We start from the raw sequence: 57,671 nt of genomic DNA, 5'->3' as shown, positions 1-57,671 counted from the left end.
TGTCGGCCGGTGTGCTGTTCCTGCCGTCGCCGGCCGGCGCAGGAATGCGCGAGGTGGTGCTTGGTTACGTGCTCGGCGCGGTGCTTTCAACTGGGCAGGTCCTCGCCGTGGTCGTCGCCTCGCGAGTCTTGTTGATCTTGGTGGACCTCTTGCTTGCGGGCGCGTTCGCCGCGATACGGCGGCCGGCCGCTGCCCGACGGTGACCTAATTGCCGACAATTAGGTCACGGTATGATTGCAACTTGGCTACGGAGAGTCACGCCTGACCGATTCGCGTCGTATCTATGAGTATGAAGCTCGGCACCATCCCCCGCCTCCGCGGTAACCCTGCCCACAAGATCGGTCGAAGGTCGATTCGCTCGCGCGTTGGGGTATTCATCGTCAGCGTCGTACTGCCGGCGGGTCTACTGGTAACCGCGGGTCCAACCCCGGCCGGAGCGGTGGATGTGTACCCGGTGACGACCAGCGGCAGCTGGACGGTCGTCGGGCATGGCAACGGACACGGTCACGGTCTCAGTCAGTACGGCGCTCGCGGAGCCGCCGCGCGAGGCTTGACTGCTGCGCAGATCATCGCCTTTTACTACCAAGGAACGACGATTGCGGCCGTCGGCCAGACGACAGTCCGGGTGCTGCTCGCCGGTTCGGGGACCGAGGTCACTATCGCAGCCGGGCCCGGCATGTATCTGGGTTATCCGGGTGGTTCATTGGGTCTGCCCACGAACCTCGCGGCAGACAAATGGCGCCTGATCCCGTCCGGAGCAGGGCTTGCCTTGCAGTATCACAAGGCCGCCGGCTGGGTGACCCTGCGCACCGGATTGCCGGCTCAGGCTGACTTTCACGTGCCCTACAGCGCGCAGTATTTCTCGCCTTCGGGAGCGAAGTCGTACCGCGGCACCATCGGCGCCGTCCGGTCGGGCAACTCACTGCTGACCATCAACCGAGTCACGTTGGATGCGTACGCCTACGGCGTGGTGGCGGCCGAAATGCCGGCCTCTTGGGCGCCGGCTGCGGTGCAGGCACAGGCGATCGCCGCGCGTAGCTATGCTCAGTACGCCGTCGAACACAACGGGGCGGCCGCTTACGACATCTGTGACACCACTCAATGTCAGGTGTACGGCGGACTCGCCACCGAACAGGTCGCCGCGACCGTAGCGGTGAATGCGACGGCGACCCAGGTCGTGCGCTACGCGGGACAAACCGCCTTCACGCAATACTCCGCCGACGACGGCGGTTGGACCACCAACGGCGGCAAGCCATATCTCGTTGCGAAAGCAGATCCGTACGAGGCCTACGCCGATTCGCCTTGGTACCAATGGACACGGACGGTGACCAAGACTCAGCTCGCTACCGCCTATGGCCTGCGTTCGGTTACTGCACTACGCGTTCTCAGCCGGGACGGAAACGGTGCCTTGGGCGGGCGAATCCTAACTGCCGCGGTAGACGGCGCGGCGACCTCGGGTGCTGCTACCTCGGTCACGACCACCGGCGACGCGCTCGCCAGTGCTCTCGGCCTGCCGCACGCCTGGTTCGCGTTCGAGGTCGCGCCACCGGGCGCTCCCACCTCGGTGAAGACCGCGGTCGCGGACGGGACGGCCACCGTCACGTGGGCGCCGCCGACAGTGGCCGGTACCTCGGCGATCACCGGGTATTCGGTGACTGCCGGCTCCGTCAGGCACGTGCTCGCGGCCAATGCTCGTAGCGACCGTCTGGTGGGCCTGGCAAATGGCGTGCAGTCCGCCGTGGTCGTGCGGGCCATCAACGCGGCAGGGGAAGGCCCAGGCGTCACGGCCACGGTCCAGCCTGTCGCGGCGCCCGGTGCCTACAACGCGGTTCCTGCTGCCTTTCTGGTGAACACCAGTACCTCGAAGCGTGCGCTCACGCCCACGCAGCCCTTCGACTTCAGCCTCGCCGGTCACGCCAACATCCCGCTTACGGCGCAACGGGTCGTCCTCACCGTCTACGTTCTAGCTCCCCAGGTCGCGGGAACGCTCAAGGTGTTCGCCCTGGGAGCGCCGAATCCGGTCACATCATCGTTCCACTATCGGCCTGGTGGCACGAATGTCTTCACCGCGATGGTCAGTCTGCAACCGTCGAAATCGGTGCGATTCGTGCCGAGCGCAGGTTCGATCTATCTCGCGGTGGGTCAAGCCGGCTACATCGGTGCCTCCGGCCAGCGCCTCTCGGCGGTTCCGCCAACGACGCTTATAGATCTGCCGAGCGTCGGGACGGGTATTGGCACAGCTGTCCTGGTACGGGGGCGCGCCGGTGTTCCGGCCACTGCAACCTCTGCCATCGTCCAGGTCACAGCCAGGTCAAGTGCAACCGCACCTGCTGCGATTCGGGTGTTTTCCGCTGGGGCAGTAGTGCCCGGGGGCAGTCACCTCAGCGTGAATCCCGGTCTGCCCGCCGTCACCACCGTGGTGGTTCCGATCGCCGGTAACGGGACCATCCGGATCGCCAGTTCGCTGAGGCTGGTGGGCGCGACTTTGACTGTCGTCGGCTACGGCGAGACCGCGGCCCGCGGCGACCTCGTCGAGATCCAGCAACCAATCCCGATCATCGACTTCGACGGCGTGGGAGGCGCCAGGCGGGTCGTCACTCCGACCGGCACCTGGTTCCAGGCTGCGGGTGGAGCCAGTCCGGTGCCAGCAGCGGCACCAGCAGCGTTCGTGTACGTCACGCTCTCGCCAACCACCAGCGGCGTCCTGCAACTGACCGGAGCGGACTCGGTTCCGATTTCGATCCCGTTCAAGGCCGGTAATCCTGACTCGGTGATGGTGCTGCTCCGCCCCGGGATCCACGGTGGCGTGGTGGCACGGACAACCGCTGGCACGATCACCATCGGCGTCACCGCGGCTGGGTATCTCGCCGCAGGTTAGCCTTGCGGGCATGCGCGTCGGAGTCGTCCTGGAACAGGCGCTGGCTCCGATACCCGGCGGATCAGGCAGATTTAGCATCGAGCTCGCCGCGGGACTGGCGCGTCGCGCCGGGCCCGGTGACGCGGTCACGAGCTGGGTCGCCAGGCACGCGGACGTCTCGCCGGCCAGGGTCGTGGGTGTCGTCGGTCCACGTCGGCTGGCACTTCCCGCCCCGCTGCTCATTCGCTCTTGGGAACGCGGCGGCCCGCCCCGACTGTCCGGCGTCGACGTCATCCAAGCGCCGACTTTGCTCATCCCGCCGAGTCCCAAGCCAGTCGTGGTGTCGATCCATGACGCGGTTCCGTGGACTCATCCGGAGACGCTCTCGGCCCGAGGCGTGCGCTGGCATCGCAAAATGGCGGAGCGAGCGGTACGCCAGGCAGCCGCAATCACCGTGCTGACCCGGACGGTGGCAGCAGAACTCATTCGCTTCCTCCCCGGCTTGGACAGCGATCGCGTCGTGGTGTTGGGAGCAGGCGTCAGCTCAGCGCTGCTGGCCGAGCCCGATCCCGAAACAACGCGGAAAGTCCTCGAGCGCTTGGCGCTTCCGGAGCGCTATCTGCTATCCCTCGCAACAGTCGAGCCCCGCAAGGGGCTCGACGTGCTCATCGCGGCACTGGGGAGGTTGATACCGAATTGCGCCCTCGGCGACGGGCCCCAACTGGTCATCGTCGGCCAACCGGGTTGGGGCGAGGTCGATCTCGAGAGCTTGATGAGTGCGCAAGGGGTCCCACCCGATCGGGTTCGGGTGCTCGGCAAGCTGACCGACAGCGACCTCGCAGTCGTGTTACGCCGCGCGACAGCGTTGGTGATGCCGAGCCGGGCGGAGGGTTTCGGCCTGCCGGTGGCAGAGGCCTTGGCGGTCGGCACGCCCGTCATCTGCAGCGATGCGCCGGCCTTGGTGGAGGTCGCCGCCGACGCCGCGATCGTTGTCCCGCGAGGGGACGAATCAGCTCTGGCAGAGGCCATCGAGGCGGTGTGGACCGATGATCAGCTTCGGGTGCGATTGCGCACCTTTGGGCTGCAGGTCGGACAGCGCTACACCTGGGATGCCGTAGCCGATCGGGCGTGGCAGCTGTATCGGCGGCTCAGCTGAGCTCAACTGTGTCCACTGGGTAGCCGCCGCAGCTGACCGAGCGATCCAAGCCGGACGGGTTAGACTTCCTGCTCGGTCGGAAGCTGGTTTCGCTCAGAGGTGTGGGGACGGAGTTGACGTGGTGCGCGTTCTTCTAGACGCCACCGCGATCCCGGCCGATCGAGGTGGCGTCGGCCGGTACCTCGATGGGCTGATCCCGGCCCTCGCAGCTAGGGCCAGATCGAATTCCGCGCCTGATCTGCATCTGACGGTCGCCTGTCAGGGCCGTGACGCCGAGCTGTACCGACGGACAGGCGCTGCGGTGCTCGTCGCACCTGGCCGGATTGCCGGTCGGGCCCAACGGCTCGCCTGGGAGCAGACTGGCCTGCCAAGGATGGTGAGGGCGCACTCCATCGACGTTGTGCATTCTCCGCACTACACGATGCCGGTCTTGGCCGGTGTCCCGACTGTCGTCACCCTTCACGACGCGACGTTCTTCTCCGATCCAGTGCTGCACACAGCCGTGAAGCGGCGGTTTTTCACGACAGCGACCCGGGTCGCATTGCGCCGTGCTGCAGAGATCATCGTGCCGTCTCGGGCCACCCGCGACGAACTGGTCCGGTTGGTTTCGAAGTCGGCCTCGCGCGCGAACGTGGCGCATCACGGTGTGGATCGCGACACGTTTCACCCGCCTGCTTTGCCGGAGGTCGCCGAGTTGCGGGCCGCTCTGGGGCTGGGCGAGCAGCCATTCATCGCCTTTCTCGGCACGATAGAACCGCGCAAGAACGTGTCGAACCTCATCCGTGGGTGGGTTCGCGCGGCGAACGCGATCAGTTCAAGGCAAGCCAAGCCCGCCCTGGTGCTTGCCGGCGGACCAGGTTGGGACGACACCGTGGCCGCGGCGATTTCCGAGGTGCCGCCTGAGCTGCAACTGATCCGCCCCGGCTATCTGGAGCTGAACAGGCTGCGGGCCTTGCTCGGCGGCGCGTCGGTCGTGGTGTACCCGGCTCTGGGGGAGGGCTTCGGTTTGCCGGTACTCGAAGCCATGGCCTGTGGGGCGGCCACGCTGACTACCCGCCGCTTGGCGTTGCCCGAAGTTGGTGGTGATGCGGTCGAGTACACCGAGGTTGATGCCGCCTCGATCGCCGCAGCGTTGGGCCAGCTGCTGGCTGAGCCGTCCCGACGTGCCGAACTCGCGGCGCGAGCGCTCGTCCGTTCGGCAGAGTTCACTTGGGAGCACGCCGCGGCGATCCACGCCGATGTGTATCAGCGTGCCGCGGGAGGGCAGGAATGACTGCTGAACTCTCGATCGTGGTCGTGACCTACTCGCCCGGCGAAATGCTGGCCAACTTCATCGCCTCGCTCGCGCGCGCGACGACGAGAGAGGTCCGTGTCGTCCTCGCGGACAACGGCTCGGTAGACGGGGCACCCGAGGCGGCCGCTAGCGCCGCTGATTTCGTCGAGTTGTTGCCCACCGGGGGAAACCTCGGCTACGGCAGGGCCGCGAACGCGGGTGTCGCAGTCACCGACACCGAGTGGGTCCTCATCGCCAATCCGGACATCGTGTTCTCGCCAGGTGCCTTGGACACGATGCTGGCTGCGGCAGCGCGCTGGCCACGAGCAGGCACCCTGGGCCCCCTGATCCGCACCCCGCAGGGCTCGGTCTATCCCTCTGCACGCAGTCTGCCGTCGCTTGGTTCCGGCGCCGGGCACGCATTGTTCGGCTGGTGGTGGCCGTCCAACCCCTGGTCGGCAAAGTACCGGCAGGATCGCGCCGAGCCGGTTGAACGAACCGCGGGCTGGCTGTCCGGATCCTGTTTGCTGATCAGGAGGGAGGCTTTCGACTCGGTCGACGGTTTCGATCCCGCCTACTTCATGTACTTCGAAGACGTCGACCTTGGGGACCGGCTGGGCCAGGCTGGCTGGCTGAACGTCTACGTGCCCGAAGCCGAGGTCGTTCATATCGGTTCCCATTCCACCGTGAACCGAGCGGCCGCGATGAATGCCGAGCACCATCGAAGCGCTTTGCACTATCTCAATGGCAAATACTCCGGGGCTCGCTGGCTTCCGGTCCGACTGACGCTTCGGGCGGGCCTGTCAGCGAGACAATTGCTTGCCTCGACGTTCAGTCGAGTCAGCGGCGGGGCCAGGTATCAAAATGAGCGAGGAGCAACACAATGAGCGGTCAGGTCGAGGCGATCGTGCTGGTCGGTGGCAAGGGCACGCGATTACGACCGCTCACCTTGTCAGCACCGAAGCCGATGTTGCCGACGGCCGGCGTGCCGTTCCTCACCCATCTACTGTCCCGGATCAAGGCCGCCGGAGTGGAGCACGTCATTCTGGGCACGAGCTACCAGGCTGAGGTCTTCTCCGACTACTTCGGAAATGGTTCGGCCCTGGGCATCGAACTCGAGTATGTGATCGAGAGCGAACCGCTCGGTACGGGTGGCGCGATCGGTAACGTCCGGCACCTTCTGCGTGGCGACACTGCCCTGATCTTCAACGGCGACGTACTTTCCGGCTGTGATCTGAAGGCATTACTGCACCGGCACGACAGCTATGGCGCCGATGTGACGCTGCACCTGACGAAAGTTGAGGATCCTCGCGCCTTCGGTTGCGTGCCTACTGACGCGGCAGGCACTGTTACAGCCTTCATGGAGAAGGATCCGGATCCGGTTACCGATCAGATCAACGCCGGTACTTACGTGTTCAGCCGCGCGGTCGTCGAGTCCATTCCGACGGGCCGGCCAGTCTCGGTCGAACGAGAGACCTTCCCTGAGTTACTAGCCGCCGGCGGACGAGTCGCCGGCTTTGTGGAGTCGAGCTACTGGCGTGATCTCGGCAAGCCAGCCGATTTCGTGGCCGGATCCGCTGATCTGGTAAGGGGTATCGCACCAAGCGCCATCATGGCCGGTCGTACCGGCGAGTATTTGGTGCTGCCCGGCGCAGAGGTTGCCGACAGCGCGGTGCTGCTCGGCGGCGCGACCGTCGGAGCGGGTTGCATCGTGGGACCGAACGCGATCGTCGACGGGTCGGTGCTCTTCGACGGCGCAAAGGTCGGGGCAGGGACGATGGTGACCTGCAGTGTGGTCGGGGCGTGGGCTTCAATCGGTGCGCAAACGGTGTTGAGCGACGTCGTCGTGGGCGATCGCGCGGTAATCGGTGACCGTGTGGAGTTGCTGGGCGGCGCCAGGGTGTGGCCGGACACGGTCCTTGCCGACGGTTGTTTGCGGTTCTCGGCGGACGACTGAACAGATGCCGGACCAGCCAGTAACCCGCCGACTACGGCTGAATCGCGCGCTGGATCTTCCTAGAACGCTCGGGTTGCTGCGGCGCGGGAGCGGCGATCCCACCATGCGAATCGGTCCGGACGCCCTCTGGCGGGCGTTCCGGACACCCGCAGGCGTCGCAACGCTGGCACTCTCCGTCGACGCTGACCTGCTCCTGGCGCGTGCCTGGGGTCAAGGTGCGCAGTGGTTACTGGATTCCGTACCGCAACTCATCGGCGACAGCGACGACTGGGCCGACCTCGATGTGTCCAAGTCACCGGCGTTGGCCGCGGTGCGCAAGCAATTGCCCGGCCTGCGGCTGTGCCGCACCGGGCTCGTTCTGGACTCATTGATCCCTGCGATCCTCGAGCAGCGGGTCACCGGCGGCGAGGCATGGCGAGCCTGGCGCATGCTGGTTCGTGCCTACGGCGAGCCGGCTCCCGGGCCGTCGTCGCTCAGGCTCTGGGTCGCTCCCGATCCCGCACAGTTGCTGGCCGTGCCCAGCTGGGACTGGCACCGCTACGGTGTGGACGCTCAGCGCTCGCGAACCATCCGTGCTGCGGCGACGGTGGCCAGCAGGCTCGAGGACTGTGCCGAACTTTCTGCCGCCGGCGACTTCGGCGCCGCTGAACGCAGTTTGCGGGTAGTTCCTGGGGTCGGTGAATGGACTGCCGCCGAGACCACCCTGCGGGCGCTGGGGCATCCGGATGCGGTCAGCGTCGGAGATTTCCATCTGAAGAACCGCGTGGGTTTTGCCCTTACCGGAGCAGCACGAACGGATGACGAGACGATGCTGGCCCTGCTCGAACCGTGGCGTGGTCAGCGTGCGCGTGTCGTGCGGCTGATCGAGCTGAGCGGATTGACGCCGCCGAAATACGGACCCCGCTTCAGTCCGAACGATATCCGCGTCATCTGAATCAGCCGAATGCGTCGAGCACGGTGTCTGAAAGCTCCGGCCAGGCGGCGATCGCCCACTCGTCGAAATCCCGATCAGACAGTGCCACCAACGCCAACTGAGCCACCGGATCAACCCAGAACATCGTGCCACTGCGACCGAAATGACCATATGTTCGCGATGAATTGCGATCGGACGTCCAGTGCGGGCTCTTGGCGTCGCGGATCTCGAAGCCGAGTCCCCAGTCGTTGTGCGATTGGCTGCCATAGCCGGGCAGCACACCAGACAGGCCGGGAAACTGGACGGTTGCCAAGTCCTTCAGGGTGCTGTCGTCGAGCAGCCCGGTCGGTCGGAGGAGTTCTGACAGCACCGCGGTCAGATCACCGACGGTGGATACACCGTCTTTTGCGGGGGACCCGTCCAGCTTCGATGAGCGCATTGCCAGCGGGGCGAAGACTGCTTCGTCGAGATAGCGGCCGAACGGCATCTCGGTAGCGGTGGTGAGGAGTTCGCCGATGACATCGAATCCGGCATTGGAGTAGATCCGTCTGGTGCCCGGCGATGCGGCACGCTGGCGTCGCTCCGGGCCTATTCCGGATGCGTGCGAAAGCAGCTGCCGCAGCGTTATGCCGGGCAGCTCAGCTGCGATGCCGTGGTCGAGAATAGGGGCGTCCAGCTCGACGGCGCCCTCTTCCATTGCGATCAGCGTCGCCAGCGCGGCGAGCGGTTTCGTCACTGAGGCGAGCGGGAACGAGTGATCCAGATCGCCGGTCGCGGCGAGTACGCCGACTGGACCGACCACAGCTGCGGCGCAATTCGGCACCGGCCACGATGTGAGTTGGCTCAACTCATCCTTCATCGGGCGATCCGCCGGGCTGCCCGACGGATCAACTCCGGAAGCTCGGCAGCGATGTTGTCCGGAAGTTGGTCGAGTTCGAACCAGCGCAGATCGTCTGACTCGGCGCTCATCACGGCCTTTGCGCCTGGTGGTGTCACGCCGACGAAACGAACATCGAAGTGCCTGGTCGGAATGCCGAGCGAGCAGGTGATCGCGTGCACGTCGAGGTCGATCGGTTCGGGATCGATCTCGATGCCGGGTATGCCGCTCTCTTCCAGTGCCTCGCGTGCTGCCGCAGCCACGAGCGAGACGTCGCTGTCCTCGCAGTGACCGCCGAGCTGCACCCACGCCCCGACTCTCGGATGCAAGGTGAGCAGGACGCGGCGCCGATCGTGATCAAGCAGCACGGTGCTGGCCGTGATGTGTCCGGGAGCGCAGGCTCGTCTGGTGGCGTCCGGCCGGGCGGCGAGGAGTGCGAAGAAGCCCTCGCGCACGGCGGCCTGACCGGTGCCGTCGCCGGCATCGAGGCGCATCGTGTTCAGCGTCGCACGAACATCCGCGTGTAACCCCACGACGCCGTTTGCATCGATCGAATCAGGCGAAGCGGCTGAGCCGGCCGAATCGGCTGAGCTGGCTGAGCCGGCCTGAGCCTGGCCAAGTGCCAGGGCCTCCGAGGTGCCCATTCTGAACAGGTCATCGCCGGAGCCCCTGAGCAGCGCGGACGAACCCTTACCGTCATCGACATAACTCAACCCGCGGACCACAGCGACCGGGACGTCGGACAGTTTGCCCTTCGCGAGGTCGCCGGCGGCTGCAAGCTCGTCTGCGATGGCAACTTCGGTCACCGAGAGCACGTTGCCGTGCTTGTCGGTCGTTCCGCGCTCGTCGATGACCGCGGCGATGCCAGCAACACCGATCGCGACATCAGAAATGCCGTGTCGCCAAGGCCGTCCCATCGAATCGGAGATAACCACGGCAACGTTGCGCCCGACTCGTTCGGCTACACCGTCGCGCAATTGGCGAGCCGAGCGATCAGGGTCGATGGGCAGCAACGCGATCTCGTCGAGACTGACATTCGAGGCGTCCACGCCGGCCGCAGCCATCACCAGACCGTGCCGAGTCTCGGCGATGACGAGCGGGCCGCGACGTGCAACCACGCGCACCGTCTCGTCCCGAATCGCCTGCTGCCGCAGCGACTCGCGTGCGACGGGGTCATCCGTCGGTGTCGTGATCAACCGGCCCTCGACTTTGGAGACGATCTTGGACGTGACGATCAGGATGTCGCCGTCTTCCAACCAGGGTGCGTTTCGTGTTATTTCGCCGACGAGATCATCTCCTGGGCGGATTTCGCCCATACCACTGATCGGCATGATCTCGACTCGAACGGCAGGTGCTTTCACAGGCCGACCATCGCTACCGCATCAGACACCATGTCTGAAGTCTCTGCATCAGTTGACATCAGCAGCGGTCGAGAAAGCACTGGTATCCCTTCAATTTCAGCCGAATCCGCGACGTCGATGAGCCAGCCGTCGAGGATGCCGTCGGCCGCACGCGATCCATAGAACCGTCCGACCCCTTCTGCTGAGGTCTCCACACCGACGACCGGAAGGCAGGCATCAGCCATCCCACGGACGGGTGCGCCACCGATGATCGGCGACAGCCCGACGACCGGCGCGGGCGCATTTCGAATAGCGTCCCTGATTCCGGCAATGTTGAGGATCGTGCTGATCGAAACCACGGGGTTCGACGGGGCAAGTACCAGCAGATCGGCCTCGGCGATGGCCTCGAGAACCCCGGCGGCCGGCTTGGCGTCAGCGAGGCCGATCTGGACGAAACCGAGGGCCGGGATGCCGGCTCGGTATCTGACCCACCATTCCTGAAAGTGGATGGCGCGCCGCTGGCCGTCGATCTCGACGAGCACGTGCGTCTCGCAACGCTCATCGGTCATCGGTAACAGCCGGACTCCCGGCTGCCACCGTTGGCAGAGCGCTGCCGTCACATCGGACAGCGGATACCCCGCGTTGAGCATCTGGGTCCTGACGAGGTGAGTGGCAATGTCCAGGTCGCCTAGACCGAACCAGGTCGGTTCGACGCCGTACTCGGCGAGGGACTCCTTGATGCGCCAGGTCTCGCCCGCCCGTCCCCAGCCGCGATCGGTGTCGATCACCCCGCCGAGGGTGTACATCACGCTGTCCAGATCCGGGCAGATCTGCAAACCATGCATGATCACGTCGTCGCCGGTGTTGATGACGGCGGTGACATCGTCTGCACGGCCGTCGCTAGACGCGAAATGGCGGACGCCCTGCAGAAACTTTGCTCCGCCGACGCCGCCGGCAAAAACGGTTATGCGCACCCCTAAAACCTATGGCATGCCGTGGCGGCCGCGCACCGTGGCCTTAGGCTGCCCGTCAGGCTGGTGCTGAACGCGACCGCATTCGGGTAATCCGAGTGAAATCACGGCGGGTCCGGCGGCGGCTCAGCCGGAGAAGAAGCGCGAGCCGGCTCGTCCCCGCATCGCGACCAGGGCCGCGGACACGACCGCGCGAATCGCGTCTTGATCGGCCACGCACGGGTACCCGGCCGCGGTCAGCAGTCGCTCGGAGGGCAAGAGCGAATCCAACCTGCTGAGCGCAACTTTTGGCCGTGGTCGCTCGCCTGCGGGCCCGGCGCCAGTCGCCAACAGAGCGACTGCAGCGTTCGCGGTGCCAACCTGGACGGCGAAGGCAGCGGAGTTGGTTGTCTGGGCCGAACTCAGCAACCCGGCAACCCCGCCGGTCTGGGTGGCGGTCAGGGCGGGGTAGGCATCGAGGAATCGCGCCCCATTGCGGGTTCGACCGTCCACGGCGCCGCCTGGTCGCACCCACTGCCCCGATTCGATGAGCCGATGGGTCGCAGCATCGAGATCGGCCTGGACGTGGCCGAACCAACGCTTCCAGGGCAGCGCTCCGCGGGTCGCTACGGCACGGTGAACCGAATCCGCGAGCTTGTTTCCGGTCTCACTCGGACCCACCGCGACGGGACGGGCCGCTCCGGCGAGCCGCTCGTCCATGAGGAGTTCGACGAAGAGGGCAGCCCGAATCGCGACGCCGGCGTGCGTCTGGTGACGGATGCGGCCGCTCTCGGTTTCCAGCGTCAGCCGACATACCGTGAGAGCGAGCGACTCGCTTGCTTCGCCGCCGGCTGCATCGTCGGCTGCACCCTCGGCGGTACTGCCCGGGTCAGCAGTCATTGCTGACCTCGCTGAGAACCACACCCGACTCTGCTCGCCTGGACTTCAACAGCGCTCCTACGAACTGGATCTGAACGGTCACCGCCCCCAACCTGATCGCTTCGGGACGCAGGTGCCCCGGCAGGTCGTAATGCCAGCGCCATGGGTGATCCTGAAAGAAGCGTCGAGGCATGCCGAGAGCTTCAGCCATCGAATGCAGTTCGGCGCGATGATCGGCGAGCAGGTGACAAAACTCCGTGTATCGCAGGCCGGCGTCGGGGTAGCTGCGAACGGTGTCTACGTAGCATGTCATCTTGACCAGTCAGCCTACGGCCGATAGCTGAGCTCGGCGAGTAAACGCCAACAGGCGGTACCAAGCGACCCGATGCACCGACCGCGTTATCTTCTCGAATCGGACGGCGCATAGGCTCGAACCGTGACTGTCGAGCAACCCTCCGAGTCCGCCCTCCGTCGCGCACTGCGCCGAGCCAGAGACGGCGCGGCGCTGGATGTCACCGAGTCGTCGGTGCTGATGGCCGCGCGCGGTGACCAACTCAGCGAATTGATGTCGATAGCGGCCAGCGTCCGTGACGCGGGCCTCAGGGCGGCCGGGCGGCCGGGCGTCATCACCTACTCCCGCAAGGTCTTCATTCCGCTGACCAGGTTGTGTCGCGATCGCTGCCATTACTGCACCTTCGCGACGGTGCCCCACAAACTGCCCGCCGCGTACCTCGAGATCGATGAGGTCGTTGCCATCGCCGAACAGGGCGCAGCGCTCGGTTGCAAGGAGGCGTTGTTCACCCTCGGCGACCGACCCGAAGAACGCTGGCCTGCCGCGAAGGAATGGCTGGACGAACGCGGCTACGACTCCACACTGGACTACGTCCGGGCCGCGGCGATTGCGGTGCTGGAGCGAACAGGGCTGCTCCCGCACCTGAATCCGGGCGTGATGAGCTGGACGGAGCTACAACGCCTGAAGCCGGTGGCGCCGAGCATGGGGATGATGCTCGAGACGACGGCCCGTCGCCTGTTCACCGAGCCTGGTGGTCCGCATTTCGGCAGTCCGGACAAGGATCCTGACGTCCGCCTGCGGGTTCTGACCGATGCAGGGCGGCTCAACATTCCGTTTACGACCGGAATTCTGGTCGGCATCGGTGAGACCAGGACCGAGCGAGCCGAGTCACTCTTTGCGATTCGTGCGAGTGCTCGGGAGTTCGGCGCAATCCAGGAGGTGATCGTCCAGAACTTCCGAGCCAAGGACGACACCGCAATGCGCAATGACCCGGATCTGGATCTGGATGAGTATCTCGCCACGCTGGCGGTGTCCCGGTTGGTGTTCGGTCCGAAGCTGCGATTGCAAGCGCCGCCAAATCTGGTTGATCTCACTGATTGCCTGCTGCTGCTCGATGCCGGCGTCGACGACTTCGGCGGCATCTCGCCGTTGACTCCCGACCACGTCAATCCCGAGCGGCCCTGGCCTGAGCTGGACAAGTTGAGCCAACTGCTGGCCGATCGCGGGTTGTCGTTGTCCGAGCGCCTGACCGCGCACCCGTCCTACGTACTGGACGAGACGCCGTGGTTGGACCCGCGCGTGGTGCCGCACGTCCGCGCACTCATCGACCCGGTCTCCGGACTGGCTGGGATTCGAGCGGACGGTTCAGTGCTCTGCCCGACCGGGCTGCCCTGGCAGGAGCCGGACGCCGAGTGGGGCTCCTCGGGCCGCACCGATCTGCACACGTCGGTGGACACCGAAGGCAGGACCGACGACCGCCGAAGTGACTTCGACGAGGTCTACGGCGACTGGTCTGCCCTGCGCGACAAGGTGTTCTCACCGGGCCAGACAGCGCTCGATTCCGACGTCGCCGCCGCGCTGCGGGCAGCTGAGCGCGATCCCGCAGGCTTGACCGATGACCAGGCGCTCACGTTGATGCAGGCTGACGGCGCCGGGCTCGACGCGGTAGCAGCATTGGCCGATCAGCTGCGCAAGGACGCCGTGGGCGACACAGTCACCTACGTGGTCAACCGGAACATCAACTTCACCAACGTTTGCTACACCGGTTGCCGATTCTGCGCCTTTGCCCAACGTGCCACCGATGCCGATGCTTACACCCTTTCCACCGATGAGATCGAGCAGCGGGTCCGCGAAGCAGCCGCCGACGGAGCGACTGAGATCTGCATGCAGGGCGGGATCGATCCCAAACTGCCCGCCACCGCCTACTTCGACCTTGCCCGCGCCGTGAAACGGGCCGTGCCGGCGATCCACTTGCACGCCTTCTCTCCGATGGAAATCGTCAACGGCGCGTCGCGCGCAAACATGTCGATCGAGGAATTCCTCATCGCCGCGAAAGAAGCGGGCGTCGATTCGCTGCCAGGTACCGCCGCAGAGATTCTCGACGACGAGGTCCGCTGGGTGCTGACCAAGGGCAAGCTCCCAACGTCGGCGTGGATAGACGTCATCACAACGGCACACCGGGTCGGCATCCCGACCACGAGCACCATGATGTTCGGTCATGTCGATCATCCGCGGCACTGGGTTGCCCACCTGCGGCTGTTAGGGCGGCTTCAGGACGAGACCGGGGGCTTCACGGAGTTCGTGCCGCTGCCGTTCATACACAATCAGTCGCCGATCTACCTCGCAGGGTTGGCTCGGGCCGGCGCCGCGCAGCGCGAGATCAAGGCAGTCCACGCCATGGCTCGCATCATGCTGCACGGCAAGATAGCCAACATCCAGACCAGCTGGGTGAAACTCGGCGAGGACGGCGCGATCGACATGTTGCGCAGCGGGGTCAACGATCTCGGCGGCACTTTGATGGAAGAGACGATCTCTCGGATGGCCGGATCGGAATACGGCTCGCGCCGCTCGATCGAAGAGCTTGAAGCTCTGGCTGCCCGAGCTGGCCGCCCAGCTCGCCAGCGGACCACCCTTTACGCACCGATCTCGGGTGTTCTCAAGTCTTAGTAAAGTTCCGTTCCGTGAAACTAGATTCGAGGAATTTAAAATATTCCTCGAATACCAGGCTTCGGCTTGACTAATGGGTAACGACACGGGTGTAATTCAAGGTGTGTTCTTCACTGAACGCCAACCACACGCAAGATGGCTCGCAACTGGGCCCGTAACAGCGCAGTACCGAACACCGAACTACCGAAGCTGATCCACCCGTTATCAACCGCCGTAGGAGATCACCGTGACGGACCTTCCCGTACACCTCGCCGAAGCGGACCTGCCTGACATCTTCGGCTTGCCCGACGAGCAGAGCTGGCAGGAGCGGGCGCTCTGCGCCCAAACCGATCCCGAGGCGTTCTTCCCTGAAAAGGGCGGCTCGACTCGCGAAGCCAAGAAGATCTGTGTCGGCTGCGAGGTCCGAGGCGAGTGCCTCGAGTACGCCTTGCAGCACGATGAGCGATTCGGTATCTGGGGCGGCCTCAGCGAGCGGGAACGCCGACGCGTCAAGCGTCGTGCCGTCTGAACAAAGGCACGCTGAGCCAAGTCAGCCTGGGCCAAGTCACACTGACCCAAGTCGCGCTGACTTAAAGCAGCACAGGCACGGATCGCTATTCGGCGAGTGGGTCGATCTCGTCCGGCGAGGTCCCCAGCAGGCGAGCGACCTGCTCGACCACCACGTCGTGTATCAGGTCTGCGAGATCCTCCGGGCGTAGTGCTCGGCTCTCCAATGGCCGGCGGTAGATCACAATCACCGGTCCGGGAATCGGCGCCAGGCCGTTGCGATAGAGCCGAGACAGCGGCACCGCCTTGTCGTCGAGAACGTCCGAGTCATAGTTGAAGTCCGAAACACCGTGGTGAGTAACCGGGGGAACATCTTCGACGGCGAACTCGATCTGCGAGAGCTTGTCTCCGATGTGCGGCTGCAAGTGGTCAACAGCGCTGAGCACCATCGCATCGAACGTGTCCGACCGGCTCTGGGCGATCGGCAGGCCGCTCGGCGCGAGCATTCCGCGTAGTCCGCGGCCACGTCGGTCACGGCGACCGCGGTCGTGATAGCGGCGGTCGGCGTGCGATTCCGATGGCTGCCCGGTCGATGCGTTGCCCGGGTTGGTGCTCATGATGGGTGAGAGCCTAGTCCTGATCAAGCAGGGAACCCGCGCTACCGAGGTTGCCTGACCAGTCAGCTCAGCCAGCACAGCCAGCTCAGCCAGCTCAGCCACGACACGCTGCGTTGGTCGCGCCACAGCTAGCAGGTAAAACATCGTCGGCAGACTAGTGTCGGACGACGTGAGGCATGTCCGTCGGTGCACCCGGCCAGGTTGCGTACAAGGCGCTGTGGCGACATTGACGTACATCTACGGTGAATCCACTGCGGTTGTCGGCCCGTTGGCGGCGTTCGCTGAGCCGCATTCGTACGACCTCTGTGAAGAGCACGCCGTCAGATTGACCGTTCCACGCGGGTGGGAAGTTGTCAGGCACGCCGGCGAGTTTCCATCACCGCTTCCGCACGGTGATGACCTCGAGGCACTTGCCGACGCCGTCCGTGAAGCCGCTCGAGTCGACGTACGGCCCGCAGAGCCCGATCGGGATGGCACCAGCTCGCTGGGCCGACGCGGCCACCTACGCGTCGTGCCGCCCTCCGTCTAGCACTTGCTGCCGTAGGCATTATTTCGTCCCGGCCCGTCCGGTGCGCGGCGCCTCGGTAGGATCGTCTCACCGATCCGATCCCCACCGCCCGATCCCACCACCCGATCTAACGAGCCCGTTTCCACCAAACCGACAACCGTTGGAGTCGTCAGAGCCATGCCCGACCTGTCCAAGATCGTCAAGGCCTATGACGTGCGGGGGACAGTCCCCGATCAGCTCAACACCGACGTAGCGCGCGCGTTGGGCGCAGCCGTCATCACCGTCACCGGCGCGACGAAACTCGCGGCCGGCCATGACATGCGCGAATCGGGGCCCGAACTGCTGGCGGCTTTCGCAGCGGGTGCGACCAGCCAGGGCGCCGACGTGGTCAACATCGGACTCGCCTCGACGGACCTGCTCTACTTCGCGTCCGGGCAGCTCGACCTGCCGGGCGCAATGTTCACGGCCAGCCACAACCCGGCCCGGTACAACGGCATCAAGCTATGTCGTGCCGGAGCCCAGCCGATCGGTCAGGATTCCGGCTTGGTCGATATCCGCAAGATCGCCCAGGGCTATCTCGACGACGGCCTGCCCGCCGACGCCCAGCAGATCGGCGTTGTCAGCGAGACCAACCTGCTCGGCGAGTACGCCGGCTATCTGCGTGGTCTCGTGGACCTATCGGCGTCCAGACCGTTGAAGGTCGTCGTCGACGCGGGCAACGGGATGGGTGGGTACACCGTGCCCGCCGTGCTCGGTGACCAGCTCCTGCCTGGCCTGCCGCTGGAGATCGTCCCGCTCTACTTCGAACTCGACGGCAACTTTCCGAATCACGAGGCGAATCCGCTGGAACCGGCAAACCTCGTCGATCTTCAGAAGGCCGTCATAGCGGAACAGGCCGATATCGGCCTCGCCTTCGACGGTGACGCCGACCGGTGTTTCTTCATCGACGCAAACGGCGATGCTGTCTCGCCGAGCGCGGTGACCGCATTGGTTGCCGTTCGCGAGTTGGCCAAAGCCCCGGGTTCGGCCGTGATCTACAACTTGATCACGTCCAGCGCCGTGCCTGAGGTGATCCGTGAGCATGGTGGCCGTCCGATTCGGACCAGGGTCGGCCACTCGTTCATCAAAGCCGAAATGGCGGCCACGGATGCTGTCTTTGGCGGTGAGCACTCCGCGCATTATTACTTCCGCAATTTCTGGCGCGCCGACACCGGCATGCTTGCGGCGATGCACGTCCTCGCGGCGCTCGGCGAGCAGCCCGGTTCGTTGGCAGAGCTTACGGCCGGTTACTCCCGGTACAGCGATTCAGGCGAGATCAACTCCGAAGTAGTCGATCAGGCGGGGCGCATCGAGGCCATCTCGCAGTACTACCGGGCCAAGGGGGCATCCTTCGATCACCTCGACGGCCTGACCATCACGTTGCCCGATGGCAATTGGCTCAACGTGCGGGCCTCGAACACGGAGCCGTTACTGCGACTCAACGTCGAGGCTGGTAGTACCGCAGAAATGCAGTCCATCAGAGACGAGGCGCTATCCGTTATCCGCGCTTGAGATGCCCGCTCGGCATGCCCGCGTGACATGCCGCCAAGCGACCCGCAACCCCGTGCACTATGAACGAGACCACGATAGGGAGCGACGATGAGGCCATGCGCGAGTAGCCCCCAGACACACCTGCCGCCACTCGGGCCGCCTGAGTACTGGGCGCCTGATCAGAATGGGAATGGCGCGTCATGACGATCTCAACTGCGCTGCTGGCAATCCTTGCCTGCCCCAGCGCCGACCACGCGCCGCTGCGACTGGAGACGCACGGGACCGCCGACGAGGAGCTGGTGTGCACCGTGTGTCAGACGCGCTATCCGGTCCGAGACGGTATCCCAGTGCTGCTCGCCGACGATGCCACCCCCGGGCCGAATGGAATCGGCGTACCTGCCGTACCGGTTGCGCCCGAGGCGGGCTGATCCGCCATGACGGCGTTCTCGCCTGAGGTTTTGGACGATCCGGAAGCGCTTATCAACGCAGACCGATCCGGTCTGCTCCGAGCGCTGGCCACCTCCGGTGCCCAAGTGCGACGGGCGACTGCCACGGTGCAGGACTTCGGCGTCGCGGTGCTGGCAAATGGGAGTACCCCTCGCGCGGTCCTCGTAGCTCCGGATGCCAACGCGCCATATCTGTCCAACCTGCTGACGGCACTCGGGGCGCAACAGGCCCCGGTCATCGACTGGCGAGAGCCGGTTTTGCCACGCTGGGCCGGGCCCGCAGACGCCTTGCTCGTGGTGTCCGCAGACGGCCGCCATCCTCGGTTGGCCGAACTGGTCGAACAGGCCGATCGTCGGGGCCTCGTGCTAGCTGTTGCGGCGCCTGCGGCGTCGCCGGTAGCAGCGGCCGCCCATCGGCACCCCATCGCCGACGTCGGTTACCTCAGCGGAGTGCCCTCTCGGGCGGTGTGGTGGGCTCTGGCTACTCCGGCGCTTCAAGCCATCAGCGCACTCGGTCTCGCCGACCTCACGGCAGCGTTCGAGCCCCTCGCCGACGCGTTGGACGAGGTCGCGGAGGCCAACCGGCCGGACTCTCCGTCGTTCACCGGGCCGTCCAAGGCATTGGCCATCGATCTGGCCGAAGCCGTACCGGTGATCGCTGGTGCCGGAGTCGGCGCCACAGTAGCGGCCAGAAGGGTCGCTGCCGCCATCCAACTGATCGGTGGTTCCACCGCCATGGCAGCCTCGCTGCCCGACGATGTGGCGCGAGTCGGCTCACTTCTCGAATTCGCCGCTGCTGGAACGGACTTCTTCGCTGACCGGGTGACGGAGTCCACTGTGCTGCCGCGCCTGGTTCTGATCGGTGACGAGGAACCTTTCTGGCCTGGTGCATCCGATGATCAGGCCTCGCGAGACGCCCTGGGCGACGAGGCGGGCCGGCGGGCCGGGTCGGCGTTGGCAGAACTCGCCTCCAGTCGAGGGATCGGCTGTTCCCGAATCGAGGTCCCGCAAGGGTCACCTCTGATGCGATTTGCGGTCGCCGCTGCCGTCGGCGATTTCGCCGCAAGTTATTTGGCGTTGGGCCGCGGCATAGATCCGTCCGCTCCGAGACTTGGGGAGTTACCGCATTGAGCTGGCAGCCTGAGATGATCCGTCTGCAGCGCGGGGGGCGAGGGTGAGCGCCTCCGGCGGCAACCGGGCAGTAATCGCTGCACTCGGGGCGAATCTCGGCATCGCCCTCATCAAGTTCATCGCCTTCTTGTTGACCAGTTCGTCGTCGATGCTCGCCGAAGGGGTTCACTCGCTGGTGGATTCGGGTAACCAGGGGTTGCTCTTGGTGGGTGCACAGCGTTCCAAGCAAACCGCGACACCAGAACACCCTTTTGGCTACGGGCGCAATCGCTATGTCTATGGATTCCTCGTCGCGCTCTGTCTGTTCTCCGTTGGTGGGCTCTTCGCGCTGTACGAGGGCATCGAGAAGATCACGCATCCGCATCACATCGACAGCCCGGGTATCGCGATCGGCGTGCTTGTCATCGCAGTCGGGCTCGAAAGCTTCTCGTTTCGGACCGCGATTCACGAATCACGTGAATTCAAGGGCACATCATCATGGTTCCAGTTCATTCGGCACGCGAAGATGCCAGAGCTCCCAGTCGTATTGCTGGAGGATTTCGCCGCCTTGATCGGCCTTGCGCTTGCTCTCTTCGGCGTCGGCATGAGCGCAATAACCGGCAACGGCATCTGGGACGGCATCGGCACCACCGGCATCGGCGTCCTGCTGATCGCGGTTGCGGTGATTCTGGTGATCGAGACGAAGAGCCTGCTGCTGGGTGAGGCCGCGAGCCCGCAGGTCAACGAGCGAATCGCAGAATCCCTTGTCGGCGGGGGAATCCTACGGGTGATCCACCTCCGTACGATGCATCTAGGTCCGGATGAACTGCTGGTCGGTGCCAAGGTGTCGATCGACGCCCAAGCAACCCTGACCGAGGTCGCGGGCATGATCGATGCAGCTGAGGCGAGGGTGCGAACAGCCGAACCCGCGGCTCGGGTCATTTATATCGAGCCAGACCTCGATCGCGGTGAATCCGAGCCTGCGGCCCTCGGCGATGTTGCCCATCATGGGGTCGTGTCCGTTGATCCGAGCGAGCGAACGTGAACGCTCAAGCGACCGACACGCGACCGCGGATCCTTCGACTCATCAACGAGGTTCGCGATTACGCGTGGGGTTCTCCGACCGCGATCCCGGAGCTACTGGGCGTACCGCCTACCGGGGAGCCCGTCGCGGAGCTGTGGATGGGCGCTCATCCGGACGAGCCGTCGCGTTGGGCGGATGACCCCGCTCACCCGGGCCTCGACGAGCTCATTGCCTCAGATCCTCAGCGCTTCCTGGGATCCGCCGTGTTGTCCCGGTTCGGTCCCCAGTTGCCTTTCCTTCTGAAAGTTCTCGCGCCGGACAAATGCCTTTCGCTGCAGGTTCATCCGAACGCAGAGCAGGCCCAGGCCGGATACGCAGATGAGGAGCGGCGTGGAGTTCCGCGATCGGCGCCCGAGAGAAACTATGCCGATCCAAATCACAAGCCCGAACTGCTCTGTGCCCTGACTGCAGTCGACGCTTTGTGCGGCTTCCGTCCCATCTCCGAGACCGTCCGACTCTTCGACGCCTTGATCGCGGTCGGCGTGATCGAACTTGCGGCCTACCGAGATCTGCTGGCGGCCGAGGACGGTCTCCGGGCGACGTTCACCACCATGTTGACGCTCCCACCGGAGCCTCGGCGCGCCTTGCTCAATTGCGTTGTCGCCGGTTGCAAGAAGCTCGACGCCGATGGTGGTGAATGGGCCTCGGCGGCACACGCGTCTTTACTCGCCGCGCATGACTTTCCGGGGGATATCGGCGCGGTGCTCGCGTTGCTGCTGAACCATGTCTCTCTCGCGCCTGGGCAGGCCATCTATCTCGGCGCCGGCAACGTGCACGCCTACCTGCGGGGGGTAGGGGTAGAGATTCTCGCCAACAGCGACAACGTCTTGCGATGCGGCTTGACGCCCAAACACATTGATGTCCCTGAATTGCTCAGGATCGCCGATTTCACGCCGCTCAGCGAACCGTATTGGCAGCCTCGCGAGGTCGATCGGCACACTCGCCTGTTCGAGGTACCGGTTCCTGACTTCCGCCTGCGGCTACTCACACTTGACGGCGGCGCAGACAGCGTCGAGGTCGAGCTCGACGGCCCCGCCATCCTCCTCAACACGAGCGGCGCAATGACGGCCGCAGTTGGCGATGAGGTCGTCGACCTTCGCCGTGGCGCATCGATCTTCGTGACCGCGGGCGACGACACCGTCGTTCGGGTGAGCGGTGCGGGCACCGCATTCATGGCAACCGCCGGATTGTGAACCCGAGCGCGTGGCGGACTAGAAATCTGACACACTTCTGGTAGGGTTTGCTTCGATGAAGCCACTGACGATGCAGCAGGCGTCCGAAGCGACCGGGTGGTCGCAGCGGATGCTTCGTTACATCGAGCAGGTCGGTTTGGTCGCAACACAGCGAACGGCGGGCGGCCACCGGCTTTACGGTCCCCGTCAAATCGACCGGCTCCGCAGCCTGCGAACGTTGATCGACGAGCACGACATCGGCCTCACCGATGTGGCCTTCGAGCTTCGCATGCGGACCGAAATAGGACTCTCACAAGCCATCGACACCTGGTTCGGGGCCGTGCACCGAGCGCAGCCGTCGCCGGTTTCAGATCGCTACCGCCGGCTCGCGCTCGACGAGCAGGACTTTCCAACGTTCGCCGCCTACGAGAAGCCCGGCACCGCAGGACAAATCAGCGCCGGCACACCTACCCGCACCACAACCAGAGGAGAAAAAGTGAGCATCACTCTCACGCCCGATAGCGCGGGCTCGGTCAGCGACTTCAAGGTTGCCGACCTGACCCTGGCCGCATACGGCCGCAAAGAGATCGAGCTTGCCGAGGTCGAGATGCCGGGTCTGATGGCCCTGCGCAAGGAGTTTGGCGACAGCAAACCCCTGGCCGGCAAGAAGGTCGCCGGTTCGCTGCACATGACGACCCAGACCGCGGTACTGATCGAGACGCTCGCGGCCCTTGGTGCCGACGTCCGCTGGGTCAGCTGCAACATTTTCTCGACCCAGGATCACGCGGCCGCGGCAATCGTCGTGGGCCGGGACGGAACGCCGGAGAATCCACAGGGCATTCCGGTCTTCGCCTGGAAGGGCGAGACGCTGGAGGAGTACTGGTGGTGCACCGAGCAGATGCTCACCTGGCCGGACGGTACCGGCCCGGACTCGATCGTCGATGACGGCGGCGACGCGACCCTGCTGATCCACATGGGCGTCGAGTACGAAGCTGCTGGCGTCGTTCCGTCTGCTGACGTCAACGATTCCGATGAATACAAGATCATCCTGGAGACCCTGCGTCGCAGCGTTGCCGCAACTCCGAGCAAGTACACCAAGATGTCGCAGTCGATCATCGGCGTCACCGAAGAGACCACGACGGGTGTCCATCGGTTGTACGAGTTCGCCAAGGCGGGCACGTTGCTGTTCCCGGCCATCAACGTCAACGACTCGGTTACCAAGAGCAAGTTCGACAACAAGTACGGCTGCCGGCACTCCCTCATCGACGGCATCAACCGCGCCACCGACGTGATGATCGCGGGCAAGCTTGCGGTGATCTGTGGCTACGGCGACGTCGGCAAGGGCTCAGTAGAGTCGTTACGCGGCCAGGGTGCACGGGTAGTCGTCACCGAAGTCGACCCGATCTGCGCACTGCAGGCAGCGATGGAGGGCTTGGACGTCGTCCGACTCGAGGATGTGGTCGAGCGCGCCGACATCTTCGTCACCACGACCGGCAACAAAGACATCATCATGGCCGAGCACATGTCGAAGATGAAGCACAACGCGATCGTCGGCAACATCGGCCACTTCGACAACGAGATCGACATGGCCGGCCTGGCACGGATCCCCGGTATCGAAAAGGTCGAGGTCAAGCCGCAGGTCCACGAGTGGAAGTTCCCCGCCCGCGGCACCCAAGCTGCGCACTCCATCATCGTGCTGAGCGAGGGACGGCTGCTGAACCTCGGCAACGCGACCGGCCACCCCAGCTTCGTGATGAGCGCGTCGTTCTCCAACCAGACGATTGCCCAGATCGAGCTGCACACCAACAAGGACGCCTACAGCGCCAGCGAGAGCGACGGCAGTTCGACCGGCAACAACGTGTTTGTGCTGCCGAAGCACCTCGACGAGAAGGTCGCACGGCTGCACCTTGCTGCGGTCGGCGCCACGCTCACCGAGCTCACCAAGGAGCAAGCCGAGTACATCGGCGTCGACGTGACCGGACCGTACAAGCCGGAGCACTACCGCTACTAGGCACTCACTCCTTACTAGGCAGTCACTCAGAATCGTGTAACGCTCGGCAGCCAGGTGCTGCCGAGCGTTACGCTATTCAGATGACGTCGGGGGACTTGTTAGCGGTCGAGACGAGCCACGACGATCCTGATCGCTCACCCTGCAGCCCTTCGCTGCGCAAAGATGCCACGATGGAGTCATGAAGCCCCGCGTTCTGGTAGTCGATGATGACTCCTCACTCGCCGAGATGCTCGGCATCGTGCTTCGGTCCGATGGATTCGAGCCGGCATTCGTTCCGGACGGTTCGCGGGCACTGGCCGCCTTTCGGGAGGTCAAACCCGATATCGTGCTGCTCGATCTGATGCTTCCCGGCGTCAGCGGGATCGACGTGTGCCGTGCAATTCGTGCCGAGTCGGGCACTCCGATCATCATGCTTACTGCCAAGAGCGACACGGTCGACATCGTGCTCGGTCTCGAATCCGGGGCCGACGACTATGTCGTGAAGCCGTTCAAGCCGAAGGAACTCATCGCTCGGATGCGCGCTCGGCTGCGCCGGCACGAAGACACTGGCGGCGAGACGCTCATGATCGGCCCACCAGACTCGCCGGTCAGCATTGACGTCCCGGCGCACCAGGTCGTCCGCGACGGCGCCCAGATCTCGCTGACCCCCCTGGAATTCGACCTACTGGTAGCGCTGGCCCGTAAGCCTCGCCAGGTGTTCACCCGCGAGGTCCTGCTCGAGCAGGTCTGGGGCTATCGTCACGCTGCTGACACCAGGCTCGTCAACGTCCATGTCCAGCGTTTGCGGTCGAAGGTCGAACGCGATCCGGAGCGTCCGGAGGTAGTGCTGACCGTTCGCGGCGTCGGTTACAAAGCCGGACCACCATGACCGGGCGGCGCGCGCTGGAGACTGCCCGCGCCGCGCTTGCTGTTGTCGGACGCTGGATCGCTTTGCAGGCCAGGCGGTTGGGCAGAACCTGGCGTAGGTCGCTGCAGTTTCGCGTTGCCGCGACGACGATGGCCGTTACCGGTCTCATCGTCTTGTTGATCGGTCTCTTCTTGATCGATCAGATCAGTGCCGGCATCCTCAAGGCGAAGCGCGATGCGGCGGTCGCACAAGCCAGTGCGGGACTTGACCCAGCCCGTACTGCCTTCAAAGACATCACTCCTGGCGACGTGACCGGTGTTCGTGGAGCGGTTGATCTGCTGACCACGGAGCTGACCTCGATCGGCACCAACACCGTTGGCAACACCGGCAACAGCGCCGGCCTGTTCACAATCGCTGTCCGCTCACCTGACGCGACCGTCGACCAGGAGCTCGCCAGCGGACCTGCCATTCCGGCCGACCTGCGGGCAGTGGTCAAGACCAACGTGATTGCGGTGCAATACGCGCCCGTGAGTGAGGGCACCAACCGCACGGTCGCAGGGCTCATCGTGGGACTGCCGGTTACCACGAAGGCTGGTCGCTTCGAGCTCTATTACCGATTTCCGTTGACCGCTGAACAGGACACCATCGATCTCGTCCAGCGCACCGCTCTGGTTGCCGGCATCTTGCTCGTCCTCCTAGTCGCGATCATCGCGGTCATCGTGACCAGGCAGGTGGTTCGACCCGTTCGAGTCGCGGCGCAAACCGCGGAGCGACTTGCCGCCGGTGACCTCTCGCAGCGACTGAAGGTGTCCGGCGAGGACGATATCGCCTTGTTGGCCATGTCTTTCAACGACATGGCCACCAGCCTGCAACATCAGATCCAGCGGCTGGAGCAACTTTCGCGCCTCCAGCAACGGTTCACCTCTGATGTTTCCCATGAACTACGAACTCCGTTGACCACCGTCCGAATGGCCGCCGAACTGCTGCACGGCAGCCGGGGCACGTTCTCTCCCGAGCTTGCGAGGTCTGCCGAGTTGCTGACCGGCGAGCTCGACCGGTTCGAGAATCTGTTGGGTGACCTGCTGGAAATCTCTCGTTACGACGCAGGTGCTGCCCACTTGGAGGCCGAGCGGATCGACTTCGGAGGGATCGTCGAGCGCGCGGTTGCGGCCAGCGAATCTCTGGCCCAGCGTCACGCGACCGAGTTGCGGCTCGACCTTGGTTCGGGTGTTGCGATGATGGTGCAGGTCGATGCTCGCCGGGTCGAGCGCATCCTGCGCAATCTCATCGCCAATGCCCTCGATCACGCCGAGGGAAAGCCCGTCGAGATCAGGGTCGCCGCAGACGAGCACTCGGTGGCCGCGACCGTGCGCGATCACGGGATCGGCCTTCGCCCGGGCGAAGCTGGTCTGGTTTTCAACCGATTCTGGCGCGGCGATCCGTCCCGTAGCCGCCTCACCGGAGGCACCGGCCTCGGATTGGCTATCAGTCTTGAAGATGCGCGCTTGCACGGCGGCTGGTTGCAGGCATGGGGGGAGCGCGGCCACGGCGCGAACTTCCGGCTGACCCTGCCCCGCGAGATCGGGGGAGCGTTCGACAGCTCGCCTTTGCCTCTCGTCCCATCGGAGGTGGACGCCTGATGGCACATGACGGACTCAGCCAACTTCGCAGCCGGAAGGTCGGTCGACCCGCCGGTGCGGGGCAACCTCGCCGGAATCTGGTTGCCCTTGTGGTGCTGGCCGTTTTCCTGCTGGTGGGCTGCTCCGGCGTTCCGCAGTCGTCCCGACCGGAGGTCGTGCGAACACTTGGTGGCAACGCCACCCCGACTGCGCCCGAAGTGGCGCCGACTCCTGGCGCCGGTCCACGCGATATCGTGCTCGGCTTTCTCAACGCGACTGCTAATTCCTCCGACGCCAATCACTCAGGCGCACGGCAGTTCTTGACCACTCAGGCGGGCAGCAAGTGGCAAGACACGTCCGTGACCATCGTCGCGGACTTTCAGGCGCAGGCTCAGAACGTGAACGCACCCGACTCCTCGAGCGTCGTTGTGAACTATCAACAGGTCGGCTCGCTTGACGCTGCCGGGGTATACGCGCCGACCTTGACCGGCAGCGGCACCGCGTTGAACAGCACCGAGACCTTCACTCTTGCCAAGGTCAACGGACAGTGGCGGATCAGTGAACCGCCGAATGGCGTGATCATCACGAGGACGACGTTTGACGCCAAGTACAACGCTCAAAAGATCTATTTCTTCAATGCTGCGCAGACGAAGTTGGTTCCTGATGTCCGGTATTCGGCCCTGACCGACCAGAGCGCGCTGGCCAAGTGGGTCTTGATTCAGCTGGTCGCTGGTCCGCAACCGCAACTGAGCCAGGCAGTTAAGAGCGCGATGCCTGATCAGGTCGATGGCCGCCCACCATCAATCTCCTTGAAGGACACGGTCGACATCGAATTGCCCGGCTCAGCACAATTGAACGACAAAAGCCAGACGTTGTTGGCCACGCAGCTTGCGAACACCTTCAGTGAGTTCAACTTCAGCTCCACCTTCAGACTGTTGGATTCGGGCAATCCCGTGGATGTGCCGTTCGTTGGAACTGTGTTCTCGCCCTCGAACTTCTCCATCGGGGTCGCTTCGCCCACGCATAGCGCGCAGAGTTTCTACCTTTTCGACGGTGGCTTGATTGACGGTACGACGAACAAGCCGTTGCCAGGGCCAGTTGGGAACGGGGCCTACGATCTGACCTCAGTGGCAGTGCGCCGCGCCGAGAACGGCTCGCTGCAGATCGCCGGACGCGGGTCGGCGGGCTTGCTCATCGGAACTTCCGCCGCGCTTGCGCCTGTACGCCTGCCGCCTGGCGCAATCGGTAGGCCCGAGTGGCAGCCGGGCACCACCAACGTCTGGGTCGGTGTTGGTGACTCGATCTATCGAGTCGGGGCGAATCAAAAGTTCACTGAGTTCCCGCTGCCGGCGCCCTTGAGCGGCGTACCGGGCGGCAAGATAGACGTCATCCGTTTCAGCCCGGACGGGGTCCGAGTCGCGGTGATCGCCCGGGGCGGGGGTGGCCACCAGTCGCTGTGGATCGGATCGTTGAGCCAGACTACGACTACGTCGGGACTCGATAACTTTCAGCAGATCACGCCGAACGATATGAGTGTCGATGACGTGGCTTGGACGACTGCGACCAGCCTTGCAATGATCGCGTCTACCCCCGGGGATGCGGCTCAGGCATGGGAAATCCAGTCCGACGGCTACGCACGCGAGACGATGTCGACCGGCGGTGACCTCCCACGTGGTCTGCTGGCTGTGGCTGCGGCGCCCGACGCGCCTGGTCAACCGGTCGCTGTCTCCTCCGATGACCCCGCAGCGGTGTGGATTCAGGCTGGTCAGCAATGGACACCGCTGGCGAGCAGGGGGAGCCAGCCGACATTCGCCCAGTAGGGCGTTCGCCCAGTAGGGCGTTCGGCAAGTCGCCCCCTCCACCACCGCCGGCGTTGTCCACAAGCTGTCTCGATCGCCGCCGGACCGGCTCGCTGACGATCACGCTTGCTCTATGCGGACAGTGATGAACGCCGCCGGACGACTCCTGGCTGATGTGCTGGACTTGGCACTGCCGCTCACCTGTGTCGGCTGTGCTCAGCCCGGCGAGGCTTGGTGTCGACGTTGCCTGCCAGTCGCGCAATGCTCGATCACCGAACATGGTGAGTTGACTGTCTCCGCTGCGCAGGAGTACCAGGGCATCACCCGGACGGCGCTGTTGGCCTACAAGGAGCGCGGTCATCGCCAGCTCGCCCCCGCGCTTGCCGACCTGCTCGCGGCGGCGGTCGCGGCGAGCCTGAAGCGCCAGTTTGGACGGGCTGCGGCCGACATCCGGCCCTTACTTGTGCCAGTTCCTTCGACCCGGGCCGCTGCTCGGGTCCGGGGCGGTGACCATCTGCTGCGCCTGACGATTCGAGCCGCGCGACAAACTGCAGCTGAGGTCGCTCGGCCGCTCTGTGTCGGTGCAGCGGTCGCAGATTCCGCTGGGCTGTCGGAGAAGCAGCGGGTAGCCAACCTGACCGGGCAGCTGACCGCCCGACCACCGGCAGATCCTCGATGGGCGGGACGGCCAGCCCTGCTCGTCGATGACATAGTCACGACCGGCGCGACGCTGAACGAGGCCAGCAGGGCGCTGGGTGATGCGGGCTGGCAGGTGATCGGCGCGGCCGTCATCGCGGCTACGCGGCGACGATTCCCGGCTACGCGCCGAACATGAGCGAACACGAGCAGTGAAAGGGGCGCACCGGCTGGGCTGGTCCGATTCTTTCCGGAATCGCTGTGCAGATCCGGCTTCGACGGACTACCGTTGCGATGACCAAGCAGAGATAGGAGCCAGCGCGAGACAACCGCGGCTGGCGGACCGCTCGACTGTGGTCCGCGTTTCGACGTTATCTCCAGCGCGCGGTTTGCCCGGATTCGTCCGGCCAAACGGCAGGCTTCTAACGAGCACCTGGAGGTTGCGTGGACATTGTCGTGAGGGGCCGAAACGTCGAGGTTCCCGATCACTACCGTCAGCACGTCGCTGAGAAATTATCGCGCATCGAGCGGTACGACAACCGGATAATCCGCGTTGACGTCGAGTTGCTACACGAAAAAAATCCCCGACAATCCGAGATCTGCCAGCGGGTCGAGATAACCTGCCGCGTGCGTGGCCCGGTGGTTCGCGCGGAGGCATGTGCCTCCGATTTCTACAAGGCGCTGGACATTGCGGGCGAGCGGCTGGAACGCAAATTCAGACAGGCTGCCGACCGGCGGCGCGTCCATTACGGCCGGCACTCGCCGACCTCAGTGGCAGCAGCAACCGGTGCACTGCTTGGCTCGGCGACCACCTCAATCGCGGTTGCTGAGGACGAGGACGAGGACGGTGGCCAATTCGACGGCCCCGGCCAGGTCGTCCGCGAGAAGGAGCATCCGGCCAAACCGATGACGATCGACCAGGCCCTCTTCGAGATGGAGTTGGTCGGCCACGATTTCTATCTCTTCGCAGATGCCGATAGCGGCCGGGCGAGTGTCGTCTACCGCCGTAAAGGCTATGACTACGGCGTGATCCGACTGGTCGAGTAGTGCCGCCACGTCCGCGCGGGGGCCGGTCTCGCACGACCGGCCGCCCGCCAAAGCGGGTGAACGCGGCTACGGCAGGTAGCCTGAGCGATCGTGACCGCAACTGACACCGCAGCCGAGCTTGCCCGGATCGCCGGGCATGCCGCCTCGGACAAACTCGCGACTGACATCGTGCTCATCGACGTCAGTGACAAGCTGGCGATCACTGATGTCTTTGTCATCGCGACCGGCAGCAACGAGCGCCAGGTTGAGGCCATTGTCGATGAGGTCGAAGAGCAGCTCAGGCGTGCGGGTGCGAAGCCACTTCGCCGCGAAGGCAAGCGAGATGGGCGCTGGGTTCTGCTGGACTACGCCGAGATAGTCGTGCACGTTCAGCACGCTGAGGAACGCGTGTTCTACTCGCTCGAGCGGCTCTGGAAGGACTGCCCGTTGCTCGATTTCGACGCCGATGCGCCCGTGCGGCCGGCCACGGCGATCACGTCGACAACGCCCCTGGGGTCAGATGCTGACGCTCAGGATCCAGGGACGAACTGAGTGCGGCGCCGCATCGTCCTCCTGCGTCATGGGCGGACAGCCTGGAATGCCCAACGCCGCTACCAGGGTCAGGCCGATCCGCCCCTGGACGAGGTAGGCCAGGCGCAGGCCATTCACGTGGCGGGGCTGATCGCCGCGATGCAACCAGACATCTTGGTGTCCTCGGATTTGCAGCGCGCCCGGCACACCGCTGCCAAGGTGGCGTCTCTGGCTGGACTCGACTTCAAGGTTGACGAGCGCCTTCGTGAGCGCAATCTTGGCCACTGGGAGGGCCTCACGCGGGACGAGGTCGAGGCGCGCTACCCGGAAGAATTCGCCGATTGGCTCGCCGGCCGGGATGTGACGCGGCGCGGCGGGGAGAGCAGGCAGCAGGTCGCCGAGCGTGCGATGTCCTTGGTGGAGGAGCTTCCGGATGTCGAACTGGCGGTTCTCGTCAGCCACGGCGCGACGGCGATGTGCCTGTCCGCGGCCTTGCTCGGGCTGCCGCAGACGCCCTCGATTCTCGGCCCGTTGGCGAACTGCCACTGGACCGAACTGCGTGACGAGGGCTCTGGATGGATCCTACGAGCGCACAATGCCGGCCCGCCCGGCCCGGTCATCCCCATGCTGTTGCCCGAGAGCGAAGCACCCGATGCCGATGCCTGATCGTTGCCTCGGCAGGTAGTATCGAGGCGTGAACACCGCATCTGACTCGGGCTCATCCGGGCCATCGAGCCGTTCGAGCTTGCTCCTTATCGAGCCGCGCTAGTCCGATTCCGGACGGGCGCGGCTGAGCCTCTGCGATCACGCAGGGGCTCTTCGCATGTCAGATGCACGTTTACGCATTCGGTGGCCTACTAGGCCGAGGAACCGATTTGCGCGAGACCGACCGAAGGGAATCGCTCCGAGATGAGTGCCAACACCGATCACAGCGCCTCCACCGTGACTGATTCGGTGCCCGAAACGGGCTCGGTCGCCCAGCCGAGCGACACCCCGCCGTTCCGGTACACCGCCACGATGGCGACGGAACTGGAAGGTCGGTGGCAGGAGTTGTGGGCCACTCAGGGAACGTTCAACACTCCGAACCCAACCGGCGAGCTCAGTGAGGGTTTCGATGCCGTTGCCGACAAGCCGCACACCTACGTCCTCGACATGTTTCCGTACCCGTCCGGCGCGGGACTGCACGTCGGGCATCCGCTGGGGTACATCGGCACCGACGTTTACGCCCGCTATTTGCGGATGCGAGGTGAGAACGTGCTGCACACGATGGGTTTTGATGCCTTCGGCCTACCCGCGGAGCAGTACGCGATTCAGACCGGGCAACATCCGGCAACGACGACCAACAACAACATCGAGATCTTCAAACAGCAGTTGCGCGCACTCGGCCTCGGTCACGATCAACGTCGCGTCGTCTCGACGAGCGATCCCGACTTCTATCGTTGGACACAGTGGATTTTCCTGCAACTGTTCAATTCCTTCTACGACCAGTCGGTCGATAACGGCGTGGGTAGGGCCAGGCCGATCGAGGACCTGATCGTCGAGCTCGACGCCGGCGATCGATCACCTGATCCCGGCACCAACGACTTCGGCGTCGGATGGTCGGAATTGGACGCAGCCCAGCGCCGGACGGTTATCGATCGGCATCGACTGGCCTACGTCTCGGAGCTGCCGGTCAACTGGTGCCCCGGCCTTGGCACGGTGTTGGCGAACGAAGAGGTCACCGCCGATGGTCGTTCCGAACGGGGTAACTTCCCGGTCTTCCGGCGACCGCTGGCGCAGTGGATGCTGCGGATCACGTCTTACGCGGACAGACTGCTCGACGATCTCGAGTACATCGACTGGCCCGAAAAAGTCCGCACCATGCAGAAGAACTGGATCGGTCGATCGACGGGGGCGCACGTCGATTTCGCTTCATCAGCAGGGGCTATCCAGGTCTTCACGACCCGTCCTGACACCTTGTTCGGCGCGACCTACGTAGTGCTTTCGCCGGAGCACCCGCTGGTTGACGCACTCACAACGTCGCAGTGGCCGGCCGCAACCAAGCCGGTGTGGACGGGCGGTTTCGCCACGCCCGTCGAAGCCGTGTCTGCATACAAGGCGCAAGCCGCGAGCAAGACCGAATTGGATCGTCAGGGAGATCGGGAGAAGACCGGCGTCTTCACCGGCTCCTTTGCCATCAACCCTGTCAACGGTACCGAGCTGCCGGTCTTCATTGCCGACTATGTGCTGACCGGGTACGGCACCGGCGCGATTATGGCGGTTCCGGCACAGGACGAGCGGGATTACGAGTTTGCGGAGGCCTTCGACCTTCCGATCGTGCGAACGGTCCAGCCGCCCGAGGGTTTCGAAGGCGCCGGCGGAAAGGCCTTTACCGGAGATGGCTCAGCTATCAATTCGGCCAACGACGAGGTCAATCTGAACGGCCTCGACGTGAGCGAAGCGAAGGCTGCCATCATCGAGTACCTGCAAGCGCAGGGCACCGGGGTCGGCGCGACGACGTACCGCCTCCGGGACTGGCTGTTCAGCCGGCAGCGCTATTGGGGCGAGCCTTTCCCGATCGTCTGGGATGAGAACGAGCAGCCGGTTGCCTTGCCAGACGACATGTTGCCGCTGTTGTTGCCCGAAACACACGACTTCTCACCCAAGTCCTTTCCGCCGGATGACGCGGACTCGATCCCGGAGCCGCCGCTCGGGCGACTGACCGACTGGGTGAACGTGGAACTCGATCTGGGTGACGGACTCAAGACCTATCGCCGCGAAACCAACACGATGCCCAACTGGGCCGGTTCTTGTTGGTATGAGCTGCGATATCTCGATCCGCACAACACCGACGCGATGGTTGCGCCGGAGGTCGAGCGGTACTGGATGGGCCCGGACGCAAATCGCCCACTAGGCGGCGTCGATCTCTACGTCGGCGGGGTCGAGCACGCGGTACTGCACCTGCTTTATGCGCGGTTCTGGCACAAGGTTCTTTTCGACCTCGGCCACGTGACCAGCTCAGAACCCTTTCACCGCTTGGTGAATCAGGGCATGTTGCAGCTGCCGGCCTACGCCAACGCCGACGGATTCTGGGTCGACGCCGAGTCGGTGACCGAGGTGATCGAGGACGGCACAGCGCGTTTCTACTTCGAGGGTGAACCGGTTACCCAAGAATTCGGCAAGATCGGCAAGAGTCGCAAGAACGTTGTCACGCCTGATCAATTCGTCGCAGATTTCGGTACCGACACCTTCAGGCTGTTCGAGATGTTCTCGGGCCCGTTGGAACAGTCGCGTCCGTGGGACAGCAAAGCGATCGTCGGCCCGTACCGGCTCTTGCAACGGATTTGGCGGATCGTTCTGGACGAAAGCACCGGCATAGTGCACGTCGCCGATGTTGACGTACCCGCGGACTTGAATCGTCTGCTGCACAAGGCAATCCACGCGGTACGAGACGGCTACGAAACCTTGCGGTTCAACACCTCGATCGCCCGCATAACGGAACTCAACAACGCCGTTACGCAGGCCTACCCGAACGGTGGCACGCCGCGAGTGGTGGCCGAGGCACTGGTGCTGATGCTCGCACCGCTGGCCCCGCATGTCGCCGAAGAGCTGTGGTCGAAGCTGGGTCACCCTGAGTCTCTGGCCTGGAATGATTTCCCCGTCGCTGACCCGGCGTTACTGATTGACGACACGATCGAGGTGCCGGTGCAGGTCAATGGCAAGGTCCGCGCGGTGGTTCAGTTGCCGGCTGATGCCGACGTTTCGGTGATGGAAGCGGCCGCGCGGGCAGACGAAAAGGTCCTTGCCGCGCTGGACGGCCGTCCGACCAAGCGGGTCGTTGCCGTTCCAGGCCGGCTGATCAACTTCGTCGTCTAGCGTTCAAGCCATGCCGAGCACGCAGCGCGTTGTAGTAGTGACTGACTCGACGTCGTACCTGCCTGACGGAATTGCCGAGGCTCTGGACGTGCGCGTCGTCGGGTTGCAGATCGACCTTGGCACCCGTTCAGGGCGTGAAGGCGTGGATGTATCACCCGCCGACGTCACAGAAGCGCTTCGCGCACACAAATCGGTCATGACGTCCAGGCCGGCGCCTGCGGAATTCGTGAAGGTCTTCGCGGCGGCATTCGAGGCGGGCGCGACTGCGGTGGTTGCGGTCCACCTGTCGGCGCAATTGTCAGGCACCTGCGATTCCGCTCGGCTGGCGGCCGCCGAGTTCGACAAGGGCCTGGTCACCGTCGTCGATTCGCGAGCCACCGCGATGGCGCTCGGCTTTGCCGTTATCGCAGCGGCGGAAAAGGCTGCGGCCGGCGGGTCAGCGGCCGAGGTTGCCCAGGCCGCTACGAGCTGCATCGACGATAGTTCGGCGCTGTTCTATGTGGATTCTCTCGAGTGGTTGCATCGCGGTGGCCGGATCGGCACCGCGGCGGCGATGCTGGGTACGGCGCTCGCGATGAAGCCACTGTTGCATTTGGTCGACGGCCGAATCCTGCCGATGGAGAAGGTCCGAACCTCGTCGAAGGCCATCGCGAGGCTGGTGGCGATCGCTGTGAATGCAGCGGGTAGCCGCGAGGTCGACCTTGCCGTTCAGCACCTTGCAGCGCCGGATCGCGCCTCAGAGGTCGCTGGCCAGCTCAAGGAACAGGTGCCGCACATTCGACACTTTCACGAGTCCGAGGTCGGTGCCGTGGTGGGCGCACATGTAGGCCCCGGTCTCCTAGGGGTAGTAGTCCGGCGGCTTTAGCTCCGTCGGCAGTGTGATAGTCCGGCGGCTTTAGCTCCGTCGGCAGTGTGATAGTCCTGCGGCTTTAGCTCCGTCGGCAGTGTGATAGTCCTGCGGCTTTAAAGTTCGATTTCAACCAGTACCGGACGATGGTCGCTGGCGATTTGCACGTCGGCGGTGTTGATGACAGAAGTTTGAAGCACCTTGAGCCGCGGATCGACGAAGACTGCATCGATGCGCCGTCGAGGCAAGATGACGCTGGACGTGATGCCATCGCCGGTTCCTGCTGTGGCCCAGGCGTCGGCCCCTCGTTCGCCGAGTGCCTGCCACACCCGAGACCCCGGATCGTCGTTCATGTCGCCGGCGACGATCAGCGGGTAGTCGGCCACTTCGAAGCGGTCTGCGGCTCGATGTAGTTCCGCGACGTGTCGAACGCGTGGCTCCTCCGCAAGATCCAAATGTGTGCCGGCGACGGCGAAACGCCGGCCGCCGAGAGTCAACGCGGCCAACGCAGTTCCCCGTTGATGCAACTTTGGATCCCGGGTGAACAGGACATCGGTCGCACGATCGACGGTTACTTCCAGCCCGCTGAGCAACAGATTGCCGGCCGCGGTCCGGCCGCCCGTCACTACCACCAGCCCGCTGCGCCGTGCGATCTTCGCCGCCGTCGAGCGCCAGCGGAAAAACCGCGGTGCCTCCTGGATGGCGACGACGTGCGGTGAGGCGTCCTTGATGACGCGGTACACCGCCTCGGCGTCATCTCGTAGCGACCTGATGTTGTAGGACAGCAGCCGAAGGATGGTCACAGCGACATTCTGCCCATAGTTGCCTCGCTCAGCACATCCCGGTCCGCACCTCGTTGTCAGGTCAGAGCGGAGTTGGCTGGTCCAACGGGTGGATCAGCATCCGGTCTTGCTGATGGTGCTGGTCACCGACCAGCTCGAGGTGAGGACGTATCGACCTGATTGGACGAAAGTGGCTTGCAGCTCGTCGGACGTGGGCGCAGTGAGGCAGACCGGCGCAGCGAGGCCGTCCTGGCTTGTGATTCGAATGCCCTTTGCAGGCCGGAAGCGCAGCGTCAAAGTGGCGGGCCCGTCGATGTCGAAGACAACCTGCGTCTCGGTTGCTTGCACGACCTTGGCAGGAGCCGGAACCATCTGCTCAGGATTCTGCACCGAATAGAGCGTCCATTGCGGGTCCTGCCAGATCTGGGTCAGGTACGGAAGCCCGGTCTTGATCAGGGCCGCTTCGGCCTGATAGCCGGCACCCGGCGCAGTGGGCACGGCAACCCAAGCCACCGCGTTGAGGTCGAGCCATTCTCTATAGGTGATCACGTTGAGATGCGCCGGATCGTAGAAAATCGCGTTGTTGCTGGAATCGCTCTGTGTTTCCCATCCCCGGGCGAGGTAAACCGTCGGAATGAGCTCGGCCGCGGCTCGGTGGGTCGCGGTGTCCAAGACTTCGGCGCGGTGATTGTTCAAGTCGGGCAGCGTGCTTAGCTCAGCTTGCAAGCCCGTGTAATAAGTCTGCTGGGCCGCTGGCTGCGAGGCCGCATTGATGTCCCTCGCGACGAGGTAGCCGCTGTATACGAACGCTGGCAGCAACATGAGTGCAATCAACCGACGCGGGTTGCGTGCCACCGCCCAGATTATCGGTGGCAGCAGCAAGAAGCAGAATCGACTGATGTTGGAACCGACACCTGACGGTATGACGAATGAACCGACGCAGGCTGCCGCGGCTGCCCACAAACCCACCTTTACGTAGCTAGGTAGGTCAAGCAGTAAGGCGGCGGCAATGATCCCGATGGACCAGGCCAGCGTGGTCCAGGCGAACGGCATCGGCGCGGGCGCCCCGAACAGCACTGTGGGAAGGATCAGGCCGACGACACTGGGAATTCCAAAGCGGATCGCGCTCGGTCGCCAACCCGGGCGGGTGATCGCGGGGCCGAGCAGCGCTAGCAGGATGAACGCTGGAGCCAGCGGTGAAAATAGCGTCGCGAGGCCGTTGACGATGCCGCCCAGTAACGGTTGACCCCGCAGCAAAAGGAGTAGACCGAGTAGCGACACGGCTATGCCGACCGAGAACGGAACACGGCCTGACCACAGATTGCAGAGCGCCGAGGCAACGACGAGGTACGCCGCGGACCGAGGTCGACGCGTGCCTTCGAGCAGCGGGCGCGCCATCAGGGCGATTGCCAGCACTGACAGGCCGGCGAGCGCTGCCGCTCCGAGGACTGATGCGAGCGCTGGTGTCAGGATCGAGTACTGGCCAGGAGTCGAGCCGCCGAACCAGGAAAGCCAATAGCCGAGGCCGACGTGCCGCGCAGCTGCTGCGGCACGCGCATCAGCGGCCTGTAGATCGGCGACCGGCGGCTTGATCAGAACGAAGCCGACCGAGCCGATGAGAGCCAGAAGCAGGTGACCGTAATCAGCAAACCATGCCGCCCACGGACGGGAGCTTGATATCGGGGGAGGAGGGTCGAATCGCGGGCTGACCCGCTCAGCGACCTGCGTCATCCTCAACCTCGTTCGCTCTGCACCGATGAACGTGCCGGCCCGGCACGCGGGTACCTCCGCTATCGCTGAAGACAGCCGGTGAACAGCCTCGACAACAGCCACGAGCGAAGCTGGCACGGCTCAACGGTGCGCACCCGCATTACTTGGATGCGCGGAGGGCTCGTCAAAACAGATCCTACCGTGGGCGTGCGACGCAATATGGCTCCCGACCGCGGTAGTGGCGTTTGACTCGGCATATCCACAGGCGCCGGTGATGTCCACAATCGGGTTGTAGTCGGCTGCTGTGGGGGCGCCGAACCTAACGTAATTCGGGTGCAACGGGGAGCAGAAGGTAGCGGCGGTGCCACCGTGTTGCTTGCCGAAGCGCTTACCCGATTCCGGCAACGCAGCGGCCAGCACCACAGTCGGCGAACGGTGCTGGCGATGCTCGTCGTGGCGCTTGCGTCCATGTTGGGGGCTGGCGTCTGGGTCGCCTCCTCGCAACCCCGCAGAATCGCGGTTGGCACTCCGCTGGCGAACGCGAGTGAGATTTCACCGAATCCCTCACGAGGTACGTCGAAGTCGGCGGCCCAGGTTGTGCCTGGCGGTTCGCTGATGTCGCCGCTGCCGCTGCCTTCGTCCGGCTCGGCCGCCGCAGGCGCTGCTGTGGCCGTGGTCGTCGATGTCGTCGGCAGGGTGCGGCGACCGGGCGTCTACCGGCTCGCTGTCGGCGCGCGGGTTGTCGACGCCCTTGCCGCCGCGGGCGGCGCTGTCGCCGGCGTCGATCTGACGGGAGTCAACCTGGCGCGAAAATTGCTCGACGGGGAGCAGATCGCGATCGGAGTACCAGCGATTCCGGTCGCGCCCGAAACCGCTGGACAAGCCGTCGCAGGCGATGGCTCGCCGCGTTCCTCGACGCCAGGCACCAGCCCAAGCGGCGTGGCCGCCGCTGGACCGATCGACCTGAATTCGGCCAGCGTCTCCGAGCTCGACAGCCTGCCAGGCGTCGGCCCAGTTCTCGCGCAGCGAATTGTCGACTGGCGGACTCAACATGGTCGGTTCGACAGCGTCGACCAACTGCGGTCGGTTACCGGTATCGGTGACTCGAAATATGCCGACCTGAAGCCATTGGTGACGGTTTGATAATGGCTACCGCAATCGAGCGATTTCCCCAGCGCCCCTGCTCAGGCCCACCCGGTGAGACTCGAAGTGGTGACGCAGAATTCGTTGCCTTCGGGATCAGCCAAAACCGTCCACGAGTCGGGATTTTCCAAGGTGTCCGGGTCCTGGCGGACCTCAATGAGGCTCGCGCCGATGCGATCAGGCGCTCCACTTCGGCATCCACCGAGCCATCAGTACTGATGTCGAGATGAAGCCGGTTCTTGGTGACCTTCGCTTCGGGCACTTTCATGAAATAGAGCGACGTCGTGCCGCCCTTCGGATCGTTGACCTGGAATTCATCTGTGTTGCGCTCGGAAATCTCACGCGACAATGCCGCAGCCCAGAAATGTGCGAGCTGACGCGGGTCGTGGCAATCCACGACGACCGCCAACAACGACGCCGACATGGCCGCAAGACTAACAAGGTTCGCCGGCGATCGCCTAGACCATGTTCATCTTGAGAGGCCAGCCCTTCGACGGCGTCGAGCGCGTGCGTGCAGATCATTCGCCATCGGTTGATCCGCCGTCGTCTGTTTCGCCGCCGTCTCATCCGCCGTCGTCTGAGCTGCTGTCGTCTCAGCTGCCGTCGTCGAATGCAGGGCGCCCCGATCTTCGGTTGGCAGGCGGGGCGCTCGCCGGTTGGGTCGCTGTCTTATGGGGTCTATCGCGGAGCAGCCAGGCCGTCGCCATCGGCGCCGCGGTCGCATGCGCAGCGGGTTTGGTCTTCATGCGGCTCGGGCGGGGCCGTGGCAGCTTCTACACGCTTGCGTTCATCGCTTGCGCTGTGGCGACAGTCCTCGCGCCGCTCTCGGTGCGCCTGCATGACGCCCGGGATAGCCAGCTAGCCCACCTGGCCGCCAGCCGGGTGGAGGCGACAGCCGAGGTGATCGTGACCTCGGACCCACGTTCGCTAGCCGTACACGGTCCGGACGGCACGTCGCGGGTCGCAGTCGAGGCGAAGTTGACAGCGGTCGAGATCGCGGGCCATCGGACGCTGATCAGCGGAGCGGTGCTCCTGCTCGGACCGTCGGACGCTTGGCGCCAGATCGCGCCGGGCCAGCGTCTGAGGCTTGATGCCGGCTTGTCGCCTCCGCTGCCCGGGAATCTGCTCGTCGCCACACTGTCAGCACGTAGTGATCTGGAGCTTCTGGGGGCACCGCCGTGGTGGCAACGCGGCGCGTCCTCGATTCGCGCGGGTCTGCAGCGCGCGGCCCGCCCGTTGCCGGAATTGCCCCGCGGCCTGCTGCCAGGCTTGATCGACGGCGACACGAGTCAGTTGGACCCGGTCCTGGCTGCGCGATTCAAGGTGGCAGGGCTCACCCATCTCACGGCGGTCAGTGGGACGAACTGCTCGATCCTGGTGGGCGCCGTCGCCTACGTCCTGCGGCGATTTCGGGCATCTCCCAGAGCCATTGCGACGATCGGCGGTGTCGTGCTGGTTGGTTTCGTGATCGTCGCACGGCCATCGCCGAGCGTGCTCCGGGCGGCGGTGATGGCAGGCATCGCCTTGGCCGGCCTCGCAGCCGGACGCCAACGATCGGCGATGCCCATTCTCGCGGCTTCGGTGCTTCTCTTGCTTCTGTGGCAGCCGAGCCTGGCAGCCGACATCGGGTTCTCGCTATCTGTCGCCGCGACGGCGGCGCTGTTGTTGGTCGCGCCGGGCTGGGTGTCATGGCTTCAAGAACATCGGGTTCCCGCGGGATTTGCCGAACCGTTGGCGGTAGCAGCCGCAGCTCATCTGGTGACAGCGCCAATCGTGGTAGCTCTCAGCGGGACGTTCAGCCTCGTCGCGATACCGGCAAACATGCTCGCTGAACCGGTCGTGGCTGTGACCACGGTGATCGGCGTCCTCGCGGCCCTGGCAGCACCGGTCTGCCTGCCGGTAGCAATGGTGCTGGCTGAAATTGCCGGCTGGCCGTGCCGTTGGCTGGTATGGGTCGCCGAGACCTTCGGATCGATGTCGGGTGCCTCCGTGCCGTGGCCGTCCGGAGTCACTGGCGCGGCCCTTCTCATCGCCGTGAGCACCATCGTGGCAATACTTGCTCGCCGGCCGAATCTCCGGGACCTCATTGCCATCGCTGTCGTCGTCGCTTTGCTGGTGCAGTTACCGGTGCGATCACTGGTCATCACGTGGCCGCCGACCGGTTGGCTGATCGTCGCCTGTGATGTCGGGCAGGGCGATGCGCTAGTGATTTCGGCGGGACACCAAGCGGCAGTTGTCATCGACGCCGGCCCGGACCCGGTCGCGGTTGATCGATGCTTACGCGAACTGGGGGTGCATTCCGTCCCCCTATTGATACTGAGCCATTCACATCTCGATCACGTCGGAGGAATCGCCGGAGTGCTGCACGATCGCGAGGTGGGTCGTGCTGTGACCTCACCGCTCGCCGAGCCCGCCAACGGGCATCGACTCGCCAGTGACGTCCTGCGCCGTCATGGCGTCGCGCTGAGCAGTGTCAGCGACGGCGCCGAACTCGACGTTGGATCGGGAAAAGATCTGGTCCGTATGGAGGTTCTCGGGCCATCCCACATTTTCAGCGGCTCGCGTTCGGACCCGAACAATACCTCGCTGGTGATCCGGGCGGTGACCCATGGCAAAACGATCCTGCTTCCAGGTGATGCCGAGCTCGACGCCCAGGACGACCTGTTGGCCCGAGGGGTCGACGTGCGTGCAGACATTCTCAAAGTTCCCCACCACGGCAGTACCTGATCATGTCAACTACTAGTATTTCTGGGATGCCCGCCGATCGAGCCCGTGCCGCGCTGTATGCCCGCCTGTCGAAGGACGCAAACAACGACCGGGCAGGAGTGGATCGACAGCTTGACGACGCTCGCCAGTTAGCGAAGCTACGCGACCTCCGGGTCGTCGCCGAACACGTCGATAACGACCTATCGGCTGCCGGGACGAAGTCGCGACCGGGGTTCGAAGCGATGCTCAAACAAGTGATCGACGGAGAGGTCGACGTCATCGTCGCATGGGCATGGGACCGGCTCTCCAGAAATCGTAGAGATACGCTGCGACTGATCGAGGCGGGGCAGGAGGCGCGGACCACTGTCGCGCTCGTTCGAGGTTCAGATATCGACATGTCGACGGCGTCCGGTCGGCTCGTCGCTGACCTTCTGGCAGGCGTGAGCCGCGCGGAGATTGACGCGAAGTCCGAACGGCAACGCCGGGCCGGATTGCAGCGCGCTGAGGCTGGTAAGCCGCCTGCCCGACGGGCGTTCGGCTACCTGCAGAACGGCGACCCTCATCCGTCCGAGGCGGCCGTCGTCCGCGCTATCTATGCCGGTTTCCTTGCCGGGGCGACGATCATCGGAACGGCGAAACAACTTAATGCCGACGGGCACCGAACTGCGCGCGGGAACCTGTGGGACGACGGAGCCGTACGCGTTGTACTCACAAACCCTCGGTATATCTCCGAACGGTACTACCGGGGCGAGCGCGTCGGCGTCGGCGAATGGGAACCACTCGTGTCCGTCGAAACCTTCGCCGCTGTGCATTCGAAGCTGAATGACCCGGGCCGCAAGGTGCGCAGGGAGGCGCGCAAGTACCTCGGGAGCGGCTTGTTTGAATGCTGGTGCGGCTCGAAGGCGAAAACGAGCTACACCGGGACGGGTATGCGTGTCTACGTTTGCCGGGCACGAGCGCATATGCAGCGCAACGCCGAGCCGACCGAGGAAGTGGTCTATCGAGTAGTAGCCGAGCGTTTGCGCCGAGCCGACGTTCGCGACCTATTACAGGCATCTAAAGCGGTCGCGGACGTCGGCGCGTTACGTCAAGAACAGGTCGGCCTGCTGGCACGGCTTGACGGATTAGCCGATGACTATGCGACGGGGTTGCTCAATGGGCGGCAGGTGCAGGTCGCAACGCAACGAATCGAGGCTGACCTCGCTGCTGTTGAGTCGAAACTTGCGGCTGCGGGCAAAGGCTCGGCCCTCGCGGCCGTAGTCACAGCGACCGACCCGGGGGCGGCATGGCTGGCCCTGGCCCTCGACCGCCAGCGCGCCGTGCTGGCTGACCTTGTAAAGGTCGTGATTGACAAGGGTCGCGTCGGTCGGGGCGCATTCGATCCCGAAACGATCAGATTCGACTGGACCTGAAGTTTCTTCGTCGGAAGCGCGCGCCCCTTGCTTATAAGCAAGGGGCGCGAAATTCGTCGAGGGCTATATAGGCCCGCTGAATGCTTGCATCTTGCAGCGACAATGGACTTTGCCCTTGCTTATAGGCAAGGCGCCATGGTCTCAGTTGGGAATTCGTAGTAAAACCTCGTACGGACGCTCCGAACGAGCGTCTGGCGGTCAGGCCACTAAGCTACCGTCCAACGCGCGCCTGTCACGTATGCCAAGTGAGGTGTCATGTCTGAAGGTGTTTAAACGTCACGCGTTTGGCGCCTCTTGCGTTTAAACGTAAGGGGTTTCTGAGCCTTGAGGTTTAAACGCGAGGCGTTACACGTATGCAAGATCATCCAACATCATCAACGCGATATGACCCCGGAATATATTGGGTTCTCGGAATTTGTCCCTTACAGAAGCGTAAGATTTCCGACGTTTTGTTTGCTACTGTCGCCTTTCTCTAGTAAACATATGCCGGGACGTCGAATGGCGCGAGCTGTCGTCTCAACGAATTCGTCACTAAACCGAACTAGTCTAAGAAATGAGGGCGGGCGGCTGGACATACGAGTACCGATCTAAGCGGCAACCCGAAGTCTCGGCCGCGTCATTGAGCGCAACGCTAGCGACCGCTGAGACGACAGGACCCACAACTCCGTGCAGAGCCACGCCATGCGCATAGAGCATGCCGCAGTGCGCTCAAACCGGCTGTTGCGAGGAAGTCACAGGAACTTGAACGTGCACGAAATGTAAGTCCTGCGCGACTGTAGGCGGCGAACAAACCCGTATCAGATACCCCGCCCGGAGGGCGAGGCACACGACAAAGAGTCTCCAATGAGGCCTGCGGTCGTGCCCGTTAGAGGGAAACCACATGTCCAACGACAACCTAATGTTCGGCTGTGCCGACCATGCCGAACGTCGACGGCCGGTGCAGAGCATCACGCCCGGCCCACGAAGGCGTTTAAACGCGGTGCATTCTCGGGAAGCGGAATTGACGGCGTATATCGAAAGAGCGGTCGCAGAGGCTCCCGAACTGTCAGACGCACAACGCGCCCGACTCACGGTCCTACTAGCACCTCGCGTCGCCGCGTGATGGCCCATGTTTCCGCCCGGCCGCTACGAGGCAAGCCTCCGGCGCGCAAACTGTGGCGGCATCGGATCAAAACCGACCCGGAAATAACTGAAGTTGAAAGGGCAATCGCACTTGAAGCCGACAGTGAAGGCGTCAACGGCTTCATCGACTTCGCGGACGCGACCCACCGTCTCGGCTACACCGAGGACGAACTGTTCTCAGCCCTCGACCGCCTGACCACGCGCGAACTCGTCGACGTCCGCCCGGACGGATTCGTGAAGCGCCGATACCCGCGACACGGCTACGGGTACTACGACGTCAACCGGCTTAACCTCCTATGGAGCGTCAGCGCCGACGTTCGCGTAGGCCGAACCCTCAACATCCAATACTTTCCGAAGGATTCACGAATGACCGGCACCACATGACAAGCGCCGCTATGACTCTGTACCTCGCCGCAAGGGCGCGTCCGGAGCTCGACGGGACGACGTGCAGACTCGCCGCCGAGATTGGCAGGCGCGGCTACGTTCCCCGTCGGCTGGAGAGCATCGCAGCAAGCCTGCAAATCAGCCCGACACGCGCCGCGTTCTCGATCGCCGCATTAAGGCGCCTCGGCCTCCTGCCGACCACGAATGAAGCCAACGAAAAGGACTCAATCAGTGACAAGCAAGCCGCCTAGCCCGCTACTGCTAGACGGAGCCGCAAGGACTCGCGACGAGGACGCCGAACCATCGTCAGCGAAAGCTCAGCACCAACCGCTAACGGGCGGCGATATCTGGCAGTGGCGCAATGCGATATGTGCCAGCCCCGACCTTTTGAGTGGGGCGAAGGTCGTCGGCCTGCGGCTGTCGTTTCACATGAGAGCGAACTCGGGCGTCGCCTGGCCCTCACAGGCAACACTCGCTGCCGAAACGGCAATGTCGCAGCCGTCAGTTCATCGACACCTCGCCTCCCTCATCGAGTCGGGCTGGTTGGCGTTGGCGCAGATTCGGCGGCGAGGTCAGGCATCGAAGTACATGCTCACCGCACCAGAAGCGATTCATCTAGGTGAATCACTTCCAACTCAGAGCCCGCCGCAAAGCGATTCACCCGAACGGATCAAGGCAATCCATACAGGTGAATCAAAGCAATCCATCCAGGTGAATCCAAATAGTCAAGAACGGTTTAAGAACCGTTCGACTATTAAGGACACGTCCGCCGTCGCGGCCGCCTCCGCTAGGGCTCCGGCGACCACGCCCGCGTGGCTGGTTGAGCCAAAGCGCGGCGGCCTCGTCCTCGGATACACCGTCAACGACCTGAACGGCGTGAAGAACAAGCACGCGCTACGCGAGTTCGAGTTTTCGATCGGGCCGTGGTGGGCGAGGCATAGTCTCGTCGCTGTCGGCGCCTTCGATCACTTGCTTCCCGAACTTGCGGAGAGCTACGAGTCCCTAGGACAGTGGCTGGAGGGGCTGAACGAATACGGCTCCGTCATCGGAGGGGTACACCTGCATCCGTCTCGACCCGACTGGGACGACGTCGATAACCCCGCCGATCATGACGAGCACTGCTTCGAGTGGTTCAAGGCCAGCCCCTTCGAATTCATTGACGACAAGGGCTACCTCCCGACCATCAACCTGCGCGTTGACGAACGTGGCCGGGGGGATTTCGAGCAGCATCTGAACGGCCACCTGGAGTACAAGCGACACGTCGACCTCGGCGCGATCGCGTGGAGGAAACGGCCAGACAAACACATCGTCTATGTCGAGCGAGACGGCGTCCTGACGCCGCGCGTTCAAGCCCCGCCTGTCCTGGCCGGGGCCAGTCAACAACCCAATCCCCTACGAGCAAAGGACACACCCGCATGAGCATCCCTGAATCCCAGAACCGTACCTACGCCCCGACCCGTGCCATCGCCGATCGTGTTGACGAGCTGTTCGCAAACCTCGGCCTGGCTGATGACGTGCTCGCCGAACCCCGTCGCGCCATAGCGAACGCCGCCGATCTTGCCAACAAGATCGCCGAGCACCGAGTAAGTAAGCCTCGCGATGAAATCGGCGGACTCGCCTCGCGGATCGCCGACGGAACACTCGACATCTCAGCGGCAGCGAGCCTAGCCGGCAAGGCGGCCACAAAGGCCGCCGCTGCAGCCGAGGTTGAAGCCATGCTGAGCCAAGCGCAAGCCGTCGCCGAGCAGACGATCCTGCCGACCTATCTAGCGGCCGGAGCGGACCTGCTAACCGCGCTGGACGTCGATTCACGAGCAATCGCTGACGAGGGCCGCGCCCTAGCCGACGAGCCCACCGGCCACCGGGGGCGTCTGATCGAGCTAGCGGCGAGACTCAATGACGTCCAGAACCTCGCAACATTGCTACGGCAGTATCGGTTCGTTCCGATCCAGCGCGACGCCGACCCGGCCGAACTGCATTTCGCCGCGCCGCACCGGCTCATCCTCGGCAGGGAACGATCAAGCGACACCGTTGAGGCCTTCATCGCCGACCTCGACGCACGACCGGTTCAGCTGTCGCTTGATGAATGGCAGGCGGCACGGCCGGGCATCGTCGCCGAAGTCAAAGCGGCCGCAGCCGAGGCGGCCGAGGTCGCGCGGAAGGAGGAAACGGCCGAACGTCGCAACATCCTCGAATACGAGAGACGAAGTGATGCGGCGGCACTGGCACGCTACAACGAGCGTTACTCGGTCGTACGCCGCTAGCTTCGCGGTGGCATGATCCGAACGTGGTCACCGTCGTCAGGTTCGTGCTTGACGAAGGCGGCGCGCTCGGTGAACTGCGAGACGTCACAGTGCCTTACGTCGGCGCTGAGGTCGAATACGATGGCACGCTCTACCGCGCGGTGCATCTGAGGTTCAGCTACTGGACCTCAGATGCGCCCGTCGTCGTCACCGTCACGCTTATACATTGCAGCTCGGCCAGCGCATCAAATAGCCACCCGAGGACGTGGGGCGATCCGTCACCGTCGTCGTCATAGCCAATCGCCGCGAGGGTGAGACGGGGCCGCTATTTGAGTGCGTCACTGATGTGGGGTGGTGCGCACACCAGTGCGGCTTCGCGAACGGACATGACGTACTGTGGCGTGGCGCGGCAGAACCTGAGGACGTGCCGGGGCCCGGGAGGAGGTGGAAGGTGTCGGCTATTCGTGAACTCTGGCTCGCACCCACGTTCAAGCGATCAGCCATCCGATTGCTAAAGTTGCCGACCGCCATGCTCGATGAGTTGGTGCTGAGCCGGGATCTCACCGTTGAAGGCGTCGAGCCCGGGACCGATGACTGGCTCGCCCTCCAAGCGCTTCGGACCATGTACGACGCGGCTCGCGATTCGAGCGTAAGTGAAGTCGTAGAGGACGTCACGTCGCTAGCTCGGGACGAGAGCGAAGATCTCGGCGTTGCGCCGGGGCTCGCCGCGTTGTCCGCGCTGCTTGAAACCCGACCGATGTTTGAGCGGCGTCGACAAATATCTCGGCTTCGCGCGTTCGCTCATCCGCAGGTTGAGGTTCTGAACTTGGATCTTGATTTCCGCGCGGTAGATTTTGAGACTAATGACAAGACAGAGCTTGTACCGATGATCACAATGCAGTTGGCGTTCGACGAGCCTGTCGCGGGCGTTAATTCGATCACCGTCGGGATTAGCGAGGCCACTCTAGATGGGCTGAGCGAGGCAGTGGACCGCGTACGCAGGCAGTACACCACTGTAAGTGGAACGCTCCAGGCCGAGCTCCTCGCGGAAGATAGCCAGCTCAATCTAGAACCGGTCGCGGCTTCGAAACACTCGGGAGACGATCAAGCGCCCGCGTCTGCCGAGGAAGCGTTGTGATCTGATGGCGCTTAACGGCGAAGAGATCGTTACGATCGTCAGCATCGCCGCGACTGTTGGTATCGCGTTCCTTACATACCTCGACAGCAAAGAGCGAGGCAGTAACATACGGACCACTATCGAAGTTGCCCAGCAGCCAGTCAATCAAATGTTAGAGAATGCTCGAGGTGAGTCGAAGGTCATCACGACTCTCCTGCGCACGTTCATCGAAACGCAGGCCGAACACTCTCAGGCGATGACCCAAGAGCTCGCATCCCTCGGGCGAACCATGGAGGTAGTGCGTGACCGACTGGGTACCTAGCACAGGAGACTCAAAATTTGTGCCGACGCTGTAGGCTAACGCCATGCTAACAGCGATAGTTGCCGCAGTCGGCGCGATCGGTGCGGCTGTGCTATGCGCCTTGACCATGCGGGAACGCAAGCAAGTGGACGCGTCAGTTGCCGCGGCGTACCGGGAGACAGCGTTGGGTGCCGAAAGCCTGCTGGCATCGCTTGGCGAGCTAGAGCAACTCTTGACCCGCGACGGAACGGGTGGCCCTGCATCCAGTGATCCGCCCGCAGGTCGTAGGGCGACCTTAGCGCGCAGGTCCCAGCAGTCGGCTGAACTTCTGCCTTATCATCACCTCACGTCGTACACGGGTTCCTACCTTCATGGTGAGCCCGGAGTCGAATCGATACGGTGGGTTGCGAATCTTTCGCATTGGGGACCTTATCAGGCCGAGTTCCGTGTCGCCGCCGCCCGCTTCCAAGTGGGGCAGACGTATGTACGGCACATTGCAGCTATGAGTCGCGATGTAACTACGCCAATCGGCGGATCCCCGGATGCATGGGATCACATAGAATTTCTGGCTTTGTTGGATCCCTCCGAGAAGTCGTACCTAGCCGAGACCCTTTGGATTCGCGGGCTGATGGAATTCGACGACCAAGAAATAATGCGATCGTCGGCCAAGGCAATTAGCGAACTCCGGCTCGTTATTGCGACGATAAAATGGCATGACGCGAATTGGGTAGCTGACGCCAGGAGGTATCGCTCCGTTCCTGCGGAGGTGCAAATTGAGAAGGCAAGGGCCGTATCGCCTCGTACCCCGAAGGGCCGTTCCCCCGCTATAGGGGAGAAGTGGTGGTCTCAAGGCGACGCTGCTTTCGCCTAGCGATCGCCTTTGCCGAGCGATAGCTTGAGATCTGATCGAAGCTTGCGAACACTCCGCAAGCCTCTGCTCATGCCACTGTCATGCTTCGTGAGCGTTTCTATGCGCCACGCAATTGTGCACCGAACCGGGTATCTCCGAGAACTCAGACCTGCGAGGCGCTCGGGAAGTCGGCTAGTTGGCCGTCTGGCGACGGGGTGGGGGCAGGCCCCTTCGCCTCGCCACGAAACCTACTAGCGGCATAGCGTTCGCCTACATGTACGGGTTCCCAGATTCGGCCCGCAAATTGCTCCTAGGTGCTGATCTGCCCCTGTTTTAAGAACCTAGGAGCCTTGGCGCGCAACGGGCGGCTGGTGCCAGGCCGCCCGTGTGTCCTGCATCCACGGGGGTGGGCCGAGCGAATCGGTGAAGCCGGGAACATCGTGCAGATCAAGGCGAATTGACTCACCATTCAACGACAGCCCGGTCAGGAACTCGGGCAGGTTGACGGACAGAATCATCACCGGATGCCAGCCACGTGCGAGCACATCCGGCGTGATTCGCTGAAACGGCTTTCGCATCTTTGAGAGCGCGGCGAACGGTTTCACGCTGGCGGTGACGAGGCGATGCCACTCGTACTCGTGAACAAGCCGCAGTCGGTGGTTTTGTGGCCAGCGTTCCATCGTCAGCTCGGGGTTGGGCCGGGCGTCCGGATAGAAGGATGCCGCACGTCGGAGTTCGCGTGAGCTCGACCCGAACATGAACTCGGTCGTGACAATTGCCAGTGCCTGATTATGGCTACCGACCTCGACTCTCGGCAGATCACGGTGGTCAATTTCGGCGGTCCAACCCATCGCGCCCCAGCGTGCGATGGTTCGTTGACGCCGGGGGAATATGCCGAGCGCATCGTTAGGCCCGAGGGGGACCGCCCAACCCTGCGCGCCGGTGCTCGGATCAGATGTCGCTGAAAGGCCGAGGTCATTGCAGAGAAAAGGCGCGCCTCCGGTCTTGTGGATGACAACCCAGCGTGCCGCCATGACCGGCGCTAGCAGTCGCTGTAGTTCCATCATTCGCGCGCGGTTGAAGTCCTGCTCCACGACCGACGTGCCTTGGAGCGTTTGGATGACGGGGCGCCTCCGGAATCGCTCGTCGAAGTCCTTTCCGCGCACAAATTTGCTGGTTATAAAGGGGACGAGCACTCGTAGCCAAACATTGAGACTAATGCCCTTCCCATTGCAAAGGTCATCGAGCGCCGGGCCGATCTTGGACTCATATGCCTGCCAAATCTCGTCGACCGAGTCTGGCGGACCGTCGTCCTTCGACATTGTGTAGAGGTCGTGAACGCGGGCGATTTTTGACGGCGTCGTGCTGAACACTTCGGTCTGGTCGCGACGGCGCACGAAGATTTGCCTGTCGCGCCTTGCGCCAGCTGTGTCGTCGGAGAATCTCCCGATGAATGCGGCAGGTAAATAGTGATCACGCGCCATGAGGCGAGCGTATCGGGGCGTCGCGCCGGGGCCGTGCGCCTCGCCGTGGCACTATTTACCGGTGGATAGTAGCCCGCCTCCGGCCTACATGACGATGACCGACGCCGCGGGCAACGCCTCGCGTTATGACATCTCAGGGCCTGGCGGAATATGTCGTGTCGGCATTGGCGGCCCGGGCCATCGCGGCGCTGTATGGCGCAAATGGGCGAACCGTTCGACGCCCGACGTCTACCTCGCGAACCGGCAAGTACGCGGTCACCATTACAGCTTTCATGCGTCCGGGCAATGGCACCATGCGCTGACGACGAACGAGGTCGCCAAGGCGGTCTTTGGCGCAGATAGCCGGTTCCTTGACACATGGAATCGACCTGAGCCAAACGCGATCGGTTGGACTACTGCGTTCTCGATCTGGACACCGTCCGAGGACGTGATCGACGTGCCAGGCGATCCGCAGACGTCGCCGAAGATCGCATGGATACGGCCCGCGCCCGCAGGTTGGATAACCGGAATCCATGTAATCATCGCGCACCCCGACCTAGGCACGGCCGGGTTAGAGGACTCGACGCCAGTAGATGCATTCACTCTCTGCACGGGCGAGATCGTGCTCGTGCTCGCATCCCAAAGCGAAATGTCGCCGAGCCGACTCGATGAACTGCAACGGCATCGGCAGCAAGCCGCCGAGATTGCCGTTCGGAATGACGCGGGCACCCTCGTAGCCAGTCGAACGACACTGTTCGCCGCCGAGGTCGCAGGCAACGGCAGAGTGCTCTACGACCTCGCTACACACCCTGATACAGAACCGCCCGCCGCCTTAACATGAGGTGGTGGGCGGTTCTTGCGTTTCGCCTGGGACTGGCTAGCGGTCGCTACTCGGTCTAATAAATCAAAATTTGTCGGGTTAGTTCCCTAGCTCGCGAAGTGCGCAATCATGAGGGCTATCAGTGCCCCGGCGCAGGAGGCCGAGAGGTGCGCCGCGACTGTACGGATTCGGCAATTGAGTCGTCGGCGGCGGTAGGCCTCGTCGGTCTCGACGGTGAATGAAACGCGAGGCGGACGGTTCCCTGTTGTGGCAGCCATAGCATGCTCCTTATTTACGGGTAGTTGGACTAAGCAGTAGAGCGCGTATTCCGATCCCGCCTTTCTGCGCGCAGTGCACCCGTCCGTGGCCTTGATCTCCGTGGGCCTGAACAACGACTACGGCCATCCGTCGCCGTTGCTGATTGCCGAGTTGAACAAAGAGGGTGTGCCCGTCCACCGAACAGACACCGAGGGTGACCTGGCGATTGTGGATGAGCACGGCGCTCTGGTCACCGAGGTCCGCGCGCCCAGCCTGTAGTCGCAGGGTTGTGCGTCTCCTAACTGGTACCGTTTGCGAAGACGTAAGCATTCGCGTCTGTCACGGTTCGCGGCGCTCCGAAGGCCACCACCATCAACCAGTCATCTGATGTCATGCCCCCGTCAGGCACGAATGACAACGGCACACTTTCTTTTCGTCAAGGTGGGATAAAGCGAAAGCTCAACGTAGCCGCTGCCTCGGCTGCTGCGTTGCCTGTATCGGCGGGGTTGTTAATCCCCTGTCCTCTATTACGCAGTTAAGCAGTAAGTTGGACTCCATTTCATGGACCAAACAGTCGATTCTGTCTCTGACCGATTAGCTCGTGATTCCGCCGAGCTGAACGTGATGCCGCCCTCGCGGGGGACCTACTTACCGATATCCGGGTGAGCGAGGTGTTCGCTCAAGCTGCCGATCGGCGCTCGACTATGCGCTAGGCCACCACATCTCACTCATGCCGAGTTCCGGGCGGGTCCGCGCGTGGTCGAAGATTGTCTTATGTCAGGTAGCGGACGTTGACGTTCTTGATCGTTCCGGTGAACGGGAACGGTGCGCGGTCGTAATAGTCCGGGGATACCGGGCCGCCGAGGCAGGTGCCGATGTCGAGACAGTCGTTGGCGCTGAACAGCAGTGGCGCACTTACGGGGACCGATCCGCTGCCATAATCCTGTCCGTTTGCTGTCAGAGTGATAGTGAGCGGGCCGCCGGGCTTGGCCTCGGCATACACGGTTTCGATTTGAATGTTTGCTGCACCGAGAGGGATTCGCCTAGGGGAGCGGATCTTTGTTCGCATCAAGAGGAACAGGTTGTACTCATAGCAGAGATAGCCGTCCTCGACGTAGCAGGTCAAGCCGCCACCTGCGCCGCCGAGGGCGTACAGCACGCCGCTGGCGTCGTCCGGGATTTCAGCGTCGATGCTAACCACGTTGGCCCGGTTGCCCAGGGCCGGGGCGCAGAATTCCGGCATGCGGACGATGTCGCCGGTGAAGTTCCACTCGCGGTAAGGGGTCGAGATCCGGAGTTCGGGATGCAGCGTGATGATCCATAGGCCGCCGCCGACTGGGTAAACGCTGTTCTTCGCTGCTTCAATCGCAAAGGTTTCTTTCATTTGCGCGAGCTTGTCCGGCAGGTCTGCGGCGAGGTCGTGGGCTTGGGACCAGTCTTCATCGAGGTTGTAGAGCTCCCACTGGTCCTGATCGGGTGTCCAGTCCTTGATACCGGGTGGCGATCCTGGCACCCAGGGGATTCGGGGTCCGAACGCGGACGCCATCCAGCCATCGTGGTAGATCGCGCGGCTGCCCATGATCTCGAAGTATTGGGTCTTCTTCCGTCCTGGCGCGTCGGGCTGGTCGAAGGTGTAGGCGAAGCTGATGCCGTCGATCGGGTCTTGCGGGATGCCGTTGACCACTCTCGGCGGAGTGATGCCGAGCAGTTCGTAGATCGTCGGCACGATGTCATTGCAGTGAGTGAATTGAGGTCGCGGAGTCGCATCGGGGGTGATCTTGCCGGGCCAGCGGATGGCCATCGGGTTGCGGGTTCCGCCCAGATGCGAGGCGAGCAACTTCAACCCCTTGTACGGAGTACTCCCAGCCCACGCCCAGGCGGCGTGGTACTGGTTGTCGACCCTTGGCGAGCCCAGCACATCGAGGCCGCCCATTTCGTCCAACGCCCTAATGTGCATGTCTACGGTGGTCGGGATTCCGTTCTGGGCGACCAGTTCGCTGATGGTGCCGTTCTGCCCCTCACCGGAGGACCCATTGTCGCCCCAGATGTAGAAAACGAGAGTGTTATCGCGGTAGCCAAGGTTCTCTAGTTCATCGAGTAACCTGCCCGCCTGAACGTCGGCGTGTTCTGCGAACCCGGCGGCGACTTCCATGAGCCGTCGTTGGAACGGCCGTTCTGCTTCGGGGATGTCGTCCCACGCCGTCATGTTCGGGTCGCGCGCAGTCAGTTGCGTTTCCGGCGGGATCCAGCCAGCTTCCTTCGCTCGGTGGAAGACCCTTTCACGGTAGGCATCCCACCCGTCGTCGAATTTGCCCACGTACTTGTCTGCCCATTCCTTCATCACGTGATGAGGGCCATGCAAACAACCCGTGGCCCAGTACATGAAAAAGGGCTTGTCTGGTTCGAAGGCTTTGTGCCGGTGAAGCCAGCCGATCGCGTCGTCGGCAAGGTCTTCGCTGAGGTGATACCCCTCCTCAGGCGACTTAGGCGGCAACACCACCGTTGTGTTACGGACCAGGTTCGGCTCGTACTGCGAAGCCTCACCGGCCAGGAAACCGTAGAAGTATTCGAAGCCGTTTCCGGTGGGCCAGTTGTGAAAAGGACCAGCGGCGCTCGTCTCCAACGCTGGAGTGTTGTGCCACTTCCCGAACGCCGCCGTCGCATACCCATAATTCTTTAAGACCTCAGCGCCCAGCGCGCTGCTCTTCGGGATCTCACCGGCATAGCCGTCCCAATCATTTGCCAGTTCCGCGATCTGACCGTTGCCGATCCGGTGATGATTACGGCCGCTCAGCAATGACGCCCGGGTCGGTGAACACATCGCTGTCGTGTGAAACCGGTTGTAACCGATCCCCTCGTTATGGATCCTGCTTAGCGTATCCGTCGTAACCTCGCCGCCGTATGTACTCGGTAGCCCCGGGCCCGCGTCGTCGATCAGAACAATCAAAATATTCGGCGCATCCTCCGGAAGCCTGCGCGGCTGGACCCGCTGCTCATAGGTCGATTCCTGCATCGTCCGCCCAGCCACACTCGCAGACGGGGTCGGCGGAAACGGCAAGACCTCTTGAGCACACACGGCAACTCCCAGGATCGACTCAAACAGCGCGCTACGACGTTCCTGCCACGGTCGCCGACCTACCCAGCCTCACCGAAGATCACGCAACTTCCCTCATCCCTCGCGGATGACCGATGTCCAGGCGAGCAGAGATACGCAAACATCCGTTTCGTGCCCTGATGATCGTTGAGCGCGATCAATGCAGATCCGCAGGGGTTGCCTGGCGGCCGGCTGTGATTCCACCTGTGGGTCTAGCGCATCAGCACTATCGTGAGGCCCGAGCCGAGTGTTATCGCCGCCCTGAGAATCCGACTACGCAGGATTCCGATCCGCCAGCGCAGCGCCGTCTGGATGACAACCGTTGTCTGCCCTTTGTCGTCACGGCTCGGGTCGCACAGTGGCCGTAAAAGCCGGTCGAGACTCGTCGAGTCCAAGGTATCGGGTTTGTAAGCCCCAGGCGGTCATTGATCACTTCCAAGCTAATGCTATTTGCTGGTAGTCCCGACAACCAGTAGAGCGCGTATTCCGATCCCGCCTTTCTGCGCGCAGTGCACCCGTCCGTGGCCTTGATCTCCGTGGGCCTGAACAACGACTACGGCCATCCGTCGCCGTTGCTAATTGCCGAGTTGAACAAAGAGGGTGTGCCCGTCCACCGAACAGACACCGAGGGTGACCTGGCGATTGTGGATGAGCACGGCGCTCTGGTCACCGAGGTCCGCGCGCCCAGCCTGTAGTCGCAGGGTTGTGCGACGATAAGCGCGTGCCACCCGCCGCCGAGATTGCGACCCTGACACTCGTCGTCGGAGACGAAGAGTTTCTGGTCAGCCGCGCCCTGGACGATCTGCGCCGAGATCTGCTGAATGCACATCCGGACGCCGAAGTGCACGACCTCGAGGCCTCCCAGGTCGACCCGGTGGAGATGATCCAGGTTCTCAGTCCATCGCTGTTCGGCGGCCCGAGGCTGATACTCCTCCGGTCCGCACAGGACCTGCCGGTAGCGGTCGGCGCGAGCGTCCTTCCGATGCTGCTCGACACCGACTCGGAGACGAAGATCGTCGTACAACATCTCGGCGGCGCCAAGGGCAAAGCCGTGCTCGATCAGCTACGTAAGGCCAAGCCGGAGGAGATCAGCTGCGCCAAGCTGACCAGGCCGGATGATCGCCAGAATTTTCTGCGCAACGAGGTGCGCCGGTTCCAGGGCCGGATCACCGCGGACGGTGCGGCAGCCCTGCTGGACGCGGTGGGCAGCGATCTGCGCGAGATCTCAGCGGTGATTGCCCAGCTGGTGGGCGACACCGGTGGCTCCATCGACGCAACCGCGGTCGCGGCCTATCACCGTGGTCGGGCGGAGGTCACCGGATTCGCAGTGGCAGACGAGGTCGTCGTCGGGAATGTCGCAGGTGCGCTGACAAGTCTGCGGTGGGCACTGAATATCGGCGTGCCACCCGTCCTTATCGCCGATGCCATCGCCGAGGGCGTCCGTTCAGTGGCCCGAGTGACCGGAGCTGGCCCGGGTGATCCGTTCAAGCTGGCGCCTGCCCTGGGCATGCCCCCGTGGAAGGTCAAGCGAGCTCGATCTCAAGCGCGCGGGTGGACAGAGAACGGATTTCGCCAAGCCCTTGGGATTGCTGCAGCCTTGAACGCTGACGTCAAGGGGGCGGCCGCCGACCCTGACTACGCGCTTGAATCTGCCGTTCGTCGCATCGTGGCGATCCGCGGTGCGGTCGGCTGAGGCCACCGATACAACGCAGCACGCAGCCCGCAAACCGGCCACTCAGGCCAGCATGCGGGCTGGAAAGTTCGTGCTGTTGCTGCTGCGAAAACTAGAGCGCGTTGGAGCGCTGGGCCATCGCCGACTTCTTGTTCGCTGCCTGGTTCGCGTGGATGACGCCCTTGCTTACGGCCTTGTCCAGCTGGCGTGAGGCGTGCAGGAACGCGGTGGACGCCTTGTCCTTGTCGCCTGCCTCTGCCGCCTCACGGAAGGAACGGATTGCCGTCTTCAGCGAGCTCTTGACGCTCTTGTTGCGCAGCCGAGCGGCCTCGTTGGTCTTGATCCGCTTGATCTGGGACTTGATGTTCGCCACGAAGTTGCCTCTGTGCCTTAATCCGAAGGGGTGGATCTCTGATTTGGGGTCTGATTCGCCAGCATCAGCCGGCGCCAGACAACCACGCCAGACTACCAGCGCAGCGAGCTGCCACCCAAATCTCGGCCGACATGATCTCGCCAGGTCGGCCGAGGTGATCCGCTAGGCCCGGACGGTAACGAGTTCGTACCGGGTGTAAAGAAAGGTGCGCACGGCATCTGCATCGGAGACAACCTCGGTAACCGGGTTGTCATCGGTGTCCTCGGCGCCATACGCCAACGCTGTGCCATCGGAGAAGTACACGGGGCTGTCCACGGGTGCGACGTCGGTCAACCGTACGACCACGTAACGATCACCGATATCGCCGATCAGCCCGGCGGCTTCGGGTTCGGTGCCAGGGCTTTCGGCCGTGTGAACGGAGAGCACTTGTTGCCAGTCGTCGTCCCCGCCGGGCGAGGTGTTGACAAGGTCGCCGGCGCGAAGCGCTGTTGCCGGTATCCGGTACTCAGTGACCGCGCGGGGGTCTGCATTGGGTGTACTCATGTGACCATCATGACCGACGATCATGATCGAGGCGCCCCCGCGTGGGTGTAGGCGATGCGCCTATGACGGCCAACGACGCACCGAGTGGTGTACCGAAGCAATCCGCTGATGAGCGGCGGACTACGTGGCAGAGCGAGATGACGTGCCCCGCCGTCGTGGGAGAATGAAGCGAGTCACATCCATTCAGCAGAGAGCAGCCCGTGCCCGCTATACCGAGCCCTCCCGGTAACACGCCGCCGGAAAGTATCCGCAACTTCTCGATCATCGCCCACATCGACCATGGCAAGTCGACTCTGGCTGATCAAATGTTGCGACTCACCGGAGTGGTCGATCCACGGCAGGCGCGTGCCCAGTATCTCGACCGGATGGATATCGAGCGCGAACGCGGCATCA

51 protein-coding genes and 2 pseudogenes (2 of these 53 only partly in view) are annotated in these 57,671 nt (G+C 63.7%); 40 read left to right on the top strand and 13 right to left on the bottom strand.

Translation table 11 applies throughout. The features are described from left to right. The 7 genes from ACSMXN_RS17645 to ACSMXN_RS17615 all read left to right on the top strand — a co-directional run. Positions 1-203: the 3' end of a lysylphosphatidylglycerol synthase domain-containing protein gene (locus ACSMXN_RS17645; protein ID WP_022913124.1), read on the top strand. 766 nt of this gene lie to the left of the window's left edge; 203 of the gene's 969 nt are visible here — the last part of the coding sequence; the start codon falls outside the window, past its left edge; it ends in the stop codon at positions 201-203. Between the two features lie 80 nt (positions 204-283). Beyond that, on the top strand, positions 284-2,878 hold the full coding sequence (locus tag ACSMXN_RS17640) for a SpoIID/LytB domain-containing protein (protein ID WP_081649074.1): 2,595 nt from the start codon (positions 284-286) through the stop codon (positions 2,876-2,878). 10 nt (positions 2,879-2,888) lie between these two features. After that, on the top strand, positions 2,889-4,013 hold the full coding sequence (locus tag ACSMXN_RS17635; RefSeq protein WP_022913122.1) for a glycosyltransferase family 4 protein: 1,125 nt from the start codon (positions 2,889-2,891) through the stop codon (positions 4,011-4,013). A gap of 121 nt (positions 4,014-4,134) precedes the next feature. Continuing rightward, positions 4,135-5,286, top strand: a complete 1,152-nt coding sequence (locus ACSMXN_RS17630; protein WP_027139393.1) for a glycosyltransferase family 4 protein — start codon at positions 4,135-4,137, stop codon at positions 5,284-5,286. Further along, complete coding sequence (locus ACSMXN_RS17625; RefSeq protein ID WP_022913120.1) at positions 5,283-6,173, top strand: glycosyltransferase family 2 protein; 891 nt, start codon at positions 5,283-5,285, stop codon at positions 6,171-6,173. The genes ACSMXN_RS17630 and ACSMXN_RS17625 overlap by 4 nt, the downstream gene beginning before the upstream one ends. Next, positions 6,170-7,243, top strand: a complete 1,074-nt coding sequence (manB, locus tag ACSMXN_RS17620) for a mannose-1-phosphate guanylyltransferase (RefSeq protein ID WP_022913119.1) — start codon at positions 6,170-6,172, stop codon at positions 7,241-7,243. Before ACSMXN_RS17625 ends, manB begins: the two co-directional genes overlap by 4 nt. A 4-nt stretch (positions 7,244-7,247) precedes the next feature. Next, positions 7,248-8,177 carry a DNA-3-methyladenine glycosylase gene (locus ACSMXN_RS17615; RefSeq protein ID WP_022913118.1) on the top strand — a complete coding sequence of 310 codons (930 nt, stop codon included), beginning with the start codon at positions 7,248-7,250 and terminating at the stop codon, positions 8,175-8,177. A 1-nt stretch (position 8,178) separates the two neighbouring features. Here ACSMXN_RS17615 and ACSMXN_RS17610 read toward each other — a convergent pair whose 3' ends face one another. The 5 genes from ACSMXN_RS17610 to ACSMXN_RS17590 all read right to left on the bottom strand — a co-directional run bounded on the left by ACSMXN_RS17610 (position 8,179) and on the right by ACSMXN_RS17590 (position 12,515). Then, positions 8,179-9,015 carry a serine hydrolase domain-containing protein gene (locus ACSMXN_RS17610; RefSeq protein ID WP_022913117.1) on the bottom strand — a complete coding sequence of 279 codons (837 nt, stop codon included), beginning with the start codon at positions 9,013-9,015 and terminating at the stop codon, positions 8,179-8,181. Beyond that, on the bottom strand, positions 9,012-10,394 hold the full coding sequence (locus ACSMXN_RS17605; RefSeq protein ID WP_022913116.1) for a coenzyme F420-0:L-glutamate ligase: 1,383 nt from the start codon (positions 10,392-10,394) through the stop codon (positions 9,012-9,014). Before ACSMXN_RS17605 ends, ACSMXN_RS17610 begins: the two co-directional genes overlap by 4 nt. Beyond that, on the bottom strand, positions 10,391-11,347 hold the full coding sequence (gene cofD, locus ACSMXN_RS17600) for a 2-phospho-L-lactate transferase (protein WP_022913115.1): 957 nt from the start codon (positions 11,345-11,347) through the stop codon (positions 10,391-10,393). Before cofD ends, ACSMXN_RS17605 begins: the two co-directional genes overlap by 4 nt. A 123-nt stretch (positions 11,348-11,470) precedes the next feature. Further along, positions 11,471-12,223: a GPP34 family phosphoprotein gene (locus ACSMXN_RS17595; protein WP_022913114.1), complete on the bottom strand. Its 753-nt coding sequence runs from the start codon at positions 12,221-12,223 to the stop codon at positions 11,471-11,473. Then, complete coding sequence (locus ACSMXN_RS17590; protein WP_022913113.1) at positions 12,213-12,515, bottom strand: DUF4031 domain-containing protein; 303 nt, start codon at positions 12,513-12,515, stop codon at positions 12,213-12,215. The genes ACSMXN_RS17595 and ACSMXN_RS17590 overlap by 11 nt, the downstream gene beginning before the upstream one ends. Positions 12,516-12,638: 123 nt before the next feature. Here ACSMXN_RS17590 and ACSMXN_RS17585 point away from each other — a divergent pair, with 123 nt between their 5' ends. Next, entirely contained in the window at positions 12,639-15,161 is a 2,523-nt protein-coding gene (locus ACSMXN_RS17585) for a bifunctional FO biosynthesis protein CofGH (protein ID WP_022913112.1), read from the top strand. 262 nt (positions 15,162-15,423) lie between these two features. Further along, on the top strand, positions 15,424-15,669 hold the full coding sequence (locus ACSMXN_RS17580) for a WhiB family transcriptional regulator (RefSeq protein WP_455407782.1): 246 nt from the start codon (positions 15,424-15,426) through the stop codon (positions 15,667-15,669). 85 nt (positions 15,670-15,754) lie between these two features. Here ACSMXN_RS17580 and ACSMXN_RS17575 read toward each other — a convergent pair whose 3' ends face one another. Next, positions 15,755-16,153, bottom strand: coding sequence for a metallopeptidase family protein (locus tag ACSMXN_RS17575; protein ID WP_455407781.1), 399 nt, complete (start codon positions 16,151-16,153; stop codon positions 15,755-15,757). A gap of 280 nt (positions 16,154-16,433) precedes the next feature. Here ACSMXN_RS17575 and ACSMXN_RS17570 point away from each other — a divergent pair, with 280 nt between their 5' ends. From ACSMXN_RS17570 to ACSMXN_RS17490, 17 genes and pseudogenes are all read left to right on the top strand, one after another. Then, on the top strand, positions 16,434-16,793 hold the full coding sequence (locus tag ACSMXN_RS17570) for a DUF3499 domain-containing protein (RefSeq protein WP_027139390.1): 360 nt from the start codon (positions 16,434-16,436) through the stop codon (positions 16,791-16,793). A 156-nt stretch (positions 16,794-16,949) separates the two neighbouring features. Beyond that, positions 16,950-18,323 (top strand): phosphomannomutase/phosphoglucomutase, encoded by a 1,374-nt coding sequence (locus ACSMXN_RS17565; RefSeq protein WP_022913108.1) that lies wholly within the window; start codon positions 16,950-16,952, stop codon positions 18,321-18,323. Positions 18,324-18,502: 179 nt separating this feature from the next. Further along, positions 18,503-18,730: a Trm112 family protein gene (locus ACSMXN_RS17560; RefSeq protein WP_022913107.1), complete on the top strand. Its 228-nt coding sequence runs from the start codon at positions 18,503-18,505 to the stop codon at positions 18,728-18,730. Positions 18,731-18,736: 6 nt separating this feature from the next. Continuing rightward, positions 18,737-19,879 carry an SIS domain-containing protein gene (locus tag ACSMXN_RS17555; protein WP_022913106.1) on the top strand — a complete coding sequence of 381 codons (1,143 nt, stop codon included), beginning with the start codon at positions 18,737-18,739 and terminating at the stop codon, positions 19,877-19,879. A gap of 43 nt (positions 19,880-19,922) precedes the next feature. Beyond that, positions 19,923-20,903, top strand: a complete 981-nt coding sequence (locus ACSMXN_RS17550) for a cation diffusion facilitator family transporter (RefSeq protein ID WP_022913105.1) — start codon at positions 19,923-19,925, stop codon at positions 20,901-20,903. A gap of 29 nt (positions 20,904-20,932) precedes the next feature. Then, complete coding sequence (manA, locus tag ACSMXN_RS17545) at positions 20,933-22,135, top strand: mannose-6-phosphate isomerase, class I (protein WP_027139389.1); 1,203 nt, start codon at positions 20,933-20,935, stop codon at positions 22,133-22,135. A 55-nt stretch (positions 22,136-22,190) separates the two neighbouring features. Beyond that, positions 22,191-22,376, top strand: a pseudogene (locus ACSMXN_RS17540) (MerR family transcriptional regulator); the annotation flags it as partial. A gap of 240 nt (positions 22,377-22,616) precedes the next feature. Beyond that, entirely contained in the window at positions 22,617-24,125 is a 1,509-nt protein-coding gene (gene ahcY / locus ACSMXN_RS17535; RefSeq protein WP_027139388.1) for an adenosylhomocysteinase, read from the top strand. Positions 24,126-24,303: 178 nt separating this feature from the next. Next, a complete protein-coding gene (gene mtrA, locus ACSMXN_RS17530; protein ID WP_022913102.1) occupies positions 24,304-24,993 on the top strand; it encodes an MtrAB system response regulator MtrA in 690 nt (229 codons plus the stop codon). Further along, on the top strand, positions 24,990-26,612 hold the full coding sequence (mtrB, locus tag ACSMXN_RS17525; RefSeq protein WP_022913101.1) for an MtrAB system histidine kinase MtrB: 1,623 nt from the start codon (positions 24,990-24,992) through the stop codon (positions 26,610-26,612). Before mtrA ends, mtrB begins: the two co-directional genes overlap by 4 nt. Continuing rightward, entirely contained in the window at positions 26,612-28,411 is a 1,800-nt protein-coding gene (locus tag ACSMXN_RS17520; RefSeq protein ID WP_022913100.1) for an LpqB family beta-propeller domain-containing protein, read from the top strand. The genes mtrB and ACSMXN_RS17520 overlap by 1 nt, the downstream gene beginning before the upstream one ends. Positions 28,412-28,523: 112 nt before the next feature. Beyond that, positions 28,524-29,225 carry a phosphoribosyltransferase family protein gene (locus ACSMXN_RS17515; RefSeq protein WP_022913099.1) on the top strand — a complete coding sequence of 234 codons (702 nt, stop codon included), beginning with the start codon at positions 28,524-28,526 and terminating at the stop codon, positions 29,223-29,225. A 245-nt stretch (positions 29,226-29,470) separates the two neighbouring features. Beyond that, the gene (hpf, locus tag ACSMXN_RS17510) at positions 29,471-30,073 is read left to right on the top strand and encodes a ribosome hibernation-promoting factor, HPF/YfiA family (RefSeq protein ID WP_022913098.1); all 603 of its coding nucleotides are present in this window, start codon (positions 29,471-29,473) and stop codon (positions 30,071-30,073) included. 90 nt (positions 30,074-30,163) lie between these two features. Next, positions 30,164-30,604: a ribosome silencing factor gene (gene rsfS, locus ACSMXN_RS17505; RefSeq protein ID WP_022913097.1), complete on the top strand. Its 441-nt coding sequence runs from the start codon at positions 30,164-30,166 to the stop codon at positions 30,602-30,604. Further along, complete coding sequence (locus ACSMXN_RS17500; protein WP_022913096.1) at positions 30,605-31,249, top strand: histidine phosphatase family protein; 645 nt, start codon at positions 30,605-30,607, stop codon at positions 31,247-31,249. Between the two features lie 243 nt (positions 31,250-31,492). Further along, on the top strand, positions 31,493-34,438 hold the full coding sequence (gene leuS / locus ACSMXN_RS17495) for a leucine--tRNA ligase (protein WP_022913095.1): 2,946 nt from the start codon (positions 31,493-31,495) through the stop codon (positions 34,436-34,438). A gap of 10 nt (positions 34,439-34,448) precedes the next feature. Beyond that, the gene (locus ACSMXN_RS17490; protein ID WP_022913094.1) at positions 34,449-35,303 is read left to right on the top strand and encodes a DegV family protein; all 855 of its coding nucleotides are present in this window, start codon (positions 34,449-34,451) and stop codon (positions 35,301-35,303) included. A gap of 98 nt (positions 35,304-35,401) precedes the next feature. Here ACSMXN_RS17490 and ACSMXN_RS17485 read toward each other — a convergent pair whose 3' ends face one another. Next, a complete protein-coding gene (locus ACSMXN_RS17485) occupies positions 35,402-36,088 on the bottom strand; it encodes an endonuclease/exonuclease/phosphatase family protein (RefSeq protein WP_022913093.1) in 687 nt (228 codons plus the stop codon). Between the two features lie 93 nt (positions 36,089-36,181). Then, positions 36,182-37,915 carry a hypothetical protein gene (locus ACSMXN_RS17480; protein WP_155958347.1) on the bottom strand — a complete coding sequence of 578 codons (1,734 nt, stop codon included), beginning with the start codon at positions 37,913-37,915 and terminating at the stop codon, positions 36,182-36,184. A 195-nt stretch (positions 37,916-38,110) separates the two neighbouring features. Between ACSMXN_RS17480 and ACSMXN_RS17475 the strand changes: the two genes are divergently transcribed. After that, a complete protein-coding gene (locus ACSMXN_RS17475; RefSeq protein ID WP_022913091.1) occupies positions 38,111-38,920 on the top strand; it encodes a helix-hairpin-helix domain-containing protein in 810 nt (269 codons plus the stop codon). Between the two features lie 41 nt (positions 38,921-38,961). Here the strand turns inward: ACSMXN_RS17475 and ACSMXN_RS17470 are convergent. Beyond that, positions 38,962-39,344, bottom strand: a pseudogene (locus ACSMXN_RS17470) (VOC family protein). Between the two features lie 41 nt (positions 39,345-39,385). On the opposite strand from ACSMXN_RS17470, the gene ACSMXN_RS17465 reads away from it, so the two are divergent. From ACSMXN_RS17465 to ACSMXN_RS17430, 8 genes are all read left to right on the top strand, one after another. After that, positions 39,386-41,647 (top strand): ComEC/Rec2 family competence protein, encoded by a 2,262-nt coding sequence (locus tag ACSMXN_RS17465; protein WP_022913089.1) that lies wholly within the window; start codon positions 39,386-39,388, stop codon positions 41,645-41,647. Between the two features lie 26 nt (positions 41,648-41,673). Then, positions 41,674-43,038 carry a recombinase family protein gene (locus ACSMXN_RS17460; protein ID WP_022913088.1) on the top strand — a complete coding sequence of 455 codons (1,365 nt, stop codon included), beginning with the start codon at positions 41,674-41,676 and terminating at the stop codon, positions 43,036-43,038. 1,098 nt (positions 43,039-44,136) lie between these two features. Next, entirely contained in the window at positions 44,137-44,544 is a 408-nt protein-coding gene (locus ACSMXN_RS17455; RefSeq protein WP_155958346.1) for a hypothetical protein, read from the top strand. Beyond that, positions 44,541-44,795, top strand: a complete 255-nt coding sequence (locus tag ACSMXN_RS17450; RefSeq protein WP_022913086.1) for a hypothetical protein — start codon at positions 44,541-44,543, stop codon at positions 44,793-44,795. Before ACSMXN_RS17455 ends, ACSMXN_RS17450 begins: the two co-directional genes overlap by 4 nt. After that, entirely contained in the window at positions 44,776-45,963 is a 1,188-nt protein-coding gene (locus tag ACSMXN_RS17445) for a helix-turn-helix domain-containing protein (protein ID WP_022913085.1), read from the top strand. Before ACSMXN_RS17450 ends, ACSMXN_RS17445 begins: the two co-directional genes overlap by 20 nt. Continuing rightward, positions 45,960-46,808 carry a hypothetical protein gene (locus ACSMXN_RS17440; RefSeq protein ID WP_022913084.1) on the top strand — a complete coding sequence of 283 codons (849 nt, stop codon included), beginning with the start codon at positions 45,960-45,962 and terminating at the stop codon, positions 46,806-46,808. Before ACSMXN_RS17445 ends, ACSMXN_RS17440 begins: the two co-directional genes overlap by 4 nt. A 23-nt stretch (positions 46,809-46,831) precedes the next feature. Next, a complete protein-coding gene (locus tag ACSMXN_RS17435; RefSeq protein WP_022913083.1) occupies positions 46,832-47,083 on the top strand; it encodes a hypothetical protein in 252 nt (83 codons plus the stop codon). Positions 47,084-47,238: 155 nt separating this feature from the next. Beyond that, positions 47,239-47,925, top strand: a complete 687-nt coding sequence (locus ACSMXN_RS17430) for a hypothetical protein (protein WP_022913082.1) — start codon at positions 47,239-47,241, stop codon at positions 47,923-47,925. A 1,471-nt stretch (positions 47,926-49,396) separates the two neighbouring features. Here the strand turns inward: ACSMXN_RS17430 and ACSMXN_RS17425 are convergent. Beyond that, positions 49,397-50,539, bottom strand: coding sequence for a DUF4238 domain-containing protein (locus ACSMXN_RS17425; protein ID WP_022913079.1), 1,143 nt, complete (start codon positions 50,537-50,539; stop codon positions 49,397-49,399). A 61-nt stretch (positions 50,540-50,600) separates the two neighbouring features. Between ACSMXN_RS17425 and ACSMXN_RS17420 the strand changes: the two genes are divergently transcribed. Then, positions 50,601-51,359 (top strand): hypothetical protein, encoded by a 759-nt coding sequence (locus ACSMXN_RS17420; protein ID WP_155958345.1) that lies wholly within the window; start codon positions 50,601-50,603, stop codon positions 51,357-51,359. A gap of 342 nt (positions 51,360-51,701) precedes the next feature. Further along, positions 51,702-51,875, top strand: a complete 174-nt coding sequence (locus tag ACSMXN_RS17415; protein ID WP_022913077.1) for a hypothetical protein — start codon at positions 51,702-51,704, stop codon at positions 51,873-51,875. A 493-nt stretch (positions 51,876-52,368) separates the two neighbouring features. Here the strand turns inward: ACSMXN_RS17415 and ACSMXN_RS17410 are convergent, their stop codons facing one another. After that, a complete protein-coding gene (locus ACSMXN_RS17410) occupies positions 52,369-54,699 on the bottom strand; it encodes an arylsulfatase (protein WP_051148855.1) in 2,331 nt (776 codons plus the stop codon). Positions 54,700-55,211: 512 nt separating this feature from the next. Here ACSMXN_RS17410 and ACSMXN_RS17405 point away from each other — a divergent pair. Together ACSMXN_RS17405 and holA are read left to right on the top strand one after the other, a co-directional pair. After that, entirely contained in the window at positions 55,212-55,385 is a 174-nt protein-coding gene (locus ACSMXN_RS17405) for a hypothetical protein (protein ID WP_022913077.1), read from the top strand. 26 nt (positions 55,386-55,411) lie between these two features. Continuing rightward, positions 55,412-56,383 carry a DNA polymerase III subunit delta gene (gene holA / locus ACSMXN_RS17400; protein ID WP_022913073.1) on the top strand — a complete coding sequence of 324 codons (972 nt, stop codon included), beginning with the start codon at positions 55,412-55,414 and terminating at the stop codon, positions 56,381-56,383. Positions 56,384-56,474: 91 nt separating this feature from the next. Here holA and rpsT read toward each other — a convergent pair whose 3' ends face one another. Continuing rightward, positions 56,475-56,735, bottom strand: a complete 261-nt coding sequence (gene rpsT, locus ACSMXN_RS17395) for a 30S ribosomal protein S20 (protein WP_022913072.1) — start codon at positions 56,733-56,735, stop codon at positions 56,475-56,477. A 162-nt stretch (positions 56,736-56,897) separates the two neighbouring features. Further along, positions 56,898-57,278: a hypothetical protein gene (locus ACSMXN_RS17390; protein WP_155958344.1), complete on the bottom strand. Its 381-nt coding sequence runs from the start codon at positions 57,276-57,278 to the stop codon at positions 56,898-56,900. 200 nt (positions 57,279-57,478) lie between these two features. On the opposite strand from ACSMXN_RS17390, the gene lepA reads away from it, so the two are divergent. Then, positions 57,479-57,671: the 5' portion of a translation elongation factor 4 gene (gene lepA, locus ACSMXN_RS17385; protein ID WP_022913070.1), read on the top strand. It continues 1,694 nt past the right edge of the window; 193 of the gene's 1,887 nt are visible here — the first part of the coding sequence; it begins with the start codon at positions 57,479-57,481; its stop codon lies beyond the right edge, outside the window.

It is taken from the genome of Parajatrophihabitans canadensis (assembly GCF_053764775.1).
This window is presented reverse-complemented; position numbering and strand designations above follow the sequence as displayed.

What these genes read in the sequence shown, in the direction of transcription:
- ACSMXN_RS17640 (WP_081649074.1), top strand. Translation starts at nt 284, where the DNA reads ATGAGTATGAAGCTCGGCACCATCCCCCGCCTCCGCGGTAACCCTGCC.
- ACSMXN_RS17635 (WP_022913122.1), top strand. Translation starts at nt 2,889, where the DNA reads ATGCGCGTCGGAGTCGTCCTGGAACAGGCGCTGGCTCCGATACCCGGC.
- ACSMXN_RS17625 (WP_022913120.1), top strand. Translation starts at nt 5,283, where the DNA reads ATGACTGCTGAACTCTCGATCGTGGTCGTGACCTACTCGCCCGGCGAA.
- manB (WP_022913119.1), top strand. Translation starts at nt 6,170, where the DNA reads ATGAGCGGTCAGGTCGAGGCGATCGTGCTGGTCGGTGGCAAGGGCACG.
- ACSMXN_RS17615 (WP_022913118.1), top strand. Translation starts at nt 7,248, where the DNA reads ATGCCGGACCAGCCAGTAACCCGCCGACTACGGCTGAATCGCGCGCTG.
- ACSMXN_RS17610 (WP_022913117.1), bottom strand. Translation starts at nt 9,015, where the DNA reads ATGAAGGATGAGTTGAGCCAACTCACATCGTGGCCGGTGCCGAATTGC.
- ACSMXN_RS17595 (WP_022913114.1), bottom strand. Translation starts at nt 12,223, where the DNA reads ATGACTGCTGACCCGGGCAGTACCGCCGAGGGTGCAGCCGACGATGCA.
- ACSMXN_RS17590 (WP_022913113.1), bottom strand. Translation starts at nt 12,515, where the DNA reads ATGACATGCTACGTAGACACCGTTCGCAGCTACCCCGACGCCGGCCTG.
- ACSMXN_RS17575 (WP_455407781.1), bottom strand. Translation starts at nt 16,153, where the DNA reads ATGCTCGCGCCGAGCGGCCTGCCGATCGCCCAGAGCCGGTCGGACACG.
- ACSMXN_RS17565 (WP_022913108.1), top strand. Translation starts at nt 16,950, where the DNA reads ATGCCCGACCTGTCCAAGATCGTCAAGGCCTATGACGTGCGGGGGACA.
- ACSMXN_RS17560 (WP_022913107.1), top strand. Translation starts at nt 18,503, where the DNA reads ATGACGATCTCAACTGCGCTGCTGGCAATCCTTGCCTGCCCCAGCGCC.
- ACSMXN_RS17555 (WP_022913106.1), top strand. Translation starts at nt 18,737, where the DNA reads ATGACGGCGTTCTCGCCTGAGGTTTTGGACGATCCGGAAGCGCTTATC.
- mtrA (WP_022913102.1), top strand. Translation starts at nt 24,304, where the DNA reads ATGAAGCCCCGCGTTCTGGTAGTCGATGATGACTCCTCACTCGCCGAG.
- mtrB (WP_022913101.1), top strand. Translation starts at nt 24,990, where the DNA reads ATGACCGGGCGGCGCGCGCTGGAGACTGCCCGCGCCGCGCTTGCTGTT.
- ACSMXN_RS17520 (WP_022913100.1), top strand. Translation starts at nt 26,612, where the DNA reads ATGGCACATGACGGACTCAGCCAACTTCGCAGCCGGAAGGTCGGTCGA.
- ACSMXN_RS17515 (WP_022913099.1), top strand. Translation starts at nt 28,524, where the DNA reads ATGCGGACAGTGATGAACGCCGCCGGACGACTCCTGGCTGATGTGCTG.
- leuS (WP_022913095.1), top strand. Translation starts at nt 31,493, where the DNA reads ATGAGTGCCAACACCGATCACAGCGCCTCCACCGTGACTGATTCGGTG.
- ACSMXN_RS17490 (WP_022913094.1), top strand. Translation starts at nt 34,449, where the DNA reads ATGCCGAGCACGCAGCGCGTTGTAGTAGTGACTGACTCGACGTCGTAC.
- ACSMXN_RS17465 (WP_022913089.1), top strand. Translation starts at nt 39,386, where the DNA reads ATGTTCATCTTGAGAGGCCAGCCCTTCGACGGCGTCGAGCGCGTGCGT.
- ACSMXN_RS17460 (WP_022913088.1), top strand. Translation starts at nt 41,674, where the DNA reads ATGCCCGCCGATCGAGCCCGTGCCGCGCTGTATGCCCGCCTGTCGAAG.
- ACSMXN_RS17450 (WP_022913086.1), top strand. Translation starts at nt 44,541, where the DNA reads ATGACAAGCGCCGCTATGACTCTGTACCTCGCCGCAAGGGCGCGTCCG.
- ACSMXN_RS17440 (WP_022913084.1), top strand. Translation starts at nt 45,960, where the DNA reads ATGAGCATCCCTGAATCCCAGAACCGTACCTACGCCCCGACCCGTGCC.
- ACSMXN_RS17425 (WP_022913079.1), bottom strand. Translation starts at nt 50,539, where the DNA reads ATGGCGCGTGATCACTATTTACCTGCCGCATTCATCGGGAGATTCTCC.
- ACSMXN_RS17390 (WP_155958344.1), bottom strand. Translation starts at nt 57,278, where the DNA reads ATGAGTACACCCAATGCAGACCCCCGCGCGGTCACTGAGTACCGGATA.